The organism is Mesorhizobium sp. KR1-2, assembly GCF_040045035.1.
GTDB lineage: Bacteria > Pseudomonadota > Alphaproteobacteria > Rhizobiales > Rhizobiaceae > Pseudaminobacter.
Map to the genome: position 1 here is coordinate 1 of NZ_JBDZDS010000015.1, position 56,126 is coordinate 56,126.

Here is a 56,126-nt window from a genome sequence, read left to right on the forward strand (position 1 = left end):
GCCTCGTGTTCCTTCAAAATCCCGATGATCTGCTCATCCGAGAAGCGGCTGCGTTTCATGTTCTGGTCCTTTCTTTGGGCCAGAACGAACTTCAATCCGGATCAAGTCAAAGGGGCAACGTCATCCGACCTTGCTGCGGAAATGCATCAGACGGCTTGATTCGGGCCGAAAACTGACGGTCCACTTCAAAGTAAAGGAGGCTGGAAAGCTGCCAGCCCGCTCTCGACCTGTGGCAGTCATCCGGGCTTGCTCGCACAATGGCGTGAGTTGACTCATTGCGCCGCGCCAGCGCGATTTCGCTGCCCGAAAGCCGACATCACTCGCAATCAGTGGTTCTGAACACAAGCGGACTGACGAGGGATGGCCGGCCTACCGCGTAGCGACTAGGTTGGCCTGCTCGCGTAGCCTAAGATTTTAGGGCTCCGAGTCGTCGAGAAAGGGCAAACCTTTAGCAGCGCCTCGTTTGCGTACCCGAGCCGCCCATTCGCTTGTCGCCTTACGATAGTGCGACAGGTGCTCTTCGCGCCAGCCTCTGTCCGGCTTCGACATGGCGAAGCTCTCCATCAAGAACACCCTGGAAATCACTCGGCCCTCGAAGCGTTCTCGGTGGTGTACGCCATGTCGCGCGCGAATCTCGTTTTCGAATTCTCGGTCGAATTATAGAGGCTTCCTCACTGATACATCCGCGGAATATGGTCTGCCCATGTCTTTTCTCTGATCAGTTCGCCGTTCTTCCGCAAAGTCTTAGTGAAAGTGACGTGGAAATATAAGGCATCCGACTCGATCCGCGCCTTGGTCGAGAGGTCTATTTCATTGCCCTTGATGGTAAAAATATTTCTACGTTCGCCTTGGTAGCGGGCGTTGGCGGGCATGGCGTCATTGACGTCCCATCGGTATGACTCGCTGGATCGGTATTTGTCGTCACGAATGATCCAGGCAATGTCGTTGGCGGTCGTGAATGTCGAATCGCCGGTTTGTTCATTGCGGAAACTGTTGAAAACAGGGCCGTTATTTTCCAGCTCTTTGCCAAAAGGTGCCGCATCACTGGGCTCCGGCGGGGGGAGGATACAAGCCTGGGTCGTTTCGTTTTGCATCGGCACCACCGGCAATTCGAGCCATGTGTCGTTGCTCAGCAAAAGACTGGTGGCGCCCGGCGTAGGACTGGGCCAGATCATGGGAAATTGCGCGTTGGCGACGGCCAGGCGGATACGATGGCCGGGTTTGAAGCGCCATGTGGTGAAGTGAACCGAGGTGGTCAGCGTAGTCGGTTCACCGGATATCAGCGCCGCAGGCTCAAGCCGCGAAAAACGCTGGGAAGGATTGATGATCGCGCCGCTAACCAAGGACACCTTGCCATCCGGAGCAACATCCTCCAAACGCACTGTCCACTGGTAAAAAGGAGCATCTGCGGCCACGCGCAAGCGCACTTGCGGCATGCCCATGATTTCCAGGGCCTCGGCCAAGGGGGCAGAGTCGTAGACCAGGCTGTGGGCATCATCCGTTGCCATGTCGCCCGTTTGCTCGCCCCACCAACCACCAGCTGCCATCCCGATGCCGGCGCGGTAGAGCAAGGTTTGGGCGGTTTCCTGCGCTGCGGGGACATTACCCAGATGTTGCGCGGTTTGAGGGTAAAGGCGTTGGGTGGTGCTGCCGTCCGATGGCCACTGCTTATCGCAGCGCCAATAACCGGGGACAGTAGTCAGATCGGTGGCAGGCGCGTGCCCCGTACGCATGAATGCCATCCAGCGAGGCTCATCCAGAATTCCATTGTCTATTCCTTTGAGCCAGTAATCCCACCAGCGCAGGGCCCTTTGCCGCCACTCGTAGTTGGGGCCGGGCACGCCGTATTCAGGCCATGCGTGGTTCCATGGCCCGATTTCCGCAATGACCGGCGCCTTGGCGGTCCGACCCACATCCATGACGAAATCCCGGTAGCCGTCGAGCAATCCCCCGATCAGATAGCTTGGAACCTCCAGGGGTGCTTTGAACCTGAGGGACTCCTTGCGCCAAAAATCGCCATCCTGTTGCTGGCGCAGCCAGGTGAATATCCAGGGCTCCCTGTCGAAACGATTCCGGAAATAATCTTCATCAATGCGGTAGTCCGGGCTTTGCGGCATCGAATTATCGGTATCAATTTGATGCGCATAGGAATCTATGTGCAAAGCGCCGTCGATGTAGTGCACGTCATTGTAGAAAAGGTCGGTCGACCCATGCGCCGCAATGATTGCCTTGAGCGCAGGCGGTTTTCTGTGGGCCGTCATCAGTGAGTTGAAGGCACTCCATGAAAGGCCATACATTCCCACATTGCCATTGGACCAGCTCTTTTTGGACAGCTGGGCGATCAACTCCTCCGCATCGGAAATCTCCGCTTCAGAATACTCGCTTTCGGGGATGCCGCCCTCACTGCCTCCCGTACCGCGCACATCCACACGGGCGACAACATAGCCGCGCTTGGCAAAATATGAGCCATATTCATAATCGCCAAGCGCGAAAAAATCATCCTTGCGATAAGGCAGCATTTCCATAATCACCGGGAAAGTTTCTCCGGGCTCTTTGGCCACGGGCCGGTAGTAGGTCACGGCCAAGCGCACGCCATCTTTCATTTCGAGCGTGCTGTTCTCCAGAAAAAATTCGTAGTGCGTGGCGTCCGCTGACGCCGCGGCCTCTCCAGAGCAGCCGAATAAACCGCCTATGAGGAATAGACAAATTGCTAGTTGCCCCAAGATGTTTGCGCTCCAAGCTATCATTTGTCCCCATGGTGTTTTGTGTTGTTTGCAGCTGCTAATGGCACGTGTCAGCCTGGTGGTTGATTCACGGCTTCGGCGCCCGTGTGCAATCGCCCGCACTCATGACAGTGGCCGTAGTTCTGCGCAAGTCGGTGGATGACGGCAGCTTTACCATCAGCCCGACAATGTCAGGCCGCATCAAGTCCCGCACCTTCTTGCGGCCTAACAGTGGGATGATGTTGTGGTCGATGGCGCCTTGGTAGCCGGTGAGGGACAGTCTGCGCAGATCGCTATTCGTGGCAGCTCGAGCGCCGTCGTTTCCGTGCTGATGGGCCTCGGGGGATAGCCGTAGCGGCCATACTGGAGAGCGAGGGCCGTGATGTCGGCGGTCAACGCCGCTTCGTCATCCGGTGTCTTGGCGACCTTGCGCTGCGTGGACCGATGCTGACCGAGAACCCGGCAGGCCCGTCGCTCGGACACGCCCAGTTCCTCAACGACATGATCCACGCAAGCGCGGCGGCGGGCGGGGCTTAGAAGTTTCCCTTGGCAGCTTCGGCCAGGATCATCTTGTCCAGGGTGAGATCGGAAACAGCACGCCGGAGCCGAGCATTCTCCGCCTCCAGCTCCTTCAGCCGCTTCACCTGATCGCCTTTCAGGCCGCCGTATTCAGCCCGCCATCGATAACATGTAACTTCCGTCACGCCTATCGACCGGATCGCCTCCGCCAGCGACTTGCCTTGCGCACTCAGCACGTCAACCTGACGCAGCGTCGTGACGATCTCTTCTGCCTTGTGTTTTTTCCCTGCCATTTCAATGTCCTTCTGAGGCTCACAAGCCATACTTCAAGAAGGATCGCTTTTCTGGGGGCAGACCACGCCGATAAGACCATATTTTCGAGGCGACTACATCTATTGTAGCATGTGCGCAAACGGCGATTAACCTACTTCAAAGAAATGACTACAGCTTATACTGACATTTGTATATTTCTACTTGGATGACTTTGTTTCAATCTCTACTGCAATAATTCGCAATTTAATTCAGTCAAAATGACTAACATTACGCTTGACTGAACACAAAAGGGCATAAAGCGAGCCTAACACCAGAATAGTATTGTATTTTTCATGCGAGCCACGCAGATAACTTTCCATGAGCGAACAAACGCTTCTCCAATTCGTCAAATCCCCCCCAATATGCGTTAGCTTGAGCATTGCTGACGTAGATTCCGATTTCCTAGGGATAACCCCAAAGCATTATCCGCCCGATACGGTCTTCGACCGCCAAGGAGACACCCGCCCCCGAGTGTTCATCATCAAAAGCGGCTGGGTGTGCATCTCGCGCCATCTTTCCAACGGAAACAGGCAGATCATTGATGTTCCCCTCGCCGGGGATGTGCTCTTCATACCTTCCCTTGATGGAGGAGGCGCCAACTCCCTCACCTCCCTCTCGGAGGTATCGGTGTTCGAGATTTCCGGACAAGTATTCAGGAAGGCGCTTGATCGCCATCCAATGCTAAGCGCGCTGTTTTCACGGATTATTGCGCGTCAGCACTCGATCGCTGTTGAGCGCCTGACCAGCGTCTGCCGGCGTAACGCCCTCGAGCGCACGGCGCACTACCTGCTCGAACTGGGCGAGAGGCTGGGGGCCGCCGGCGCAATTACCGAACACGGCTACAGCTGCCCGCTCACGCAGCATGACTTGGCCGACGTGCTCGGCCTCACACAGATCCACATCAATCGCATCCTGCGAGAATTGCGCGAGAGAGAATTAGTTTCGTTTCGCGCCGGCACGGTCGAGTTCTTGAGCCGGCCAAAACTCGTCAACCTCGCGGGTTTTGAAGGGGGCTATCTCCACTACAATTGGACCTACGGACTTCACCAAATCGGAGCATCGCGACAGGCCTCCCACCACCCGCCAGCGCGCAAGACTTTCAAGACTTGAATCCAGCGCGGTTGGAAGCCCGAAGGACGGATAGCAGCACCACTGATGACGGGCATAGCCACTGCGTGGGCGAAGTTCTCATCATCATTTCAGATTAATCTATGTTAATGAAAAGATTCACAATATAGCTATCGTCGTATAAAGTTCTCCCGATCGTGGTAGGAAAGCACCATCTGGAGAATATACAGGGACCATCTAAATAATCCTTCCGCCTAAGCGCCACACTGGCGCACCTGGCAATATAAAATCAACTAACCAATGGGCCGATTAATCACCGAAGGGGTTATCCGTGTGCTGAAAGGACAAGTACTCCGATGGAGATCAACGTAGGACAATATCGGGGCCATTCGAGCCCTGCTCATACCAGGAGCAACCTTGAAACAGTGCCGGTGGGTGGCGAGACCGAAGACCACCCCCATGAACGCTTGCTGATTATCGATAGTAGGGCGCTCGATCGCGAGTGTCTCGCTAACGCACTAGTCCACCACGATATCGGAATGGAAATTTCGGCCTTGGGGTCCATCGGAGAATGGCGAACGCAGAGCTACCTGCATTCTACGCCGGCAGCAATTCTCCTAAACCTGGGCGGCAGGAAAGCAACGGACCCCAGCGTGACAGCGGAAATCTCGGCACTTACTGCCGAGTTCAAATCGGTTCCCGTCGTCATACTGGCCGATACCGATGACGTGAAACAGGTGGTCAAGGCACTGGAAGTCGGCGCACACGGCTACATCCCCACCTCCGTCGGGGTCGAAGTCTGCATTGAAGCGATCAACCTGGCCATCGCGGGCGGCATCTTCGTTCCAGCTAGCAGCCTGCTGGCCATGCGGCACCTCGTGGACTCCAGCAGCCAGGACGTACAGCCATTGGCCGGTATGTTCACGCTCCGCCAGGCGGAGGTCGTGCAAGCGCTGCGGAGGGGAAAAGCCAACAAGATCATCGCGTATGAGCTGAAATTGCGAGAAAGTACCGTCAAGGTCCATATCCGCAATATCATGAAGAAGCTGAAGGCGACCAACCGGACAGAGGTTGCCTACAAGCTGAACGATCTCTTCCAAGGGGAGGCCTAGGGACCTTGGTCTTGGCCTTCAGACTGCGGACCGCAGGCCACAGCAGTCTCCCGCATAAGCAATCCTTGCGGGAGACGCTCCATCACGGACGCCTGCCACGGCCCTTAGCGTTACCATTGAGGCCCATGCGAAGCCAGAATGGTCATGAGCGGCTACCATTTGCGTGAACATGTGCCGCATGTCGCGATGACCGAAGTCGAGTTTTCCCCAGAAATAAAGCCGACCGAGAACGTAATACTTGAGGCCAAGTCAGTATATTGATAATTACCTAAATATTGGCAATTTCCATTATGACATTTTGTTTTCGCGAGTGGGGGGCTGCTCAAATGGACAATATGATGCGATTGGGCAGCGCGGGGCTGCAGGACTTTTCCTTTATGAATGTCCGCCTGGCAACTGTCGCCAATGGGGAACATGGACTGCTGGTCATGAAATCGGACCAGCTCGTCGCCGTTCTGACCCAGGTCGATGAAGAAGTTTATTCGGTAAAGGGCGGCTGGTTCCTGGAGACAGGGTTCGGCAAGCTCGGGGGACATCATCGGCTGTTCGCCTCCCTCGACGAGGCAACATCCTGGATTGCCGACCGTTTTGAGGCAGACGGGCAGCAAGTGCTCGAAGCCGACGCAGCCTAAAATCCAACGGTTTCCATGCGAGAGCGGCGCGGGCGAGCTTTCTCCTGCTCGGGCCCGGGCGGCGATCGTTATCCCGCGGTTCCCACAGGCTTGGGCGCCGTCTGGCAATGATCAGTGCCGCAGCCCACGGCTTGGATTCCCGCTGCGCGCCCGTTCGTGCGATCCAGTTAAACGCTTACCACGAGGAGACACGTGGTGATACTGCAGACTAGCATTCTAGCGCCGGGGCGACCCTTTAGACATAGCAACCACATTGCGAGGTTGCATTTCGTTCCAGGCCCGGCGCTCGGACTTCAGCCCTGAAATCCAAAAGCATCAGTCCTGAGGCCAGATTTTCAGGTGACGATCGTCGTAATCGAGGCAGCGACCAAAAGGCCAGCCACGACGAGAAGCGCGCCGTAGATCGTCGGTTTGTTGAAAAGCACGGCAAAGGCCGAGCCCCAAACCACGATGGCCGATGCCAGTGCATACAGGAAGGCCGGCTTGTTACTCCAGGCTATGCCTATCGCCATCAGCCCGGCCACTATGAGTGCGCCAAAAAGAAGCATGATCGACAGCGCGAATTTTTCGACCGAATCCATTGCTCAACCTCTCCTCGTCGATGACGAATGTGCCGGATCGCAGCGGCTTGGGCAATGCCTGTCCATACCTCAATTTTTGGGGGCGGCTCGTTGCTTCAAGGCGTGCTGGCGCGCAGCCGCCAGGCGCGCACGAACAGGCTGAGCGCGTAAAGCACCAGCAGGACGGTTATGACGCGCACCAGAGTTACCGCGCTGGAAAGCGGGATGAAGATTAGCGCCAGTCCGAACAGGATGTAGAGGCCGCCCCCGAACAAGGAGGGCCAGAGCCGTGAACGGCGCTCGCGATCCATCATCGAGGAAAGAATTTCCATGACGCCCACCAGGATCGCAACCAGCCCCACGAGCCCTGCGAGGAAGCCCATGGTGAAGATGGTGAGGAGGAAGGAGCCGGACAGCACCATGAGCCCGGCGACAATCGCGAGAGCGTTGCGCACGACGCTGAACCAGAATGTCGTCGTTTTCCTCGGACCGGAGTAGGTCGGGGTCGCCAGCCCGAGTATGCCGTCCACCAGAAGCAGGCCTCCGCCTGCGAGGACGAGGAACGTGACGGCCTGTTCCGGAAACATGAAGGCGACGATCGCGGCAGCGATCATCAGCAGTCCGCGCAAAGCGGTCAGGGTCGCTGCAAAACGTTCGGACTCTACCGCTGCCATCGTCGATGGTCCCTGGCGCTTCCATTCCCTGCGGCAATGAAGCCTCAATTCCAAGGACTTGGCAAGAGTGGGCAGGGGAGCCTCGGCTTAACCTCTTGTTGACCATGGGCGGCCATGATGCCCGCAACCACGGCTGCCATGCACCGTGACTGCCCCCTTGCTTTGACTATAGAGGAGTTGGAATGAGCAATCGTATCGTCATGCGCACCGGTGAGGCCCTGGCCGCAGGCGGCCCTCCCGGCACCGCGTCTGAACCGGAAGTGGTGATCGGCGAACTCGACGGTCCTGTCGGCACCGCCCTTGCCACCCTGACCGGCGATCAGGTTGCCGGGCATACCCGGGTCTTCGCGCTGCTGAACACCGACATCATGGTTCGTCCCGTCACGCTGTGCGTGTCCAAGGTGACGGTGAAGAGCTCGCGCTACACCAATATCCTGATGGGCACGGTGCAGTTCGCGATCGCCAATGGCGTTCTCGATGCCGTGCGCGCAGGCTTCATCCCGAAGGAGAAGGCCAACGATCTCGGCATCATCTGTTCGGTCTGGCTGGCGCCGAGCGTGATCGACGACCAGAACCTCGACCATCGGATTCTGTTCGACCTGCACCGGAAGGGAACGACCGAGGCCATCCGCAAGGCCATGGCCAACGAGCCTTCGATCGACTGGCTGCTCGAGAACCAGGACAAGATCATGCACAAGTACCACCAGATGGGACTTGACGGTAAGATCTGACGTCTCAGCATATTGGGCGGAGAAATTCGCCTGAAAACAAGCCGCCGCCTCGCAAGGGACGGCGGCTTTTGCTTGCTTGGCACCCGGCAAAAGAAAAGGGCCTCGGCGATGCCGAGGCCCTCCGATGGCAGCTGAAGCTGCGTATCAGAACTTGAAGTTGATGCCGGCGCGGACCGTGTGGAAGTTCAGCTTCCGGTTGAGATCGAGATTGACGTCGTCGTCGATCGCGCCGTTGAAGAGGTTGGCCTTGCCGAGATCGGTGTACAGGTACTCGGTCTTGAAGGTGACATTGTCGGTGACGGCATACTCAGCACCGGCGCCGATCGTCCAGCCAGCCTTGGTCTTCTTCTTGCTCACGTCGAAGGCTTCGCCATCGATCGAATCGTGGGCGTAGCTGGTCGTGCGACCATAGGCGAGACCGCCCGTAGCGTAGGCCAGGAAACGATCCGTGGCGACGACGCCCATGCGAGCGCGCACGGTGCCGTACCAGTCAAGTTTGGTGCCCATTCTGCCGGCGATGATCTCGTCCCCGTCATCGTCAGTGGCGGAGAATTCAGCCTTGACGTTGGAGCCCTGGAGGTCGGCTTCGAGACCGACAACGAACTGGTCGATCTGGTAGTTGTAGCCAACCTGGCCGCCGCCGACAAAGCCGTTGGCGTTGAGATTGAACGAGCCGGACTCGACGCCATCCACGTCGGTCACGGTGGCCAGGTGCTTCGCCTTGCCGCCGGCATAGCCGGCGTTCAGGCCGATATAGGCACCGGTCCAGCTGAAGATCGGGGTCACGGCTACCGGAGCCGGCGGCTCATAGGAGACGACATCAGCCGCAAAGGCGGTGGACGACAGAAAAGCGACAGCTGCTGCGAGGCCGAGAGTATGCTTGAACTTCATGATCCTACTTTCAAATCCTACTTTCAAATTGCATCGGGTGGCTCCGTTTACACGCTATAGCTGCAATAGGCTGTGACAAACCGGCAACAATCGCGGCTTTGCTTTGGCGTGGTAAACAAACACTTTCGGGCTTGGCGGCTGCGCCACTGAGCTAATGCTGCGGCGGTTTGAGAGGTCGCGCGAGGTGACGCATGGTGAGGGGAATAACCATGTCGAGTGCGGCCGCTTTGTGACCTTCGATTTTCAATCTTTCCTCGGGAGGAGCCATAAAAATCCTCGGCAACATGGCTCCTTCACTGCAATATTTAACCATCGGACAGTTTGTGGCGGTTGCAGGGAGTTCCGGCCGAGCGCTCATACCTTTATCTGGGGGCAGCCGGGACTTATTGCGTGGATTGAGGGGATGGTCGACCGGTTCGGGTGGATCGTCTGGCTCTCCGTCACACAAAAGAACACCTAGATCAGGAGCAGTTTGAATGATTGGTACAACGGCCCTATTGGGCAAATATTCGGGTCGGTACGGGATGCGCGCCCTTGCGGTCACCGCCGCCTTCGTCGGCATCCTCTCCACCAGCTCAGTCCTCCAGGCGGCCGATGGCTACGACGCGGACGCGTCGATCAAGATCGGCTCGCTCTACGAGCCGCAGAACCTCGACAACACCGCAGGCGCCGGCCAGGGCGTCAACGAGGCGTTCAACAGCAACGTCTATGAGGCACTGTTCCGCCTGACCGACTCGGGCTCGGTCGAAAAGGTGCTCGCCAGCGACTATAAGGTCAGCGACGACGGCCTGACCTACACGATCACCCTGCTGCCGGGCGTAAAGTTCCATTCGGGCGAGCCGCTGACCGCCAAGGACGTCAAGTACAGTATCGAGCGCGTGGTCGCTCCCGATTCCAAGAGCTCGCGCAAGAAGAGCCTCGAGCCGATCAGCTCGATCGCGACGCCGGACGACAACACGGTCGTCATCAAGCTTGCCTCGCGTTCGATTTCGCTGCCCTACAATCTGAGCTATGTCTGGATCGTCAACGACGCCGCGGCCGACATTACGGCGAAAGAGGACGGCACCGGCCCCTACAAGCTGGAAGACTGGCGCCGCGGCTCGACCATTTCCCTCAAGCGCTTCGACGGCTATTGGGGCGAAAAGCCGACCAATGGCGAAGTGGTGTTCACCTACTTCACCGACGCGACCGCGCTCAACAACGCGCTGCTGACCGGCGCGGTGGACATCGTCACCAGCGTCCAGAGCCCGGATTCGCTTGCCCAGTTCAAGGACAATCCTGAGTTTAAGGTCAGCGAAGGCCAGTCCACCACCAAGGAACTGTTCGCATTCAACGATCGCGTCGAGCCCTTCAACGACGTCAAGGTGCGCAAGGCGATTGCCCGCGCCATCGACAAGAAGAAGCTGCTCAACTCGATCTGGGGCGAATACGGCACGCTGATCGGCTCCTTCGTGCCGCCGACGGACCCGTGGTATGTCGACCTGACCGGCGTCGATCCGTATGACGTGGACAGCGCTAAGGCATTGCTCGCCGAGGCCGGCCATGCCGATGGCTTCACCTTCACGCTCGACACGCCGAACTACGACCCGCATCCGATCGTCGCCCAGTTCATCAAGAGCGAGCTGGCCAAGGTCGGCATCACGGTCAACATCAACGTGATCACTGCCAACGAGTGGTACACGAAGATCTACAAGGCGCATGACTTCCAGGCGACGCTGCAGGAGCACGTCAACCACCGCGACATCGTGTTCTACGGCAATCCCGACTTCTACTGGGGCTACGACAATCCCAAGGTTGTCGACCTGATCAAGTCGGCCGAGACCAGCGCCACGACGGATGAGCAGACGGCCAAGCTGACCGAGGCCAACCGCACCATCGCCGAGGATGCGGCCAGCAGCTGGCTTTATCTCTATCCGCAGATCGTGATATCGAAGGCCAACGTCAGCGGCTATCCGGTCAACGGTCTGAACTCGCAGTTCTTCGCCTACGGCATCAAGAAGAGCGCGGACTGACCCTGACACGCTGACACCGTCGCCTTATTAGGGGCGTCGACCTGTGCTGTATCGAACATCGTGCGGAAGCCCTTCCGCACGATGTTTCCGTTAGGGCATGATCCCGAAGAGTTGCGGACTTTTCGGACAAGATCATGCTCCAAAGACAAAAGTTTGGAGCGAGATGGCGTTTCAACGAGAAGCCACCTCGCTCTAGGGACGAAAGGAATCGCCATTTTTTCCTACGTCGTTCGGCGACTTGGCCTTCTGGTGCTGTCGCTCTTCATTGCTTCGCTGGTTCTCTTCGTTTTGCTCAGGCTGCTTCCGGGCGATCCGGCCAATGCGCTGCTGTCGGTCGGAGCGGACCCGCGGCAGATCGAAGCGGCGCGCGAGCAAGTCGGATCGAACCTGCCGCTTGGCGAACAATTCCTGCGCTTCCTCGGAAACCTCGCACGCTTCGACTTCGGCAATTCTTTCATCAGCCGCGCGCCGGTGGCTGACGAGATCGCCGCGCGACTGGCGGTGACGCTGCCACTGGCGCTGCTCGGGTTCATCCTTGCCATTGCCATCGCCGTGCCGCTCGGCATCGTCTCCGCCGTCAAGGCAGATCGCTGGTACGGCGCGCTGATCTCGACCGTCTCGCAGCTTGGCATTGCCATTCCCGTTTTCTGGGTCGGCATCCTGCTGGTCATGGCCTTTGCCATCAATATCCGTATTTTCCCGTCCGGCGGCTTCCCCTCGCGTGGCTGGCACGCGTCGGTCGAAGCCTTGCGGGCTCTGACGCTGCCGGTGCTGACCATCGCCATCGTCATGTCCGCCTCGCTGCTGCGCTACGTGCGCGCGGCAACGCTGGACGTTCTGGGCAGCGACTATCTGCGTACCGCGCGTGCGCTGGGTGCCGGCTTCACCGAAGCCTTCGTTCGCCACGGCATCCGCAACGGGGCCGTGCCCGTCATCTCCATTCTCGGCATCGAGCTGGCGTCCACCTTCCTCGGCGCCGTTGTGATCGAGCGTGTCTTCACGCTGCCCGGCCTGGGGTCCATGCTGCTTCTCGGTATCGAGCAGCGCGACTATCCCAATGTGCAGGGCGTGCTTTTCGTCTCGACGCTTCTGGTGCTCCTGGTCGGCTTTGCGGCCGATCTCGTCCAGCGGCTGATCGACCCCAGACTGCGCGACAAGGTGGGAGCGGGGTCATGAGCGCCGCCGAAGAACTCACGCCCGCGACGGTTTCGAGCGAGCGCAAGTCGCGCTGGTCGCCGACCCTCACCATCGGCCTGATCCTGGTCGGCATTCACGTCGTCCTCGCGCTGCTCACGCTTTTCTGGACGCCCTACGATCCGGCAAGCATGACCGGCGGCCGGCTCGAACCGCCATCCTTCGCCCATTGGGTGGGCACCGACCGGCTGGGCCGGGATTTTTTCACCCAGATCATGATCGGCTCGCGCATCGCGCTCATCGTCGGCGCGGGCGCGGTCGCCATCGGCGCGGCCATCGGCGTCACCATTGGGCTGCTTGCCGCCTTTGCGACGCGCCTGCTTGACGATGCGCTGGCGGCCACGCTGGACATCCTCATCGCCTTCCCGACGCTGCTGCTGGCAATGCTGGTGGTGGCGGCAAGCGACAGCGCAAGCCTCTGGACCGCGATACTGGCGCTCGGCATCGCCATGTCGGCAATCGTGGCGCGGCTCACCCGCATCCTCGCCAAGCGCGTGCTGCAGAACGACTACATCACCGCCTCGCGCACCTCCGGCACGTCGTGGCCGGGCGTGGTGGTCAGGCACGTGCTGCCCAACATCTGGCCGACGCTCAGCGTCAATTTCGCGCTGCAATTCGGTATCGCGGTCATTGCCGAAGCCTCGCTGTCCTATCTCGGCCTCGGCGCGCCGCCGCCCAATGCCTCGTGGGGCCGCCTGCTGCAGGAAGCGCAAGGCACGGTCTACACGGCCCCCATCGGGGCCATCGCGCCGGGCATTGCCCTGGTGACGCTGGTGATCGGCATCAACCTCTTGGCCGACGGCCTGCGCGACATTGGCGACCCGACGCGGAGGGTCTCGCGATGACGCCGCTGCTTTCTGTCGATGGGCTCACGCTGAAGACCGGCGACAAGACGCTGGTTTCCGACCTGTCATTTTCCCTGGGCGCTGGCGAGCGCATGGGGCTGATCGGCGAATCCGGCTCGGGCAAGTCGCTGACTGCCATGGCGGTGACGGGCCTTTTGCCAAAATCCATCGTGCCCGCCGGCTCGATCCTGCTCGACGGCCGGCAGGTGGTCGGCACACCCGAACGCACGCTGAACGGCCTGCGCGGCTCGTCGGTTGCCGTGGTTTTCCAGGAACCGCTGACCGCGCTCGACCCTTTGATGAAGATCGGCAGGCAGGTGGCGGGGCCGCTGGCGCGGCGTCTGGCGCGCGAAGGCAAGTCGCCCTCGCGCCGCGAGGTCGAGCGCGAGGTGCTGCAATTCCTCGATCATGTCGCGCTGCCGCAGCCGGAGCGGATTGCCAATTCCTACCCGCACGAGATTTCGGGCGGCCAGCGCCAGCGCGTCGCCATCGCCATGGCGCTCGCCTGCAAGCCGAAGCTGCTGATCGCAGACGAGCCGACCACTGCGCTCGACGTGACCACGCAGGCGGAAATCCTGAAACTGCTCGACAGCCTGGTGCGCGAGCTTGGCATGGCGCTGCTGTTCATCAGCCACGACCTGCCGGTGGTTGCGACGGTGGTGGATCGCGTGACGGTGCTGCGCAACGGCCGCGCGGTGGAGGAGGGGCCAGTGAAGTCGGTCTTCGACCAGCCGCGCGACGACTACACGAAGACCCTCGTCGAGGCCGCACGCTCCTTCGACAACGCGCTTGAGGGAACGGCATGACCCTGCTCGATGTGCGCGACGTGACCTTCGGCTACGGCCGGCAGCGCCAGGTGCTGCACGGCGTTTCCTTTGCGGTGAAGAAAGGCGTGAGCGTTGGCCTCGTCGGCGAATCCGGCTCGGGCAAGACCACGATCCTGCGCCTGCTTCTGGGGCTGACCAAGCCGGCCGGCGGCACGATCAACTTCGGCGGTTCCGCCCTCGATCCGTCCGACCGCGGCTTCATGCGCGACTATCGCCGCTCGGTGCAGGCGGTGTTCCAGGACCCGTATTCCTCGCTCGACCCGCGCCAGAAGGTGCGCGACATCATTTCCGAGCCGCTGCAGTCGCTGCGCATTCCGGGCGCGCATGGCGATGCGGTCGCTGCCGCGCTCGATGCGGTCGGCCTGCCGGCAGATGCCATCAACCGCTATCCGCACGAATTCTCCGGCGGCCAGCGCCAGCGCATCGCCATCGCCCGCGCTATCGTCGCCCGCCCGCAACTTGTGCTGGCGGATGAAGCGGTCAGCGCGCTCGACCTTTCGACGCGCATTCGCATCGTCGATCTGTTCAAGCGGCTGTCGGAAAACATGACGCTGGTGTTCGTCTCGCACGATCTCGGCGTGGTCGCCTCGCTTTGCGAGGAGATCATCATTCTGGAGCGCGGCCATATCGTGGAAAGCGGCAAGACCCGCGCGATACTGGACGCCCCGCAGCACCCCTATACGCAGAAACTTCTGAAGAGCGTTCCGCGCATGCCTCGTTAGCAATCACGGGCGTGCACAGATCAAAAGGCAGAGAGAGCATGACGACCGATCAGGACTACATCCGCAGCATCGAAGACTGGCGCGCCAAGCGACTGGCCAATCTCAAGGCCGATGACGGCTGGCTCAACATCATCGGCCGCTGGTGGCTGGAGCCGGGCTCGGTGACGGTCGGCTCTGCCGAGGACAATGACATCGTGCTTTCGGCCGGTCCTGCCCATGTCGGGACGCTGACCCAGGGCTCCGACGGCGGCGTCGCCTTCTCGCCGGCGGACGGTTCGCAGCCCACCCTGCTGAAGCTCGACAAGAAGCATCCGCCGCGCTTTACCGCCGGCCAGCTGCTGCTCGAAGTGACGACGCTGAACGGCCAGAACGCGCTGCGCGTCCGCGACACCGAGTCGACCGAGCGCGACGAATTTCCGGGCATCGAGTCGTTCCCCATCGATCCGAGTTGGCGCATCGTCGCCGACTGGATCCCGCTGGAGACGGCGATCGAGATGACGGTCGACACGGTGCTGGGCATTCCGACCGATGTGACGATCACCCACAAGGCCGCTTTCACCCGCGACGGTGTGGGCTATGAGCTGCTGCCGACGCATGGCACGCCGCAGATGCCGCAATTCGTGCTGCGCGACCAGACCGCGCGCGACAAGACCTACCCGGCCTCGCGCTTCCTCTATGGCGAGGACATCACCGAAAAGACCATCGTGCTGGACTTCAACAAGGCGATCAATCCGCCCTGCGCCTTCACGCATCACGCCGTGTGCCCGCTGCCGCCGGCTGAAAACGTCCTGCCGATCCGCATCGAAGCGGGCGAGCTCAAGATGCACGACTGAAGCAGAGCCTCCGTCGATTCGAGGGCTGGATAGAAGTCCAGCTCTCATTTCCATCTCGCAGAAGCAGATTTGTAAGGGGCCGGAACGCCAAGGCAATGCCCCGAAAACATGTCGCGTGACGAGCCCTGTTCGAACTTGAGGCGCGCGAATGGACTCGTGCGTCGTCATTCTGCGGTATCACGGGGATATCAGTCAGCCTCGCGAAGTCTGTAGCCGACTCCCGTCTCGGTACGGATGTAATGGGGCTGCTCGGGATCGGGTTCGATCTTCTGGCGCAACTGGCGGACATAGACCCGAAGATACTGCACATCCTGCACCTCGCCCCAGACCTGTTTCATCAGGAAGTTGTGGGTCAGCACCTTGCCGGCATGCTGAACCAGCGCGCGCAGTATGTCGTATTCCTTGGGCGAGAGCTTGACCTCCTGGCCCTCGACTTTGACGATCCGCCGCACCAGGTCGACCGAAAGCGCGCCGGTCTGAAACACCGGCTTTTCGCCCTGCTGCTGCAGCCTGTGGCGCAGCGCCACGCGGATGCGCGCGATGAGTTCGTTGACGCCAAAAGGCTTTGTCACATAGTCGTCGGCACCAAGGTCGAGCGCTTCGACTATGCCTGCCTCATCGGTGCGGCTTGACAGGATGACGATGGGCACGGTGCTTCCTTCGGTGCGCCAACGCTTCAACAGGTCTTGCCCCGGAATATCGGGCAGGCCGAGATCGAGAACCACCAGGTCAGGCGCATCATTCGTCATTTCCGCAAGCGCCGTTCGGCCGTTCGGCGCGTCGATGATGGCATATCCCTGCGTGGAGAGCCCGGCGCGCAGCAGCTTGCGGATCGGCTGCTCGTCATCGACGACAAGGATCCTGGTCTGCTGGGCGTTCATCGCGGGTCTCCTGGCTGTTCGGGCAATCTCATGCGGATGGTGAAAACCGCGCCCTTGCGGTCGGTCCGGTTGCCTGCGGTTATGGAGCCGCCCATGGCTTCGATAAAACCACGGCAAATGGCAAGGCCAAGCCCGGTGCCCGCCGGCACGCTGTCGCCCTTGCGGGCCCGGGTGAACTTGCCGAAGATGTCCTCCAGTTCGTCCGGCGCAATCCCCTCCCCCTCGTCGAGAATCTGCAAGGTCAGCGTCCTGTCACCCAGGAATGCCTGGACGCGGATCAGCGAACCCGGCCCGGAGTATTTCGCGGCGTTGTCGTACAGGTTGAACAGCACCTGCTCAAAGAGCACCGGGTCGACGCGCAACATCGGCAGGTTGGCCGGAAGATCGACTTCGACGCGATGTCCGGCAAGGATTTTCCTGGCCCGCAGCAGGGCGCTGCCGACGATCTCGTTGACGTCGTGCAGGCCGAAATTGGGAGCAATCGCCCCCGATTCCAGCCTGGTCATGTCGAGCAGATTGGCAATGAAGCGATTGAGCCGCTCCGCCTCATCCAGCACCGTTCCCAGAAGATCTTCCTTCGTCGACACCTCAAGCACGCCGGAAAACTCCTTCAGCGTTCCGGCCGCCCCCATGATCGCCGCCAGAGGCGTCTTCAGGTCGTGCGAGATCGAGGTCAGCAGTGCCGAGCGCAGCCGATCGGCCTCGACCGCCAGCCTGGCATTGTCCAGGTCCTCGACCAGATGGACCCGCTCTATGGCAAGGGCTGCCTGATCCGTCAGCGCGTCCATGAGCCGGCGCCGCTCGGGCGTCAGCAGCGGCCCCTGGCGGTCGTCGTCAATGCCGACGACGCCGATGGCGCCGCGAGCCGTACGCAACGGCATGAACAGCCGCTTGGCTCCCGGCAGGGTGTCCGCTCCACGCCCGGCCGGACGGTCGTTCTCCCACGCCCATTTCGCCGCGGCCAGGTCGGCGTCGTCGAGCGTATCCTCCGGCGGATAGCCGGCCTTCACGACGATCCGCCCTTGTTCGGGCAAGAGCAGCACCACGCGCACCTTCAGCATCGAGGCAATCTGAAAGGCTGTAGCCCACAACACGTCGTCGAGCGTTCCGGTCCCTGCCAGCTTCTTGCTGAAGAGGTAGAGATTCTCCGTCATCAGCGCGCGCTGCCGCGCAGCCAGGGCCTGCGCGCGCACGCGCGAGGTGAGGTTGCTGGCGATCACCGAGACGATCAGGAAGAAGAAGAGCGTGACGATGCTTTCCGGGTCGCCGATGGTGAACGTGTAGAGCGGAGGCAGGAAGAAGAAGTTGAAGGCGAGCGCGCTGACGATGCTGGTGAAGATACTGGGCGCCAGGCCATACCGTAGCGCGCTGACCAGAACGCCCATCAGGAACACGACACCGATATTGGCGACGTCGAGCGACTGATGCAGCGCCTCGCCCAGCACCAGGGCGACCCCAACGATCGCCGTGCTTGCGAGATAGGGCTGCAGCGAAAGCCCGCCGGCACTGGCCACCTCGACCCCCCCCCGCGCCGGTTTCGGTGCGGGGGCGCGTCCGGATATGACATGCACGCTGACGTCACCGGCGATGCGGATCAGGTCATGCGTGACCGAACCCTCGAGCCATTCGCGCCAGCGTGCCTTGTCGGAGCGCCCGACAACGACGTGGGTGACGTTGCGCGCGCGCGCATAGCGCATGATGTCTTCGGCTACGGCCCGGCCAGGCAGCGTGACGGCCTCCGCCCCCAGCGCCTCGGCCAGCCGCATGGTGCTTGCAAGCTGGTCGCGTTCGGCCTCGGAGAAGCGCGCCGAGCGCGCCGTCTCGATCGTCACCACCGACCACGGCGCGCGCAGGCGCTCGGCCAGGCGACGGCCGTAGCGCACGAGAGCCTGGGAGCGCGGCGCCTCATCGACGCAGACAAACACGCGGTCACCAGCGGCCCACGGCCCCTCGATGGCGTTCTCGCGCATGTGGCTGACCAGTTGCTCGTCGACGCGCTGCGCCGTGCAACGCAACGCAAGCTCGCGCAGGGCCGTAAGGTTTCCCGGCTTGAAATAGTTCTCGATGGCGCTCCTCGCCGTCGCGGGCATATAGACCTTGCCCTGCTTCAGCCTCTCGATCAGGTCACCGGGTGTCAGGTCGACGACCTCGATCTCATCGGCGCGGTCGATGATGGAGTCCGGCACAGTTTCGCGCACGCGCACGCGCGTGATTTGCGCGACGATGTCGTTCAGGCTTTCGACATGCTGGATGTTGACGGTCGTGTAGACGTCTATGCCGGCAGCCAGAAGTTCCTCGATATCGAGATAGCGTTTGGGGTGGCGGGTGCCGGGCGCATTGGTGTGGGCCAGCTCGTCGACCAGCACCAGTGCCGGCCGCCGTGCCAGGATGGCATCGAGATCCATCTCCTCCAGCGTTCGGCCGTGATAGGGTACGGCCACTCGCGGGATGATCTCGAAGCCCTCGAGGAGTGCCTCCGTTTCCTTGCGCCCGTGCGTCTCGACCACGCCGATGACCACATCCACGCCCTCGGCCTGGCGCGCGCGCGCCGAAAGCAGCATCTCAAACGTCTTGCCGACGCCAGGCGCAGCACCAAGGAAAATGCGCAGCTTGCCGCGCAGCTCGCGCTCCGCAGCTTCCAGAAGCGCATCCGGCGATGGACGCCTGTCGATGTCGTCGACCATTTATGTCACTCGGTCCCGGGCGCTCGGCCCGTCTCGTTCCTCAGCCTACAGCGCACCGAGGTCGATCGGAACGCACTTGTGTGGCTACTCCTTCGCCAGCGCATCGAGCGCGCGGTTGAGCGCCAGCACGTTGACGCGAGGCTCGCCGATAATGCCGAACATCGGCTTCTCGATATGGGCGACCACCAGATCATGCAGCCGATTCTCGGCCATGTTGCGCGCCTTGGCAACGCGCGGCACCTGGAACAACGCAGCGTCCGGCGAAATGTCCGGGTCGAGGCCGCTGCCGCTGGTGGTCACCAGATCGATCGGCACCTGCTGGCCGGGATTTTCTGCCTTCAGCCGTTCCATGTCGCCCTTCACGCGTTCGATCAGCGCCGGGTTCGACGGGCCAAGATTGGAGCCCACCGAGTTGGCGGCATTGTAGGGCGCAGCCACCGTCTTCGACGGATCAGCCGGATCAGGAGCAACCGTCGCCGACGGACGTCCGTGGAAATAGCGGTCGCTGGTGAAATTCTGGCCTATCAGCTGGGAGCCGATCACCGTGCCGTTCTCTGTGATCAGGCTGCCCGCCGCTTGTTTCGGAAACAGCACCCCGGCAAGGCCCGTCATGGCAAGCGGATAGGCGAGGCCCGTGATGGCGGTGAAGGCAACGATCATGACCAGCGCAGGGCGAAGTTGCTTGAGCATAGCAGTCTTCCTTATGCGAGGCCGAAAGCTGACACGACCATGTCGATGGCCTTGATGCCGACGAAGGGTACGATGATGCCGCCCAGACCATAGATCAGGAGATTGCGGCGCAGCAGCACCACCGCCCCGACCGCCCGGTATCTTACGCCGCGCAGCGCCAGCGGTATCAGCACGATGATGATCAGCGCGTTGAAGATGATTGCCGACAGGATCGCCGATTGCGGCGTCGACAGGTTCATGATGTTCATCACCTGCAGTTGCGGGTAGAAGGCTAAGAACATCGCCGGGATAATCGCGAAATATTTGGCGATGTCATTGGCGATGGAGAAGGTCGTCAGCGCACCACGCGTCATCAGGAGCTGCTTTCCGATCTCAACGATCTCGATCAGCTTGGTCGGGTCCGAGTCGAGATCGACCATGTTCCCGGCCTCGCGCGCCGCCACCGTTCCGGTGTTCATGGCGACCCCGACGTCGGCCTGAGCGAGCGCCGGCGCATCGTTGGTGCCGTCGCCGCACATGGCGACCAGCTTACCCTTGGCTTGTTCGGCGCGGATCAGCTGCAGCTTGTTTTCGGGCGTCGCCTGCGCAAGGAAATCGTCGACGCCAGCTTCGGCGGCGATGGCAGCGGCCGTCATCGGGTTGTCGCCGGTGATCATCACCGTGCGAATGCCCATTCGCCGCAGTTCGGCGAAGCGCTCCCGAATGCCACCCTTGACGATGTCCTTCAGGTGGATGACGCCGAGCAGTCGCCCATCGCGCGCCACTGCCAGCGGCGTGCCGCCGACCTTGGCGATCTCATCGGCGATGGCGCGGGTCTCGGCGACGCTGCCGCTGGCAGATCGCATCACCACTTGCGACGAGGCACGGGCCAGCGTCGCATCCGAATATTTGGCGACATGGGCGAGGATGGCATCCACGGCGCCCTTGCGGATCGAGCTGCCGTCCACGTCGACGCCGCTCATACACGTCTGCGCAGTGAAGGGCACGAAATGCGCATGCAGGGCTCCCATATCGCGCCCACGGATGCCGTATTTTTCCTTGGCCAGCACCACGATGGAACGCCCTTCCGGCGTCTCGTCGGCAAGCGAAGCAAGCTGGGCCGCATCGGCCAGCTCGCGTTCGCTGACGCCGCTCACCGGCTTGAATTCGGCAGCCTGTCGGTTGCCGAGCGTGATGGTGCCGGTCTTGTCGAGAAGCAGCGTGTCTACGTCGCCCGCCGCCTCAACGGCCCGGCCCGACATGGCGAGCACGTTGAAGCGCACGAGACGGTCCATGCCGGCGATGCCGATGGCCGACAGCAAAGCACCGATTGTGGTGGGGATGAGCGTCACGAACAGCGCCACCAGCACCACGACGGGGATGGTGCCGCCCGAATAGGTGGCAAAGCTCGGGATAGTGACGGTCGCCAGCACGAAGATCAGCGTCAAGCCGGCGAGCAGGATGTTGAGTGCGATCTCGTTCGGCGTCTTCTGGCGCTCGGCCCCTTCCACCAGCGAGATCATGCGATCCAGGAAGGTCGAGCCGGCGGCCGCAGTGATGCGCACGCGGATCCAGTCGGAGAGGACCTGCGTGCCGCCGGTGACGGCGGAGCGGTCACCGCCCGATTCGCGGATCACCGGCGCCGATTCTCCAGTAATCGCCGCTTCGTTTACCGAGGCCACTCCTTCGATCACCTCGCCGTCCGAGGGGATGATGTCGCCGGCCTCGACCAGAACCACGTCGTCAACCTTGAGGCAGGCACCAGGAACCAGCGTGAAGTCGGTGCGATCCTTGCCTGTCAGCAGCTTGGCCTGTGTTTCGGTGCGCGTGCGGCGCAAAGAATCCGCCTGCGCCTTTCCGCGACCCTCGGCTACGGCCTCGGCGAAATTGGCGAACAGCACCGTGAACCACAGCCACAGGATGATCTGGAACGAAAAAGCAAGGTGGCCCTGGCCGATCGCCAGATCCTTCAGGAACAGCACCGTGGTCAGCAGCGACACCGCGGCGACGACGAATATCACCGGGTTTCTGGCCAGCGAGCGCGGATCGAGCTTGGCAACGGCAGAACGTGCGGCCGGCAAGAGAATGGCCGCATCGAGAAGGCTTGGCGGTTTGATATGACTCATTGGCTTGTCTCGACCTAGAAGGTGTGGCCGGCCAGCATCGCGAAATGTTCGGCGAGGGGTCCAAGCGCCAGCGCCGGGAGGAAGGTGAGGCCGCCGACGATCAATATGACGCCGACCAGCAGCCCGACGAAAAGTCCGCCATCCGTGGGGAACGTACCCGCCGATGCCGGAACGGTCTTCTTGGCTGCCAGCGATCCCGCGATGGCCATTGCGGGAACAATCACCAGGAAGCGGCCCATCAGCATGGCAATGCCGATGGTGAGGTTGTACCAGGGGGTATCTCCGTTTAGGCCGGCGAAGGCCGAACCGTTGTTCGCGGTCGCGGAGGTGTAGGTGTAGAGAACTTCCGAAAAGCCATGAGGTCCTGGGTTGGCAATCGAGGCCACGGCCGAAGGCAGTACCGTGGCGACAGCGGTGAAGCCGAGCATGGACAGCGGCAGGCACAACATGGCCAGAACCGCCATCTTCACTTCCTTGGCCTCGATCTTCTTGCCGAGATATTCGGGCGTGCGCCCGACCATCAGGCCGGCGACGAAAATGGCGATGATGACGAAGATGAGGATGCCATAAAGGCCGGCGCCGACGCCTCCGACAATGATCTCGCCGAGTTCCATGTTGATCAGCGGAATCATGCCGCCGAGCGCGGTGAAGCTGTCGTGCATGGCGTTGACGGCACCGCAAGAAGCCGCCGTTGTGACCACGGCAAAGAGCGCCGAGAGCGGAATGCCGAAGCGCACCTCCTTGCCTTCCATGTTGCCGCCACTGAGGCCGAGCCGGTTGAGCAGCGGATTGCCGGCAGCTTCCGCCCAATAGGCGATGACGACGCCGGCGATGAACAGCACACCCATGGCGGCCAGGATTGCCCAGCCCTGGCGCTGATTGCCGACCATACGACCGAAGACATTGGTCAGCGCGGCGCCGATCGCGAAGATGGTCACCATCTGCACGAGGTTGCTCAGCGCGTCCGGGTTTTCAAAGGGATGCGCGGAGTTGACGTTGAAGAAACCGCCGCCATTGGTGCCCAGCATCTTGATCGCAAGCTGCGAGGCCACCGGGCCGACCGCGATCGTCTGGCGCGCGCCTTCCAGCGTGGTCGCCTCGACATAGGCACCCAGCGTCTGCGGCACGCCGCGAAACACGTAGAAGAGCGTCAACAGCACGCACAGCGGCAGCAGGACGTAGAGCGTCGACCGGGTGAGATCGACCCAGAAATTGCCGACCGACTTCGCCGAATGGCGCGCAAAGCCGCGCACCAGTGCGATGGCCAGTGCCATGCCGGTCGCGGCGGACGCGAAATTCTGCACCGTCAGCCCTGCCATCTGCACGAGGTAGGACATGGTGGTTTCGCCGGCGTAGTTCTGCCAGTTGGTATTGGTGATGAAGCTGGCGGCCGTATTGAAGGCCAACGCGGGATCGACGGCGCCCATTCGTTCGGGATTGAACGGCAGCCCGCCCTGGAAGCGCTGAAGCGCATAGAGAACGAGCAGGCCGAACAGATTGAAAACCAGCATGCCGGCGACATAAGTCGTCCAATGATGCTCCTCCCGCTCATCCGTTCCAGCAAGCCGGTAGAGCAGCGTCTCAACAGGAACGAGCAGCGGCGACAAGAGAGTGCGCTCGCCCTGATAGACCCGCCTCATGTAGCCACCCAACGGCCTTACGAGCAAAACAACGATCCCGCAGTAGATCAGGATCTGTATCCAACCATTGAGCGTCATGGTCTTTCCGCTTTCACAATCATGCGCGACCCGTCAGAAATACTCGGGTCGAAGGAGGGCGAAGACGAGATAGATGATGATCAGCAGGCTGACACCGCCGCCGAGCAGGTAGTCGATCAGCATGGCAACTCCCTCCTACAGGCGATCACAGCCCAAGGCGTAGGCGTAGAGCAGCACGAACGAGACGATGCCGATCGCCAGGAAGATGATGTCCGACATCGTTTGCCCCATACAACGCTTACGCCGGCGCTGTTGCGCTAGGCGTCACCAAAAAATACGCCGACCACAACGACGGGCGGCTCGTCAAATGCCGACGGAAAATGTCACCGGCGACATAAAGGTTCGAGTCACTCAGGCCGATGAAGAAATAGGAATTTCATATAGAGCCGCGGCGTTCGGCGGCAACGGGCTCAGCCCCCACACCTATGCGGTAGCGGGCGCGATCCGGCGCGGTACAGGCCAGACTTCGCAGGCGGCGGGGGCGCGGCCGCGACAGCCGGTCATACGAACGAAAAAGGCGGGTGTCGCCACCCGCCTTCATTCGATACTTTCGTTATCCTGCAGCTATCAGGCCGGCAGGATCGCGCCTTCCAGCGTGGTGAGCTGGGCCAAAAAGGCCTCCGCGCGGGTCTTGCCCTCGTCGTCCTTGGCGTCGGCCGCGTCCTCGCGGGCCTCCTGGATGCGGCGAGCGAGATCGGCGCGGTCGATGTCCTTCACGGCCGTTGCCGATTCGGCAAGCAGCGTGCAGCCCGACGGCAGGATGTCGGCGAACCCGCCGAACACGACGTAGCGCTCTTCCTGGCCGCTGACCGACTTCACCGTGACGACGCCCGGCTTGATGGTGGTCATCACCGGCGCATGCTTGGCCAGAACCGTCATCTCGCCTTCCGCGCTCGGAATGACGACGGACTGAACCTCTTCCGAGACAAGCAGCCGCTCGGGCGAGACCAGTTCGAATTTGAAAGCTTCAGCCATGATGTCTCACAAAGTTCGGAACCCGGTTGGGCATACGTTTCGACGCATGCCCCGAAGCGCGGGCTGAACCCGCCCGCGCCGTTTGGCAGTTCGTCTCATGCCGCTTCTGCGGCCAGACGCTGGGCCTTCTCGATGGCCATGTCGATCGAGCCGACCATGTAGAACGCCGCTTCCGGCAGGTGGTCGTATTCGCCTTCGACCAGACCCTTGAACGAGCGGATCGTGTCTTCCAGCGGCACGAGCTGGCCCGGCGAGCCGGTGAACACTTCGGCGACGAAGAACGGCTGCGACAGGAAGCGCTCGACCTTACGGGCGCGGGCGACCGTGATCTTGTCCTCTTCCGACAGCTCGTCCATGCCCAGGATGGCGATGATGTCCTGCAGCGACTTGTAGCGCTGGAGGATTTCCTGCACGCGGCGGGCGACGTTGTAGTGCTCTTCGCCGACGATCAGCGGGTCAAGCATACGCGAGGTGGAGTCGAGCGGGTCGACGGCCGGGTAGATGCCCTTTTCGGAGATCGCGCGGTTAAGCACGGTCGTCGCGTCAAGGTGCGCGAACGACGTCGCCGGCGCCGGGTCGGTCAAGTCGTCGGCCGGCACGTAGATGGCCTGCACGGACGTGATCGAGCCCTTGTTGGTGGTGGTGATGCGTTCCTGCATCTGACCCATGTCGGTGGCGAGCGTCGGCTGATAGCCCACGGCCGAAGGAATACGGCCGAGAAGCGCCGACACTTCCGAACCCGCCTGGGTGAAGCGGAAGATGTTGTCCACGAAGAACAGCACGTCCTGGCCCTGGTCGCGGAAGTGCTCAGCGATGGTCAGGCCGGAGAGAGCGACGCGGGCGCGCGCACCGGGCGGCTCGTTCATCTGGCCGAACACCAGGGCGCACTTGGAACCTTCGGTCGAGCCGTTGTTCTCGTGCGGGTCCTTGTTCACGCCCGATTCGATCATTTCGTGGTAGAGGTCGTTGCCCTCGCGGGTACGCTCGCCCACGCCGGCGAACACGGAATAACCGCCGTGCGCCTTCGCAACGTTGTTGATCAGTTCCTGGATCAGAACGGTCTTGCCGACGCCGGCGCCGCCGAACAGGCCGATCTTACCACCGCGGGCATAAGGCGCGAGCAGGTCGACGACCTTGATGCCGGTGACGAGGATCTGAGCTTCCGTCGACTGGTCGACATAATCCGGGGCCGGCTGGTGGATGGCGCGGCGTACCTTGGTCTTAACCGGGCCGGCTTCGTCCACCGGCTCGCCGATGACGTTCATGATGCGGCCGAGCGTCTCGTCGCCGACCGGAACCGTGATCGGGCCGCCGGTGTCGGTGACAGCCTGGCCGCGAACCAGACCTTCCGAAATATCCATGGCGATGCAGCGAACGGTGTTTTCGCCGAGGTGCTGCGCCACTTCGAGAATGAGGCGATGGCCGCCGTTGTCGGTCTCGAGGGCGTTCAGGATCGGCGGCAGTTCACCATCGAACTGCACGTCGACGACGGCGCCGATAACCTGCGAGATGCGGCCGGCCGCACCCTTGCTCTGCACTGCGGCCGAAGCCTTCGTAGCAGCCGCCTTGGCGGGCGCTGCCTTCTTTGCTGCCGGGGCCTTTTCGGCCGCCGGTGCCGCTTTAGGTGTAGCTGCTTTAGCCATGCTGTAACCTCTTGGTCCGTTTCTGTTTCCACATGAGCCGCCGGGAAAGCTCGCTTCCCGGCCTCATGTGCTAGAGCGCTTCCGCGCCCGAAATGATTTCGATGAGTTCCTTGGTGATCTGCGCCTGGCGCTGGCGGTTGTACGTGATCGTCAGCTTGTTGATCATGTCGCCCGCGTTGCGCGTCGCATTGTCCATGGCGCTCATCTTGGCGCCCATTTCGCCGGCAGCGTTCTCGAGCAGCGCCCGGAAAATCTGCACCGAAATGTTGCGCGGGATGAGGTCGCTCAGGATTTCACCCGGCTCCGGCTCGTATTCGTAGACAGCGCCGCCGGCCACGCCCGCATCAGCCCCCGTGGCGGGTGCTGCGGCAGGGATGAGCTGCAGCGCGGTCGGAACCTGGCTGATCACCGACTTGAACTCGGAATAGAACAGCGTGCAGACGTCGAAGCCGCCCTGGTTGAACAGGGAGATCACCTTCTTGGCGATGGCGTCGGCGTTAGCGAAGCCGATCGTCTTGACCTCACGCAGCTCGATGCGATCGATGATCAGCGAGCTGAAGTCGCGGCGAAGGATGTCGTAGCCCTTCTTGCCGACCGTGATGATCTTGACCGTCTTGCCGTTGGCCTTGAGCTTGCGGACATGCTCGCGAGCCAGACGCGAAATCTGGCTGTTGAAGCCGCCGCACAGGCCGCGCTCGGCCGTGCAGACGACGAGCAGGTGCACGTCGTCCTTGCCGGTCCCGGCCATCAGTGCAGGCGCGTCGCCATTGGTGCCGACCGCCTGGGTGATGTTGGCCAGAACCGCACTCATGCGCTGCGAATACGGCCTGGCTGCTTCCGCCGCCTCCTGGGCGCGGCGCAGCTTCGCCGCGGCGACCATCTGCATCGCCTTGGTGATCTTCTGCGTCGCCTTGACCGAGGCGATACGGTTTCGGAGGTCCTTTAGAGAAGCCATGCCTTATCCGTCAGCCTCAGGCGAAGTTTTTCGCGAAAGCGTCGATGTGAGCCTTGAGCTTGGCCTTGAGGTCGTCGCTCAGCGCCTTCTCCTTGCGGATGCCGTCGAGGACTTCCTTGCCTTCCGCCCGCATGTGCGAAAGCAGACCCTGCTCGAACTTGCCGACCTGGTTGAGGGCCAGCTTGTCGAGGTAGCCGTTGACGCCGGCGTAGATCACCACGACCTGCTCTTCCGTCTTCAGCGGCGAGAACTGCGGCTGCTTCAGGAGCTCGGTCAGGCGAGCGCCGCGGTTCAGCAGGCGCTGCGTGGCAGCGTCGAGGTCGGAACCGAACTGCGCAAACGCCGCCATTTCGCGGTACTGCGCGAGCTCGCCCTTGATCGAGCCTGCAACCTGCTTCATCGCCTTGATCTGGGCCGACGAGCCGACGCGCGACACCGACAGACCCACGTTCACGGCCGGACGGATACCCTGGAAGAACAGGTTCGTCTCGAGGAAGATCTGGCCGTCGGTGATCGAGATCACGTTGGTCGGAATGTAGGCCGACACGTCGTTGGCCTGGGTTTCAATGACCGGCAGAGCCGTCAGCGAGCCATTGCCATTCTCGTCGTTGAGCTTGGCGGCGCGCTCGAGCAGACGCGAGTGCAGGTAGAAGACGTCGCCCGGGTAGGCTTCGCGGCCCGGCGGACGGCGGAGCAGCAGCGACATCTGGCGGTAGGCCACGGCCTGCTTGGACAGGTCGTCATAGCCGATCAGCGCGTGCTGGCCGTTGTCGCGGAAGTACTCGCCCATGGCGCAGCCGGCGAACGGAGCCAGGAACTGCATCGGGGCCGGGTCCGAAGCGGTCGCGGCGATGATGATCGAGTATTCGAGCGCGCCGCGCTCTTCGAGCACCTTCACGAACTGCGCGACGGTCGAGCGCTTCTGGCCGACGGCGACGTAGACGCAGAACAGCTTCTCCGAATCCGGGCCGCTCTGGTGAATGGCCTTCTGGTTCAGAATGGTGTCGAGGATGATCGCGGTCTTGCCGGTCTGACGGTCACCGATGACCAGCTCGCGCTGGCCGCGGCCGACCGGGATGAGCGCGTCGATGGCCTTGAGGCCGGTCGACATCGGCTCGTGCACCGACTTGCGGGGGATGATGCCGGGGGCCTTGACGTCGACGCGGCGACGCTCGGCGGCCTTGATCGGGCCCTTGCCGTCGATCGGGTTGCCGAGGGCGTCGACGACGCGGCCGAGCAGGCCCGGACCGACGGGGACGTCCACGATCGCGCCGGTGCGCTTGACGGTGTCGCCTTCCTTGATGTCACGGTCGTTACCGAAGATAACGACACCGACGTTGTCGCTTTCGAGGTTCAGGGCCATGCCGCGGATGCCGCCGGGGAACTCGACCATTTCGCCCGCCTGGACGTTGTCGAGACCGTAGACGCGGGCGATACCGTCGCCGACTGACAGAACCTGACCGACCTCGGAGACCTCAGCCTCCTTGCCGAAATTCTTGATCTGATCTTTTAGGATTGCGGATATTTCCGCGGCGCGGATGTCCATCAGCCGACCTCTTTCAGTGCAAGCTTGAGCGAATTGAGTTTGGTTTTGAGCGATGTGTCGATCTGGCGCGAACCCAGTTTCACGACGAGGCCGCCCAGAAGCGACGGATCAACCGTGACCGTGATCGAGACATCTTTGCCGGCAACGCCCTTGAGCGTGGCCTTCAGTTCATTTTGCTGGGGGGCGGTCAGCTCATGCGCCGACGTGATCTCGGCTGCCACCTCGCCGCGCTGCTCTGCAGCAATGCGACGGAAAGCCTTGATCATGCCCGGAACCGCGAAGAGACGACGGTTTGCCGCCGCGACACGCAGGAAGTTGCCGGCAAGGCCGTCGATCTTGGCCTTGGTGACGATGGCGTCGATCGCCTTCGCCTGCTCCTCGGCGGAGAACACCGGACTCTTGATCATGCGGGAAAGATCTTCGCTGCCTTCCAGCAAGGCCTCGAAACGACCGAGGTCGGATTCGACCTTGGCGACCTGCTTGGAATCGGCCGCCAGTTCATACAGCGAAGCCGCATAACGGTCGGCAACTGCGGAGATCGGCGAGCTAGACTGTGCCACGGTCCGTCTTTTCTCTTGTCTGACAGGCCGGAAGATTCTGGGCGCGAGTCGGTAACTCTGGCTAAATCTTTGACCTTGCTGCGTTTTATCAATCGCAGAGACACGGCTGTCGTATCCCCCGATCGAAAGTCGATTGCCGTCTAGCACAGGCCTTTCAGAGTCGCAACACGTTGAAGATGCGGCTTTCAGGCAGATTTGTCGCATCCCGGCATTGCCATGCCGGGGCAAACGTCCATTCAGCTGACGAAGCCGAAGGCGAAAGCCAGCGGCAAGGCCGCCAGGATCAGCGCGACGAGCAACCAAACCCAATTGTAAAGCGTATTGCCCCGGTCGGAAAGCATGGAGATGAGACGCCCGAAGGCTGTGAAGGCCCAAGAGAAGCCGAGCGCCAGGTAGAGCAGCGGCTGGGCGAGCAGGATGCAGCACAGGCCGAGCCCGAGATAGAAGCCCGACATGGTCGCACGCGCCTCGGCGACAGCCTCCGGCTTGTTCTCGGCCGGCTGCAGACGCAGCAGGCGCAGAGAGATCCGGGGAACGAACAGGAGCAACAGGCCGAACAGCACCGTGACCGCCGCCGAAGACCAAGCCCACCATTCGCCTTGCGACATCGGCCAGGGAAATGCGAAATCCATGATGCCCCTCCAGAATCGCAGCGTTTCGCCGCATGTTCACGCATATTATCGAGAGGGGTCCGCCGCGCCAGATGGAAAGCGGTCACACCCGCCTACAAAAAGCTCTGCGGGTCGATGTCCACCTGCACCCGGATCGAGCCGCGTACCTTCGGCCCCGCCGCCAGCATCGCCCGGATGAACCCCTGCATGTCACAGCGTCGCTCACCGTGCACCAGCAGGCGGAAGCGATGGCGGCCGGCCACCTGCGCCAACGGCGCCTCGGCCGGCCCGAGCACATGGATATCCCGTGCCTCCGGTGCCGCGCGGCGCAGCTGCCGCGCATGGCTTTCGGCCTCGGGCCGCGTGTCGGCGCTGACGATGATGCCCGCCAGCCGGCCGAAGGGCGGGAGCCCCGCGCGTTCGCGCTCGACGATCTCGCGGTCATAAAAGGCCTCGGCATCGCCCGAGACAATTGCCTGCATCACCGGATGGCCCGGCTGGTAGGTCTGCAGAAGGCCGAGCGACTTCTTGCCGGTGCGGCCGGCACGGCCTGTCACCTGGCTAAGCAGCTGGAACGTCCGTTCCGCCGCACGCGGGTCGCCATTGGCGAGGCCAAGGTCGGAGTCCACCACGCCCACCAACGTCATGTTGGGGAAATTGTGTCCCTTGGCCACAAGCTGCGTGCCGATGACGATGTCGGCTTCGCCCTTGGCGATGGCCTCCAGCTCCAGCCTGAGTCGTTTGACGCCGCCCAGCATGTCGGAGGACAGAACGATCGTGCGCGCATCGGGAAAATGCCCGACGACTTCTTCCGCGATTCGCTCCACGCCCGGGCCGCAGGCGACGAGATGGTCGAGCGTGCCGCATTCGGGGCAGGCCTCCGGCCGCTTTTCGTTGTGGCCGCAGTGATGGCAGATGAGCTGACCGCGAAACCGGTGCTCCACCAGCCAGGCCGAGCAGGACGGGCACTGGAAGCGATGGCCGCACACGCGACAGAGCGTCAAAGGTGCATAACCGCGCCGGTTGAGGAAGAGCAGCGACTGTTCGCCCCTCTCCAGCGTCTTCTGCATCTGCTCGATCAGCGCCGGAGACAAAAAGCCGCCGCGCGCAGGCGGGGCGCGGCGCAGGTCGATGGCCTTGATGTCGGGCAGCGCGGCTTCCGCAAAGCGCGCCGCCAGCACCGAGCGGGCATAACGCCCCTGCTCGGCATTCACCCGGCTTTCCACCGAAGGGGTGGCCGACGCCAGCACCACCGGAAAGCCGCCGATATGGCCGCGCACCACCGCCATGTCGCGGGCGTTGTAGAAGACGCGGTCTTCCTGCTTGTAGGCAGGGTCGTGCTCCTCGTCGACGACGATCAGGCCGAGGTTCTGGAACGGCAGGAACAGCGCCGACCGTGCACCTGCCACCACGCGAACCCCGCCTTCGGCCAACTGCCGCCAGACGCGCTCGCGCTTGCGCGGCGCAAGATCGGAGTGCCACTCGCCGGGCTTGGAGCCGAAACGGTTCTGGAAGCGCTCGAGAAAAGCCTGGGTCAGCGCGATTTCCGGCAGCAAGATCAGCACCTGCTTGCCCTTCTCAAGTGCTGCGGCCACCGCCTCGAAATAGACCTCCGTCTTGCCCGAGCCGGTGACGCCGTCGAGCAACGTGACGCTGAAGCCGTCGGCGTCGACCTTTTCGCGCAGCGTCTCGGCGGCGGCCTGCTGGTCGCCAGTGAGATCGGCTCGCGCAAATTCCGGGTCGGGCGGCGCCACCACCGGGCGCGGCGGGATCATCACCGTCTCGAACACGCCCTGCGTCTTAAGTCCGTCGATGACGGTGGAAGACACGCCGGCCGCATGTGCCAGACCCGAGCGCGTCCAGGCCATGCCGTCGGACGCCATCTCCAGCACGCGCCGGCGCGCGTCGGTCACGCGGTCAGGCTCCAATCCGGTCAGCTGCAGGCCCTCGACCCAGGGCTCGGGATCGAAGGCTTCGGGCGCGCGCAGGATCATGCGCGCCACCATGCCGGGCGGCGACAGCGTGTACGAGGCGATCCAGTCGACGAAGCGCCGCATGGCCTGATCGACCGGCGGACAGTCGAAGACATGGGAGATCTGCCGAAGCTTGCGCGCGTCCACCGCCTCGCCCGGCCCGTCCCAGACGATGCCGGCCACCTCGCGCGGCCCCAACGGCACGCGCACGATCGAGCCCGGCACCACGTTCATTCCGGCCGGCACTGCGTAGCTGTAGGGGTGCTCGGCCGGCATCGGCACCAGCACCGGCACGATCGCCGCCGGCCTATGCGACGCCAAGGTTTCGGGCGAATCTTGTTTCATGGCGCGTGACCTTGCCCGGACTTTACGTTAGAGCAAACCCCGAACAAGCGCGCGCCTCCCAAGACGCGATAATTTTGCCGATTTGCCAAGGAGACATCCCATGAAGTTTTTCGTCGATACGGCCGACGTCAAGGAAATCCGTGAACTCAACGATCTCGGCCTGCTCGACGGCGTCACCACCAATCCGTCGCTGATCCTCAAGTCCGGCCGCAACATCGCGGAAGTGACGAAGGAGATCTGCGACATCGTCGACGGTCCGGTTTCGGCCGAGGTGGCTGCCACCGAATATGCCGCGATGATGAAGGAAGCAGAGGTCCTTTCCAAGATCGCCGACAACATCTGCATCAAGGTGCCGCTGACGCTGGATGGTCTCAAGGCCTGCAAGGCGCTGACCTCCGACGGCCGCATGGTCAATGTCACGCTGTGCTTCTCCGCCAACCAGGCGCTGCTGGCCGCCAAGGCCGGCGCCACCTTCATCTCGCCCTTCATCGGCCGTCTCGACGACATGGGCTTCGACGGCATGGAACTGATCGCCGAAATCCGTCAGGTCTATGACAACTACGGCTTCGACACCGAAATCCTGGCCGCCTCGATCCGCACGGTCGAGCACGTGAAGCGCGCCGCGCTCATCGGCGCAGACGTCGCCACCATCCCGCCGGCAACGCTGAAGGCGCTGGTCAAGCACCCGCTCACCGACAAGGGCCTCGAGATGTTCCTGGCCGACTGGGCCAAGACCGGTCAGACGATCGCCTGATTATCATGCCGGGCCGGCGGGGGCACCCTCGCCGGCCGCACTTCCCAATCCGATCCGTCGGACGACTCCTCCATCCAGAGGATGCCCTCCGAAGCCCGAGAGGGGGATCGAAGCCCGACGCGAACGTCAGGGCCTCAACAAATCCTGAGCGATCGCCAGCCTCAGAAGCTCGGCGAGTTCGCGTGCCGCGCGATCCTCGGCGTTGCGTTCGGCACGCAAGGCAGCAAAGGACTGTCTCGGCACGTCAAAGGACGCCGCGATGCTCCGCTTGCCGGCGCCAACGACCTTGCCCGAAGCGATCTCGACCAGCGTATAGTTCGAAGTCAGCGTCATGGTTGCCGCAGTCGGCTCGTCTTCGGTGGCGCGCTGGACGACCGCCGATGCCGTCTTGCGCTCCGTGACATCCAGAGTCAGGCCATAGAGCGGGGTAGGCGGCTGGCCGGCACCACCATTCAAGCCGAAGATCAGGTGGTTGCGCACCTGCTGCGCGTAGCGCGTCTGAACCGGCTTGATGGCGACGGTGTTCAGCCCTGGGGCGACCGTTCCGGCCGCGACACCCGAAACCACCGGGGCATCGGAGTAGAGCGGGCGAACCGTACAGGCCGAGATTGCGGCCATGGCGGTCACGGCGCCGAGCACGGCGAGACCGCGCGGCAAGAAGGTTCGGATGCTGCGCGTCTGGTCAGGCAACGACATTGACGATCCTTTGCGGCACGACGATCACCTTGCGCGGCGCTTTACCTTCGAGCGCCTTCTGGACCGACTCCAGCGCAAGCGCCGCCTTTTCGACGGCAACTTGATCTGCGTCGCGAGCGATTGTCAAATCCCCGCGCTTCTTGCCGTTGACCTGCACCGGGTAGGTGAACTCGTTGTCCACCACCAGCGCCGGGTCGAACTGCGGCCAGGGCCGCTCGGCCACAAGGTCCGTGCCGCCCAGTGCGGCCCAGCCCTCTTCGGCCAGATGCGGCATGAAGGGCGCGATGAGATGCACGAGGATCTCGACCGCTTCACGGGTCGCCCCCTTGAGGGCGTCGTCGCCCTTGCCCTCAGCGATCTCGCCCACCGGGCCGGACAGCACGTTGGCAAGCTCGTAGATGCGGGCGATGGAGCGGTTGAAGGCGAGCTTTTCGATGTCCTCGCCGACCGCCTTCAGCGCCTTGTGCGCGGGCTTGGAGACGGCTCCCGCCGCGCCCTCGCCCGAGGATGCCGGCTTGACGCCGGCCAGCGATTCGGCCGCCATGGAAATGATGCGCCACACGCGCTGCACGAAGCGGTGCGCGCCGGCCGCGCCGTCATCGGTCCATTCCACGTCGCGCTCGGGCGGCGAGTCCGACAGCATGAACCAGCGCGCGGTATCGGCGCCGTAGCCGTCGGTGATCTCTTCCGGGCTCACCGTGTTCTTCTTGGACTTCGACATCTTCTCGAGCGCACCGATCGTCGCCGGCTTGCCGGTCGCAATCTCGATGGCGGTGCGCACGGTGCCGTCGGTGTCCAGCCGCACCTCGGTCGGCGCCAGCCAGCGGCCGTCGTCAGACTTGTAGGTCTCGTGCACCACCATGCCCTGCGTGAACAGGCCCTTGAACGGCTCGGCAAGGTCGAGGTGGCCGGTCTCGCGCATGGCGCGGGTGAAGAAGCGCGAATAGAGCAGGTGCAGGATCGCATGCTCGATGCCGCCGATATACTGGTCCACCGGCAGCCATTCATTGGCGGCCTTTGGATCGGTCGGCTCGTTTTCCCACGGCGCCGTGAAGCGGGCGAAATACCACGACGAATCGACGAAGGTGTCCATCGTGTCGGTCTCGCGGCGGGCGTCCTTGCCGCATTTCGGGCACGTCACATGGCGCCAGCTCGCATGACGGTCGAGCGGGTTGCCCGGCTTGTCGAAGTCGATGTCGTCCGGCAGCTTCACCGGCAGGTCGGCGCGCGGCACCGGCACTGTGCCGCAGTCGTCGCAGTGGATCATCGGGATCGGGCAGCCCCAGTAGCGCTGGCGCGAAATGCCCCAGTCGCGCAGGCGGAACTGCACCTTGCGCTCGCCCACCGGGCGGTTGCCGATGGTCTGCTCGCCGAGGCGGTTGGCGACATCCTCGAACGCCTGCTCGGGCGTCATCCCGTCCAGGAAGCGCGAATTGATCATCACGCCATCGTCGGTATAGGCCTCCTCGGTGACCTGGAAGGTCGCCGCATCCGCGCCTTCCGGCATCACCACCGGCACGACCGGCAGGCCGTATTTGTTGGCGAAGTCGAGGTCGCGCTGGTCGCCCGAGGGGCAGCCGAAGATCGCGCCCGTGCCGTATTCCATCAGCACGAAGTTGGCGACATAGACCGGCAGTGTCCAGCTGTCGTCGAAGGGGTGGACGACGCGGATGCCGGTGTCAAAACCCTTCTTCTCGGCCGTTTCGAGGACCGCCACCGAGGTGCCCATGTGGTGCACTTCCTCGATGAAGGCGGCCAGCTCGGGGTTCTTCTCGGCGGCCTTCTTGGCCAGCGGGTGGTCGGCGGCAACCGCCATGAAGGAGGCGCCGAAGATGGTGTCCGGGCGCGTCGTGTAGACTTCCAACTCGGTCTCGCCATTCGGAGCAGTGCCGTCGGCGATCGCCCAGCGGAGCAGCAGGCCTTCCGAACGGCCGATCCAGTTGGACTGCATGGTGCGGACCTTCTCGGGCCACTCGGTCAGGCCTTCGAGCGAATCGAGCAGGTCCTGCGCATAGTCGGTAATCTTGAAGAACCACTGCGTCAGCTCGCGCTGTTCGACCAGCGCGCCCGAGCGCCAGCCGCGACCGTCGATGACCTGCTCGTTGGCGAGCACCGTCATGTCGACCGGATCCCAGTTGACCTTGGACGACTTGCGCGTGACCAGTCCCTTCTCGACCATGTCGAGGAACAGCATCTGCTGGCGGTGGTAGTAGTCGACGTCGCAGGTGGCGAACTCGCGGCTCCAGTCGATCGACAGGCCCATCACCTTCAGCTGCGCGCGCATCGTGGCGATGTTGTCGTAGGTCCAGTCCTTGGGGTGGACCTTGTTCTGCATCGCGGCGTTTTCGGCCGGCATGCCGAAGGCGTCCCAGCCCATCGGGTGCAGCACGTTGAAGCCCTTGGCGCGCTTGTAGCGGGCCACCACGTCGCCCATCGTGTAGTTGCGGGTATGACCGATATGGATCCGCCCCGACGGATAGGGGAACATCTCCAGCACGTAGTACTTCGGGCGCGGGTCCTCGTTCTTCGTTTCGAAGAGCTTCTTGGCGTCCCAGGCTTTCTGCCATTTGGGCTCGGTCGCGCGCGGATTGTATCGTTCGGTTGCCATCGGATGTTTTTCACTTAAAAGCGTGCATGGAACCGGGGCGAAAACCCGCGGTTCAGGAAATCGTCGTGGGTGTTCATCATGGATTCCCGGACCCGTCAACTCCAGTGGGGCAGAGGCGGGCAAAAAGCAGCAGGGCCAGGGCATGGAAAAGTCGGTCGAACAGCTTCTTGAGGTCAGGCGCAAGGTTGCCGCCGCCGAGCTTGAGGCGGACCGCCCGGAAGGCGCGGCAACGCTGGTCGCCGTGTCGAAAACCTTCGACGCCGATGCCATCCGTCCGGTGCTCGAAGCCGGCCAGCGTGCTTTCGGCGAGAACCGGGTGCAGGAGGCGCAAGGCAAGTGGCCGGCGCTGAAGCAGGAATTTTCCGGCATTGAGCTGCATCTCATCGGCCCTTTGCAGTCCAACAAGGCCAAGGAAGCGGTGGCGCTGTTCGACGTCATCGAGACGGTCGACCGCGAGAAGATCGCCGCCGAGCTGGCCAAGGAGATCGTCAGGCAGGGCCGCGCGCCAAAGCTCTACGTGCAGGTCAATACCGGCTCCGAGCCGCAGAAGGCCGGCATCGAGCCACGCGAGGCGGTGGCGTTCGTGAAACGCTGCCGCGAGGTTCACAATCTCGCGATTGAGGGCCTGATGTGCATTCCCCCGGCGGAGGAAAACCCCGGCCCGCACTTTGCCCTGCTCGAAAAGCTGGCGCAGCAGGCCGGCGTCGAAAAGCTGTCGATGGGCATGTCGGGCGACTACGAGACGGCGATTGCCTTCGGCGCGACGAGCGTTCGTGTCGGCTCGGCGATCTTCGGCGCCAGGTAGACCACGAGCCAAGGAAGGCTTGCGAGGCAAGCAGCAGCCCAGCTTTCAGACCGGGCGCCAAACGAATTCGACATCGGCAAGGGGCACATGACAGGCACAACTGCGGCCCTCGAGATTTTGCTGCCCATTGCAGCCGCCGCCTTCGGCATGCTTGCCTTCGCTATCCTAGCGCGTCTGCTCGGCTAGAATAAGCCGCCGGCGGCCCCGCGCTGGCGCCCGAGAAATCAGACAGCAGAATTGAGCAAGAAAAACTTCTTCTCGAAGTCCGGCCCAACTGCCGTCAGTGCAGCACGAACTCGCCCTTCACGTTGCGCCATTCGTTCGGGGCGATCATCAGCCTGTGGGTATAGCGCACCGAGTGGAGCGGCCCATCAAGCCGCGTCTCCCAGAACCGGATGAACCTGAACAATCCTGGAAACTCCGGCGCCAGGTCGTAGTCCTGCCAGATGAAAGTCTGCAAGAGATGCGGATGGTCGGGCATGTGGTAGAGAAACTGTGCCGTGGTCAGCCCGTAACCCTTGAGCATCAGTTCCAGTTCGGAAACGTCGCGCATGGCTCTCACCGCTTCCTGCCGCTTCTCCCCGCAATATAGTGAATCTTCCGGCCGGATGCTTAATCGTACATAGAACGCGCTTCCTGCCCAAGGGTTTCGTTCATAAAATCAATAGCTTGGCACTCGCTTCACAGAGTGAGTGCCAAGGCATCCTGCATCGTCTCGAACATGGCTAGTTCTCCTCGACGCAGTGCAAATCCAAGGTCTAATATTGTTCCCCATCGCGGAATGATATTAATTCGGGCCGAATACGAGCACCGCCACGGCACAGCGGCAGTTGCGGCGTGTTTGCCAGGTCCTGGGGAGAGAATATGTCCGATACGAAGGTCTACCGCGTTCAGCCGGCGTGGAAGAAGAATGCGCTGATCGACGATGAAACCTATCTGAAGTGGTATGCCGACAGCGTGAAGAACCCGGACAGGTTCTGGGGCAAGCACGGCAAGCGGATCGACTGGTTCAAGCCCTTTACCAAGGTCAAGAACGCCTCCTTCACCGGCAAGGTCTCAATCAAGTGGTTCGAGGACGGCGTCACCAACGTCTCCTACAACTGCATCGACCGGCACCTGAAGAAGCGCGGCAACCAGACCGCCATCATCTGGGAAGGCGACAATCCCTACGACGACAAGAAGATCACCTACAACGAGCTCTATGAGCATGTCTGCCGGTTCGCCAACGTCTTGAAAAAGCATGGCGTCAAGAAGGGCGACCGCGTCACCATCTACATGCCGATGATTCCGGAAGCGGCCTATGCGATGCTCGCGTGCACGCGCATCGGCGCCATCCACTCGGTGGTCTTCGGCGGCTTCTCGCCGGATGCGCTGGCCGGCCGCATCGTGGACTGCGAATCGACCTTCATCATCACCGCCGACGAGGGCCTGCGCGGCGGCAAGGCCGTTCCGCTGAAGGAGAACACCGACAAGGCCATCGACATCGCCGGCCGCCAGGGCGTGATCGTCAAGAACGTTCTGGTGGTGCGCCGCACCGCCGGCAAGATCGCCTGGTTCGCCAACCGCGACCTCTGGTACCACGAGGAGACCGCCTCGGTTAAGCCGGACTGCAAGCCCGAGAAGATGAAGGCGGAGGACCCGCTGTTCATCCTCTACACCTCCGGCTCGACCGGCAAGCCCAAGGGCGTGCTGCACACTACCGCCGGCTATCTCGTCTACGCCTCGATGACCCACCAGTATGTCTTCGACTACCATGACGGCGACGTCTACTGGTGCACCGCCGATGTCGGCTGGGTCACCGGCCACAGCTACATCCTCTACGGTCCGCTCGCCAACGGCGCCACCACGCTGATGTTCGAGGGCGTGCCGAACTATCCGTCGGCCTCGCGCTTCTGGGACGTGGTCGACAAGCACCAGGTCAACATCTTCTATACCGCCCCCACCGCCATCCGCGCGCTGATGGGCGCGGGCGACGACCATGTGAAGAAGACCTCACGCAAGAGCCTGCGCGTGCTGGGCTCGGTGGGCGAGCCGATCAATCCCGAAGCCTGGGAATGGTACTTCAACGTCGTCGGCGAGAAGAAGATTCCGATCGTCGATACCTGGTGGCAGACCGAGACCGGCGGCATCCTGATCACCCCGCTGCCCGGCGCCACCGACCTCAAGCCCGGCTCGGCCACGCGGCCGTTCTTCGGCGTAGTGCCGCAGCTGGTCGACAATGAGGGCAAGGTGCTGGAGGGCGCGGCCGACGGCAATCTCTGCATCACCGAATCCTGGCCGGGCCAGATGCGCACGGTCTATGGCGATCACGAACGGTTCGTGCAGACCTACTTCTCCAACTACAAGGGCAAGTATTTCACCGGCGACGGCTGCCGCCGTGACGAGGACGGCTATTACTGGATCACCGGGCGCGTGGACGACGTCATCAACGTCTCCGGCCACCGCATGGGAACGGCCGAGGTCGAGTCGGCGCTGGTCAGCCACGACAAGGTGTCCGAGGCCGCCGTGGTCGGCTATCCGCACGACATCAAGGGCCAGGGCATCTACAGCTATGTGACGCTGATGGCCGGCGTCGAAGCCACCGAGGACCTGCGCAAGGAACTCGTCGCGCATGTGCGCAAGGAGATCGGTCCGATCGCCTCGCCCGACAAGATCCAGTTCGCGCCGGGCCTGCCCAAGACACGCTCGGGCAAGATCATGCGCCGCATCCTGCGCAAGATCGCCGAGGACGATTTCGGCTCGCTGGGCGACACCTCGACGCTTGCCGATCCGGCCGTGGTCGACGACCTGATCGAGCACCGCCAGAACAAGAAGGGGTAATTCGCCACTTGCGCATCGGATCGCCGGGCCCCACATTGGACGCCGTGTTCAACCAATCGAAAGGAGGTGATCCAATGTCGAGTGATTTCGTTTTCCAGAGTGAGGTCTCGGCGGATTGCCTTCGCGGGGAGCAGCCTCTTCGCTGAAGCGCATGATGTGCGGCCCGCGGTCCTGACGGATCGTAGCTTGCGACCGCACGCTGGACGAAAGAACGGGAAGGCCGCCTGCGTCGCAAGAAGCGGCGGCCTTTTCCTTTTTGGTCGCGTGGCGGCCCGCAGCAGAGCTTACTTGGTCAGGACCAGTGCCTCGATATTGGAGGAGATTTCCTGGAACGCACTGTCGAGTTCCTTGCCCGTGGCCGCCTCGAAATAGTGCCGCACCCAGCCGCTGTCCGGGCTGGCGCAATCCTTCATGGTCGCCTTGGCGTTGGGCTCCTGGAGCATGAAGCCGACCGTGAATATCTCGATGCCGGCATCGCGCATGGCCTTGCACAGTGTCTTGGCCGCGTCGCGCGTGGCTTTCTTGCCGAGATCGTTATAGGCCTGCTTCTTGTCGCTGACGTCGAAGTAGGACAGGTTGAATTCGCCGTCGGTCATGAGGATCGCGTATTTCGCGACCTTCTTCGGATCGGGGCTTGCCGGTCGTGAGGCTGTCCCGACCGTGTCGCCCCACTTTTCCGAAAGCATGTACCAGCTCCACTGCACGCCGATATGGCCGGCCGTGCCGCCTTCGGCAACGAAGCTGTTGATGGTCTTCTTGAGCGCCGCGCCATCGGCGGTAAGCGGCATGATCGCCGTCGAGGGGCATGTCGTCGTGCTGTAATAGTCGGCGTAACCGGAAAGCAGGTAGTCGCGGTGCACCATGGAAACGTCCGGCCCGACATCGGTATACTGATGGGCGCCGGGGCGCTCCGTCGCGCAATTGTCGAGCCTCGCTCCTCCGCTTGAAACGAAAATCGGATCGGCGTTGCCACCCGTCCGCTGCCGATCCGCGGCGACCTTCTCCACAAAGACGCTCTTGGCCGCCAGCGCCCCGACATTGACCGAGTTGGCATATGGCACGAGCGCGATGCGCACACGAGGCTTGGCGGCGTTCTGGCTCCCCAACAGCGTTGTCACGGCGTTTGTCGCAGCCGTCTTGAGATCGGCGATCTTGCTGCCTTTCATCGAGCCTGTCAGGTCCAGCATCATCGCCACTTCGACCGCCTTGTCGCTATAGAGCGCTGCCGAATCGACACTGACCCGGGGCGCCAGCACCGAAAACAGCGGAAAGCCCAGCAAGACGTTGGCGGAGACGCTGGCCGAGACGGTCTTGGCTGCCATGTCGACGTTCAGGCTGTCGAGGGTGTACGTTGCGGTCGTCGCAAATCTCGGATCGGTGTTGGCATCGAGGAACCCCATCACCACCGACTTGGCATCCTTCTCCGTGATCTTGCCCGTGGTCAGGTCGCGCGCCGTCGAGGTGACGGCAGCGTCGAGCGCATGCTGCAGGCTCGACTTGAGGTGGTAGGACTGCGCGACGTTGACGCCAAGACCTACGCTCATCATCAGCACGGGCGTGGCCACCGCCGTCAGAAGCGCAAAATTGCCCCTGCTGTCGCCAGAAAGCGCCTTCGCCTGCTTTATCAGCCCGTTGATCGCACGCATGCCTGCTTCCCCCGTTCAGCTGTCTGGATCGACAATTGCCGGGAGCGCTGCAGGAATTCGGCCAGCTTCGCGCCAAACGCGTCAGAAGCGCGACATGCGACAGTGTAAGTTATTGATTTTTATATTCTGGACCCAAAAACAAGGTGAATAATAGGTAAACGACGATGCGGCAGCAAAAATCGCTTTACCAACTGTTCACCATAAGATGGGCGCCGCCCTGGCCCCGCGCCAAAACGGGGCAGGCGATCGTCCCGAAACGGGTCATTAACCCACGCGAGGGTTTGGGCTCAGAAGTCGGCAGCTATGCCCTTTATCTCCCAGTCGCCGTAGCGCACGGGCTCCTTGCCGCCGCGGCCGCCCAGTTCGCGCGGCACGGCCGCTTCCTGTTCGAGATAGGCCTTGCGGCGGGCTTCGGCTTCCTTCAGCGCGCGCTCGGCCGCCGGCGTCAGCTTCTTCGGTTCCGGTGCGGCTGCGGCGGCCTCCGTTTCGGCCGTTTCGGTGACATGCTCGGCCATGGAAACTCCTGCCTATGTGATTGAAACCTGACGGGTTGCTACCCATCATATAGCGAAACATGTAGCGGGGATCGACCCGTTCCCGCGGCCCCCGATTGGAGACCAAGAATGAACCTCATACGCACCGCCATGCTGCTGGCCTTCATGACCGCACTGTTCATGGCGGTCGGCTATTTGATCGGCGGCGGCAGCGGCATGATGATCGCCTTCCTGATAGCGGCGGCGATGAACATCTTCAGCTACTGGAATGCTGACAAGATGGTTCTGCGCATGAACAACGCGGTCGAGGTCGACGAGCGCAGCGCCCCCGAATACTACGCCATCGTGCGCGAGCTGGCGCGGCGCGCTGGCCTGCCGATGCCCAAGGTCTACCTCATCGACAATCCGCAGCCTAATGCCTTTGCCACCGGGCGCAACCCACAGAATGCGGCGGTTGCCGCCACGACCGGCCTGCTGGAGCGCCTGTCGCATGAGGAAGTGGCGGGCGTGATGGCGCATGAGCTTGCGCATGTCCAGAACCGCGACACGCTGACCATGACGATCACCGCGACGCTTGCCGGTGCCATCTCCATGCTCGCCAACTTCGCCTTCTTCCTTGGCGGTAGCAGCAACCGCGAAAACAACAATCCGCTCGGCATGGTGGGCATGCTGGTCGCGGTGCTCGTTGCGCCCTTTGCGGCCATGATCGTGCAGATGGCGATCAGCCGCACCCGCGAATATTCGGCCGACCGGCGCGGCGCAGAAATCTGCGGCCAGCCGCTGTGGCTGGCTTCGGCCCTTGACAAGATCGCCCGCAACGTCGAACGCATCCACAATCCCGAAGCAGAGCGCAATCCCGCAATGGCGCCTCTGTTCATCATCAACCCGCTTTCCGGCGAGCGTATGGACAATCTGTTCTCCACCCACCCCAATACCGAAAACCGCATTGCCGCGCTTCAGGACATGGCGCGCCAGGGCATGGGCGGCAGCGGCGGCATGACCAGCCGCGATGTCAATGCCCCTCCGAGCGCCGCACGCGACACCGGCTCGCGCGGCGAAAGCGGCCCGTGGGGTGCGTCGAAGCCGTCCGAGCCCGATTCGGGACCGTGGGGGCATAAGCCGACCGGACCGAAGGGTCCCTGGTCGTGAGCGTGGACGAGCGGCGGCGCACGAAACCGAAGAAGTCATTTTCCAAACCAGCCGCCTCCGACCGCGGCGACGGCAATGGCGCGCCCGGCCTCGCCGCGCGCAAGGCGGCCGCAAAACTGCTGGCGGCGGTGATCGACGCACATACCTCGCTGGACGGCCTGACCGACCATGACCACGGCCATCCGCAATTCCGCGAGCTCGACATGCGCGACCGCGGGCTGGTGCGCGCCATCCTGGTCACGGCGCTGCGCTATCGCCGCACCATCGGAAACCTGATCGCCGCGCGGCTGGAGCGGCCGTTGCCGGCCAACGCCACAGCACTTTCGCACATCCTCAATGTGGCGGCCGCGCAGATCCTGTTCCTCGACATTCCCGACAGCGCAGCGGTCGACCTCGCCGTCACCCACGCCAAGGCCGACCCGCGCACCGCCCGCTTTTCCGGACTGGTCAACGGCGTGCTGCGCGCCATCGCCCGCGGCAAGGAAGCCGAGCTTCCCGCAATGCTGGCGCGCACGCAGGACGCGTCTGACTGGTTCTGCGACCGCCTTGCCGAGACCTATGGCGCCGAAGCCGCCAGAAAGATTCTGGAAGCCCATCGACTAGAGGCGCCTGTCGATTTCACCGTGAAGTCCGACCCCGAGGGCTGGGCAGAAAAATTTGGCGGCATCGTGCTGCCCACGGGTTCTGTGCGAGTGTCCCGGCTTCCCGCCGACGTGCCCGACCTGCCCGGCTTTGCCGAAGGCGCCTGGTGGGTGCAGGACGCGGCGGCCGCCCTGCCCGCACGCCTGTTCGGTGATGTCGCCGGGTTGCATGTCGCCGACCTTTGCGCCGCCCCTGGCGGCAAGACGGCGCAGCTTCTCGCTGCCGGCGCGCGCGTCACGGCCATCGACAGCTCGAAGAACCGTCTGGCGCGGCTGGAACAGAACCTTGCCCGTCTCGGCTTTTCGGCAAAGACCGTGCAGGCCGACATTCTGCGCTTGGAGCCCGAAGAGCTTTTCGACGCTGTGCTGCTCGACGCGCCTTGCTCGTCCACCGGCACCGTGCGCCGCCACCCCGACGTGCCCTGGACCAAGACGCCCGAGGACATCGCCAAGCTCGCCGACCTGCAAAGCCGGCTGCTTGCGCGTGCCGTCTCCCTGGTCAAGCCCGGCGGCCGTATCGTCTTTTCCAACTGCTCGCTCGACCCGCTGGAGGGCGAGGAGATGCACGCCGCCTTCCTGGCCACGCCTGGTGTCGCGGACGATCCGATCCGGCCGGGCGAGATCGGGGGCATCGACCCGTTCCTGACACCGAAGGGGCAGCTGCGCACCACGCCGGCTGACATGGATATGGGGCGACCGGAGCTTTCCGGTCTCGACGGCTTTTTCGCCGCGCGGCTTCGCCGAAAGTCTTAATCGCCTATTGACAATAACAGGCTGCCGGCTTCAATTGCACGCATGAATCGCATTCGATATTTTCAACATATCAAAAGTTGCAGGCCTGCGGCCAAATAGATTCGTCTCCGCAGTAAGCATTGATTCGAATAAAATTTAATCTTTTTTTTCAACTTCTATTCGTGGAGGGGCGGTTTTTGTCGATTGCGGCAGGCAACACGGCAGAACTTTGGACACTTGTCGCCAAAGAGCTTTGGCGCAAGACCCGTCGCCGCCTGCGCGCGGGCCCGATCTATCGCTGGCGTTTCACTGGCCGCACGCCAGAACGCGTCCTGATCGCGCCGCCCGATCTCCGTCTTGCCGACCCGCAAGTCGCGCTGGAGATCTATTACGGCCGTTATCCTTTCGCCGGCCATCAGGTCGAGACCGGCGGCCAATCGCCTTTCCACGTCGACGCAGCCAGCCGTAGCTGGAAGAGGTCGTTGCACGGCTTTCGCTGGCTGCGGCACATGCGCGCCGCCGGCACAGAACTGGCCGCCGCCAATGCCCGCGCACTGGTCGGCGACTGGATCTCCGCCCATGGCGGGCATATTGCCGGCGTCGCCTGGGAACCGGCGATCACCGCGCGGCGCATCATCGCCTGGCTGCAGCATTCCTCCGTGGTGCTGCAGGGTGCGGAACTGCCCTTCTATCGCGGCTACCTGCGCTCCCTGGCACTGCAGATCCGTTATCTCCGCTCCATGACGCGCGAAATGCCCGACGGGGAAGAGAAGCTGCGCGCGCGCATCGCGCTCGCCTTTGCAGCACTGTCCCTGCCCGCCTCCACAGCCGCGCTTCGCAGCGCCACGCGCAATCTTGCCGAGGAGTTGAACCGGCAGATCCTGCCGGACGGCGGCCACATCTCACGCAACCCGATGGCGGTTCTGGAATTGCTGGCCGACCTGCTGCCGCTGCGCCAGACCTATGCCAACCAGGCCGAATCCCCGCCGAAGGCGCTGATCGGCGCGGTCGAGCGCATGCTGCCGGCGCTGCGCTTCTTCCGTCATCAGGACGGCAGCATGGCCCGGTTCAACGGCATGGGCGTGACCATCAACGACCGCATAGCCGCCATCACGCGCCACGACGACACCGCCGGGGCACCGCTGCTGCACGCGCCGCATTCCGGTTACGAACGCCTGTCGATGGGCGGCACCACGGTGATCGCCGACACAGGCCTGTCGCCGCCGAGCCTGGTATCGAACAAGGCCCATGCCGGCTGCCTGTCCTTCGAAATGTCATCGGGCCGGCAGCACTACGTCGTCAATGCCGGCGTCGATGCCTATGGCGCGGAGGAATTCCGTCCGCTCTCGCGTGCCACGGCCGCACACTCCACCGCCGCGCTGAACGACACCTCGTCGGCCCGCTTCAGCCATTCGCCGCGCGTCAACGACCTGCTCGGCTCGCCGCTGATCGGGGGCGCGCGGCACGTGCCTTGCCAGCGCACCGATGCCAGGGGCGTGCAGGGCTTCGTTGCCAGCCACGACGGCTATGTCGGCCGCTTCGGCATCTATCACGAGCGAGAGATGATGTTGTCGGACGAAGGCGCGCTGCTCCTCGGCACCGACCGCTTCCTGCGCGAAGGCGGCGCACGGCCGCTGAACGACGGTCGCGACCACGCCACCATCCGCTTCCACCTGCATCCGGACGTCGAACTGTTCCGCGACAGCAAGGGCCGTCTTGTCCTGTCGGCGCCGCAGGCCGATCACTGGGTCTTCACCTGCCGAGAAGTCGCGCCACAGGTCGAGGAATCGATCTTCTTCGCCGGCGTTGGCGGCCCCCGCCTCAGCCGCCAGATCGTGCTTGCGTTCAAGGCCTCGCAAAAGCCCGAGGTTCGCTGGCAGCTGAGCAGAGCAAGCGGTCCCAGCTGACATCCGCTCGCGGCCGCAAAATTGACAACGCAGCGCGGCAGCGTCTAGAGCCCATCCTGGAAAGGCTCTCTCATGGACAACAGCGACAAGAAGGCCGCGATTGCCGCCTACAAGAACCGCGAGGCGAACGCCGGCGTATATGCGCTGCGTTGCGCCCAATCCGGCCAGCAATGGGTCGGCTACGCGCCGGATTTCGACGCGATCATGAATCGTGTTACCTTCTCGCTCCGTCTTGGAAACCATGTTTCACGGACCCTCCAGGCCGCGTGGAACCAGCATGGCCAGGACTGCCTCGTTCTTGAGCAAGTCGAACGGTTCGATCCGAAGATGATCCCCACCGGCGAGGCGCTGAAAACAAGGCTCGCTCACTGGCAGCAGGAACTGGACGCCTTGCCGCTCTGACGGTTAAGCGGGGCGTCGGCGCTTGATTTCCGGCCCTCATGTGGTAGGGCCGAGCCTTGCTCACCCAGCCGCAGAAAGGCCCGCTCCCATGGCCGTCGCCTCCAAGAAGATCCCCGCCCCGGACCTCGTTCCCGTTCGCCGCGCGCTGCTCTCCGTTTCCGACAAGACCGGCCTGATCGACTTCGCCGCCGCCCTTGCCAAGGCCGGCGTCGAGCTGGTCTCCACCGGCGGCACCGCCAAGGCCATCGCCGCCGCCGGCATCGCCGTGCGGGACGTCTCCGAACTCACCGGCTTTCCCGAGATCATGGACGGCCGCGTCAAGACGCTGCACCCGTCGGTGCATGGCGCGCTGCTTGGCGTACGCGACGACCCCGAACATGCCGAGGCCATGCAGGCCCACAATATCCAGCCCATCGACCTCGTGGTGGTAAACCTCTACCCGTTCGAGGAAGTGCGCCAGTCGGGCGCCGACTATGCCTCGATCGTGGAGAACATCGACATCGGCGGCCCGGCGATGGTGCGCGCCTCGGCCAAGAACCACGCCTATGTCGCCATCGTCACCGATCCGGAAGACTATGCCGCCGTGCTGAACGCGCTGGAACTCAACACCGGCAGCCTCTCCTACGAGTTCCGCCAGAAGCTGGCCGCCAAGGCATTCGCCCGCACCGCGGCCTATGACGCTGCGATCTCGGGCTGGTTCGCCGACGCGCTGGCGATCGAGCACCCCACCTGGCGCGCCTTCGGCGGCAAGCTGGAAAACGTCATGCGCTATGGCGAAAACCCGCACCAGCAGGCGGGCTTCTACGTCAACGGCGAGAAGCGCCCCGGCGTTGCCACGGCAAAGCAGTTGCAGGGCAAGCAGCTCTCCTACAACAACATCAACGACACGGACGCCGCCTTCGAGCTGGTCGGCGAGTTCGATCCGGCCCGCTCGGCCGCCGTCGCCATCATCAAGCACGCCAATCCCTGCGGCGTCGGCGAGGGCACGAACCTGAAGGACGCCTATCTCAAGGCGCTCGCCTGCGATCCGGTCTCGGCCTTCGGCGGCATCGTCGCCGTCAACCGGCTGCTCGACGCGGAAGCGGCGGAAGAAATCGTCAAAACCTTCACCGAGGTCATCATCGCGCCTGAGGCCAGCGAGGAAGCGCAGGCCATCATCGCCGCCAAGAAGAACCTGCGCCTTCTGGTGACCGGCGGCCTGCCCGATCCGCGCGCGCCCGGCATGGCGGTCAAGTCGGTGGCCGGTGGCCTGCTGGTGCAGTCGCGCGACAATGCGGTGGTTGACGATTTCGAGCTGAAGGTGGTGACCAAGCGCGCACCGACCGAGCGCGAGATGACCGACCTGCGCTTTGCCTTCCGCGTCGCGAAGCATGTGAAGTCGAATGCCATCGTCTATGTGAAGGACGGCGCCACCGTCGGTATCGGCGCCGGCCAGATGAGCCGCGTCGACTCCTCGCGCATCGCCGCGCGCAAGGCGCAGGACGCGGCCGAAGCCGCCGGCATGGCCGAGCCACTTACCAAGGGGTCAGTGGTGGCGTCCGACGCCTTCTTCCCCTTCGCCGACGGCCTGCTGTCAGCCATCGAGGCGGGCGCCACGGCGGTCATCCAGCCAGGCGGCTCGATGCGCGACGACGAGGTGATCGCCGCCGCCGACGAGCACGGCATCGCAATGGTGTTCACCGGCATCCGGCATTTCAGGCACTGAGGTCTTACCCTCCCCCTTGAGGGGAGGGTGCCGAGCGCAACAAGGCGGGAGGGGTCATCGCGGCAGCGCGCTACCCCCTTGACCTTCACCTTCGTGCAAACCATTGCCGCGCACGGCATGGATTGCCCTCTCCCGGCCTTCGGGCCACGCTCCCCTCATGGGGAAGGGAAAACGCTGGCGCCCACGACGCGACGGCTCATTCTGCACCGCTGCGGCGGCTTCGACGGAGCGGCATGGGTCCCCGGAACCTCCGCACATCGCTATCGCTCGTGCTCCGGCCCGAGGATGACGAGGTGGGGCGGCCGGCGCCAATCGCCAGCGTCGAGGGCTTGCCGGGCACCCTCAATCTCAACCTGTTGAAGGTTCTTGTAGATTGTCGAAGGTTGCTGGAGACGGCCTTGAAAGGATGCCGCAGCCTTTCATCCCGTCGTCCTCGGGCCGGAGCACGAGCGCAGCGAAGTGCGGAGGTTCCGGGGACCCAGGCCTCGGACTCTCAGCCGGCAGTCCGAGGCAAGTTCGGCGTCGGTGGCGGATTGCGGAGATGGCGACCCTAAAGAGGGGCGCTTTCACTTCGCCCTGTCCGCCGGATAGGGTGTCGGCCACAGCACCGCCATGCCGACCGCCAGGAACACCACGATGACCGTCATGCCGAGCCGCGGCGTGCCGGTCATGGCCGTGATCGTCGCGTAGAGGAACGGCGCCAGAAAGCTGGTGGCGCGGCCGGCCAGCGCGTAGATGCCGAAATAGCGGCCCGCCTCGGCAGGCGTCACGCTGCGCGCCAGATAGGAGCGCGACGAAGCCTGCACCGGCCCGAAGGCAAGCCCGATCAGCAGTCCATAGAGGATGTAGGCTTTTTCCGCCGGCGTAGCGAAGAAGCCGCCGGTGTCTGCGCCATCGAGCTGCAGCGCGCCGAACAGCGTGTAGCCCGGCCCGGTGGACAGGATGCCAAGCGTCGCCACGATCAGCAGGGTCAGCGCGATCATCACCACCTTCTTGGAGCCGAGCGACGTGTCGAGACGGCTCGCCGCGAGGCAGCCGAAGATCGCCACGACGTTGAGGATGATGCCGAACAAGCCGATCTCGGTGATCGACCAGCCGAACATCGCCGCCGCGAACACGCCGCCCAGCGCGAGCAGCGCGTTGACGCCGTCCTGGTAGATCATGCGGGCGATGAGGAAGCGGAGAATGCCGCTGCGCCGGCGCACTTCGCCGAGCGTCGACTTGAGCTCCGAGAGGCCGTCACGCACCGCAGGTCCCAAGGCCTTGCCCTTGGCGCTGTCGGGCGTGAACAGGAACATCGGCAGGATGAAGACGAGGTACCACAGCGCCGAAAGCGGCCCGGTGGCGCGCGCATCCTCGCCGAGCTTCGGATCGAGGCCGAACAGCGGCTCGGTGCCGATCAGCGTGAGCCCCGTCTGCGGCGAGCCGGCCAGCAACAGGATCACGAACAGCAGCGCGATCATGCCGCCGATATAGCCGAGCCCCCAGGCGATGTTGGAGATGCTGCCGATCTCCGCCTTGGGCACCAGACGCGGCATCATGGAATCGTTGAAGACGATGGAAAATTCCGCCGCCACCGAGGCGAGCGAGAAGAACAGGATCGTCGGCACAAGCGGCGAGCCGGGCGCCGCATACCAGAGCATGCAGAGGCTGAAGATCTTGATCACCGCGAAGAAGGCGATCCACGGCTTGCGCTGGCCGGTGTGGTCGGCGATCGAGCCGAGGATGGGCGAAAGGATGGCGATGACGAAGCCGGCCGCCGCGATGCCGTAACCCCAGGCCGCCTGCCCGACGGCCGGGTCAGACGCCATGCGCGAGACGACATAGGGGCCGAAGATGAAAGTGGTGACCACCGTGAAGAAGGGCTGCGCCGCCCAGTCGAAGAACATCCAGCCCCAGATGCCGGCGCGCGACGCCCTGCTGCTCTCCATGCTAACCTCGGCCATGTCCCCTCCAGGCAGGATGCCACGTGTCTATGCGGACGCGTGCGCGGTGCGGTCCGCTCCGAACCGCTTCTTGCCCTGTTGTCGACTGCCGGCGATCAGCCGTCAACCGGTCAGGTCGCTCATCAGTCCCGAAGCCACGGTGAGGCGCGAGACAGTGATGTCGCCGCCCTCAGTCAGCCCCTGCAGCCGCTCGCGGATACGCGTGACGCGCCCGCCGCCGGCCTCCAGCCAGGCCGGCACCGGATCGGCCGCCGTGCCGAAGCCGGTCAGCGCCGCCACCGCAATGCCGCGTCGTGCGGCATCGATGGTGTCGGTGGCGCGTGAAAGCGCCAGCTCGTCATAGTAGTCGGACGGCGTGATGGCCCGCGCGGCATCTTCCATGCGCGCGATGCGGAAGGCATCGCTGACCGCGAAGAAGGCTTTTGCCGCCGCCGCGATGTCGGACCTGGCGGCCTTCGCCACCAGCGAGATGTCCGGGATCAGTTCGGCGACATCGCCAAGCGCCAGCCGTTCGGCCAGACCTTGCGGAGCGCCAGCGGCCACGAAGCCGTCGCGGCGGTCGGCCAGACGCGCCTTGTTGAAGGCCGGCAGCAGCTCGGCCAGCTTCGGCTCCAGCGCATGGCGCGCCTCGCGGAGCACCGCTATCTCGTCGTCCACCGGGCCTTCGCCAGCTGCATTTCGCAGATACCAGCTGGTAGCGACGAAGATCAGCCGGCCGACGGAGTGGTAGAGGTCGAGCTGCACCTGCCCGTCGATGCGATTGTCGAGCGCGTCGATCTCGCGATAGAGCGCCGGCAGCTCAAAGCCCGCCCGCACCGCCACGAAGGCACGCACCACGTCGGCCGCGTTGCGACCGGTGGCCTCCTGCAGACGGTTGACGAAGGACGGACCGCCGCGATTGACCACATCATTGGCCAGCACGCGCGCGATGATCTCGCGGCGCAGCCGGTGGCCCTTGATCTCGTCGGCATATTTCTTCGCCATCTTTTCGGGGAAGTACCCCATCAGGTCGCGCTCGAAATGCGGATCGTCCAGAAGGTCGCTGCCGACGATGTCAGAGAACAGCACGATCTTGGCATAGGCAAGCAGCACGCCGAGCTCGGCCCGGGTGAGCGGCTCGCCGCGCGCCTCGCGCTCGGCCAAGGCCGCCGCCGAAGGCAGGAACTCGACCGCACGGTCGAGCAGCCCGCGCGTCTCCAGCGCGTTCATGAAGCGGCCCTGATGGGCGATGTCGGCAAGGCCGCGCTTTTGCTGCAAGGACAGCGCCAGCGGCTGCTGGTAGTTGTTGGAGAGCACCAGCTCTGCCACCTCGTCGGTCATCTCGGCGAGCAGCTTGTTGCGGGCCGGCCGGGTCAGCGCCCCCTTACGCATGGCGGATGCCAGCGCGATCTTGATGTTGACCTCGACGTCCGACGAATTCACGCCGGCCGAGTTGTCGATGGCGTCCGAATTGCAGCGCCCGCCGAGCAGGCCGAACTCGATGCGCGCGCGCTGGGTCACGCCCAGGTTGGCGCCCTCGCCGATCACCTTGGCGCGCGCTTCCGCGGCCGTGATGCGGATCGCATCGTTGGCACGGTCGCCGACTTCCTGGTTGGTCTCGCCGGTGCCACGCAGATAGGTACCGATGCCGCCGAACCAGAGCAGGTCGACATCCGCCTTGAGGATGGCCTTGATGACCTCGGTGGGCGAAGCGGTCGTCTTGGCAAGGCCGATGGCCTTCGCCGCCGCCGCCGGCAACGTCACCGACTTCTGGTTGCGCGAGACGACGATGCCGCCCGCCGACAGTTTTGTCTGATCATAGTCCTGCCAGCTAGAGCGCAGCAGAGCAAACAGGCGCTTGCGCTCGGCGAAAGAGGTCGTCGCGTCCGGATCGGGATCGATGAAGATGTCGCGATGGTCGAAGGCGGCGATGAGCTTCGTCTGCTCGGAAAGCTGCATGCCGTTACCGAACACGTCGCCCGACATATCGCCCACGCCGACCACGGTGAAGGGCTCGCGCTGGATGTCGCGGTTCATCTCGCGGAAGTGGCGCTTGACCGCCTCCCAGGCACCGCGCGCGGTGATGCCCATCTTCTTGTGGTCGTAGCCGGCCGAGCCGCCCGAGGCGAAGGCGTCGTCCAGCCAGAAGCCATGCGCCTCGCTGATGGCGTTGGCGGTGTCGGAGAAGGTGGCCGTGCCCTTGTCGGCGGCGACGACGAAATAGGGATCGTCGCCGTCGCGGCGCGTCACGCCCGCCGGCGGCACGACACGGTCGCCCTCGAGATTGTCGGTCACCGAAAGCATGCTGGAGATGAAGTTGATGTAGGCCGCCTTGCCGGCCTCGAACACCGCGTCGCGGCCGCCGCCCACGGGAAGGCGCTTGGGATAGAAGCCGCCCTTGGCGCCCACCGGCACGATGACCGCGTTCTTCACCTGCTGCGCCTTCACCAGGCCCAGCACTTCGGTGCGGTAGTCCTGCGCCCGGTCGGACCAGCGCAGGCCCCCGCGTGCGACCGAGCCGAAGCGCAGATGCACGCCCTCGACCTCAGGCCCGTAGACGAAAATCTCGCGCCACGGCCTCGGCTCGGGCAGGCCCTCGATGGCGCGCGAATCGAGCTTGATCGCCAGCGACTGGCCCTTCTCCTTCGTATCGGTCACGAAATGATTGGTGCGCACCGAGGCTTCGATGAGGTTGAGGTAGCGCCGGATGATGGTGTCGTCGTCGATGTTCGGCACCTGCTCCAGCGCATCCTTGATCGATGCCTTGAGATGCATCGCCGTCACCTCGCCGTCCTTCACGGCCGGGTCGAAGCGGGCGACGAACAGCTCGAACAAAGCGCATGCGATCTGCGGATAGCGGTTGAGCGCGGCGGCGATGAAATCCTGGCTCTGCGGAATGCCCGCCTGCTGCAGATAGCGGCCATAGGCGCGCAGAATGCCGATTGCCGAGGAGGGCAGCGCCGCGGTCTGCGCCAGCGCATTGTAGCCGTCATTGTCGGCGTCGCCCCGCCACACCGAAAGGAACACCTCGTCGAACAGCGCACCATCGTCGGACAGGTCGATAGGCTTGTTGAAGCCGTTCTCCAGTTCCATGTCGTGGATGAAGATCGAGCCCGCCGCACCGTCACGCACTTCGAAGGTGCGTTCGCTGATGACGCGGAAGCCGGCATTTTCCAGTATCGGCACGCGCCGCGACAGCGCCACCGGCGCGCCGTGGTGATAGATCTTCAGCGAAGCCTGCTCGGGCGTCTGGCCGTGGTCGCGATAGAAATCGATGGCAATCGGGTTGTCGGCACTGATCGTCACGATCTGGCGCGCGTCGGCGAGCGCCTGTTCGGGCGTGAAGCTGTTGCGATAGCTCTCGGGGAAGCGATTGGCGATCCTGGCCAGCCCCGCGCCGGTGCCCGACGCCGCCTCCGCCTCCACCAGCGCGTCTTCCCAGGTGCGCACGATGTCGCGGACCGCCGCCTCGATCGTGGCCTGTTCGACCTCAGGCGTCTTGCCGCCCGAACGGCCGATGATGAAGTGAATGCGGGTCAGCCCGCCCTCGGGGAAGGCCGGATAATAGGCGGACAGCCGGCCTTCGAACACGGTCTTCAGATAGGTGCCGATCTTCTCCCGCACATCCGAATCGTAGCGGTCGCGCGGCACGAAGACGAGCACCGAGACGAAGCGGTCGAACTGGTCGACGCGCACCAGGGCGCGCACGCGCGGCCGCTCGATCAGGCCAAGGATCGCCTCGGCGTTCTTGCTCAGCGTCGGGATCGAGGTCTGGAACAGCTCGTCGCGCGGATAGCTTTCCAGCACATTGATCAGCGCCTTGCCGGAATGGTCGGCGGGGTCGAAGCCGGACGCGTCGAGCACGGTCTGCGCCTTGGAGCGCAGATAGGGGATCTTCATCACCGAGCGCGTGTATGCGGTGGAGGTGAACAGGCCCACGATGCGCAGCTCACCGGCCAGCCGGCCCCTCTCGTCATAGGTCTTGACGCCGATATAATCGAGATAGGCGCGCCGGTGCACCACCGACTTGCCGTTCGCCTTGGTGACGATCAGCGGCTCGGGTCCGTGCAAGAAGGCGCGGATTTCAGGCGTGGTGATGCTGTCGCCGTCGGCGTCGCGCCGCAGCACCAGCACGTCGGAGCTGGCGAGGATGCCGAGGCCGGGCTTGCCGGCGCGGTCGAGCGTGCCGGTCTTCTCGCCGCCCGTATATTGGAACTCGCGCATGCCGAGGAAGGTAAAATTGTCGTCGCGCAGCCATTCGAGGAAGGCGATGGCGTCGGCGACCGCATGCTTCTCGAGCGGCGTCTCGCCATAGCGGAATTGCGAGATCGCCTGGTCGAGCCGGGCGAGCATGTGCTTCCAGTCGGCGACGGCCGCGTGCACCTGCGCCAGCACCTTGCGCAGGCGTCCCTCGAGCTCCGCCGCCTGCTCGTCGCTCAGCGCCTTGACGTGGACATGCACCACGCTCAGCCGGTCGGCGCCGCGGTCGTCTTCCTTGTGCGGACCGCTTTCGCCCAGCACCTCCTCGACACCGTCCTTGCCGTGGCGCACCAGCACCACCGGGTGAGTGACCAGCGAGGCCTCCCCGACGCTGTCGTTGATCTCGCCGAGGATCGAATCGAACAGGAAGGGCATGTTGTCGTTGACGACGGTGACCACCGTCAGCGGCCGCCCGTCGAGCCTGATCTCCGGATCGCGGTCGATGGCGATCACCGTCCCGCCCTTGTGGTGCCCGGCAACGGCGCGTTCGGCCAGTTCCGCTGCGCGCGCCAGCGCGGCAGCATCATAGGCGGCAACGTCCTCGGCGGGTGCTCTGATCAACAGATAGTCGGCGAGCCGGCCCCTTCTGCCAGGCATGTTCGCTTCCGGAGGGCTCTTGACGGCGACGGACTTGCTTTTGGCGTTACTTGCCATGGTGATGAGCCTCCCCCTGCATGCATGCCGGATCGTAACAGAAGAAACACGTGAGACGCCACGATATCGGCGCAAAATGCGGCCGTCCAATGAAAGGCGGATGACGCTTGGCGCTTTCTTTTCGCAGCGTCTGCAAGCGGCCCTTGAGTTTGCATCTGCGCAAACGCGAACGCCCCGGCTTTTGGCCGGGGCGTTTGGTCTGGTTGCGGGGGTTGGATTTGAACCAACGACCTTCAGGTTATGAGCCTGACGAGCTACCGGGCTGCTCCACCCCGCGTCAACTGGTGTTCGGCGTTGGCGAGCAGCCCGGTGGTGTCTGGTTTGCCGGTCCTCGAAGGCTTCGCCTTCTGCGGTCCGGCGGGGCTGCTCCACCCCGCGTCAACTTGCTGGACTTTGGCCGGTTGGCGCCAAAGCGAAGGGCCGCTTGCGCGGCCCGGGTGTCCCGTTTCAGGCGGGCCTTGTCGTTCGGAGAAGATTTTCATGCACTTGGCAGACCTGGCAGCGACTTACTCTCCCGCGTCTTGAGACGAAGTACCATCAGCGCTGGAGCGTTTCACGGCCGAGTTCGGAATGGGATCGGGTGCAGC

General features: G+C 63.3%; 42 protein-coding genes, 1 tRNA gene, 1 rRNA gene and 1 pseudogene. 18 read left to right on the forward strand and 27 right to left on the reverse strand.

Annotated elements, in window-relative coordinates; translation table 11 throughout:
• Positions 1–671 precede the first annotated feature (671 nt).
• Together ABLE85_RS22615 and ABLE85_RS22620 are read right to left on the reverse strand one after the other, a co-directional pair.
• Positions 672–2,723, reverse strand: a complete 2,052-nt coding sequence (locus ABLE85_RS22615) for a CocE/NonD family hydrolase (protein WP_348794966.1) — start codon at positions 2,721–2,723, stop codon at positions 672–674.
• A 345-nt stretch (positions 2,724–3,068) separates the two neighbouring features.
• Positions 3,069–3,535, reverse strand: a pseudogene (locus ABLE85_RS22620) (transposase); the annotation flags it as partial.
• Between the two features lie 337 nt (positions 3,536–3,872).
• On the opposite strand from ABLE85_RS22620, the gene ABLE85_RS22625 reads away from it, so the two are divergent.
• From ABLE85_RS22625 to ABLE85_RS22635, 3 genes are all read left to right on the forward strand, one after another.
• Positions 3,873–4,664 (forward strand): Crp/Fnr family transcriptional regulator, encoded by a 792-nt coding sequence (locus tag ABLE85_RS22625; protein WP_348794967.1) that lies wholly within the window; start codon positions 3,873–3,875, stop codon positions 4,662–4,664.
• Between the two features lie 314 nt (positions 4,665–4,978).
• Positions 4,979–5,734, forward strand: a complete 756-nt coding sequence (locus ABLE85_RS22630) for a response regulator transcription factor (protein ID WP_348794968.1) — start codon at positions 4,979–4,981, stop codon at positions 5,732–5,734.
• A gap of 326 nt (positions 5,735–6,060) precedes the next feature.
• Positions 6,061–6,366, forward strand: a complete 306-nt coding sequence (locus tag ABLE85_RS22635; protein ID WP_348794969.1) for a hypothetical protein — start codon at positions 6,061–6,063, stop codon at positions 6,364–6,366.
• A 335-nt stretch (positions 6,367–6,701) separates the two neighbouring features.
• Here the strand turns inward: ABLE85_RS22635 and ABLE85_RS22640 are convergent, their stop codons facing one another.
• Both ABLE85_RS22640 and ABLE85_RS22645 read right to left on the reverse strand, forming a co-directional pair.
• On the reverse strand, positions 6,702–6,947 hold the full coding sequence (locus ABLE85_RS22640) for a hypothetical protein (protein ID WP_348794970.1): 246 nt from the start codon (positions 6,945–6,947) through the stop codon (positions 6,702–6,704).
• A 95-nt stretch (positions 6,948–7,042) separates the two neighbouring features.
• The gene (locus ABLE85_RS22645; protein ID WP_348794971.1) at positions 7,043–7,600 is read right to left on the reverse strand and encodes a DUF308 domain-containing protein; all 558 of its coding nucleotides are present in this window, start codon (positions 7,598–7,600) and stop codon (positions 7,043–7,045) included.
• Positions 7,601–7,782: 182 nt separating this feature from the next.
• Here ABLE85_RS22645 and ABLE85_RS22650 point away from each other — a divergent pair, with 182 nt between their 5' ends.
• Complete coding sequence (locus tag ABLE85_RS22650) at positions 7,783–8,331, forward strand: formaldehyde-activating enzyme (RefSeq protein ID WP_348794972.1); 549 nt, start codon at positions 7,783–7,785, stop codon at positions 8,329–8,331.
• 144 nt (positions 8,332–8,475) lie between these two features.
• On the opposite strand, the gene ABLE85_RS22655 is transcribed toward ABLE85_RS22650, so the two are convergent.
• A complete protein-coding gene (locus tag ABLE85_RS22655; RefSeq protein ID WP_348794973.1) occupies positions 8,476–9,222 on the reverse strand; it encodes an outer membrane protein in 747 nt (248 codons plus the stop codon).
• Positions 9,223–9,698: 476 nt separating this feature from the next.
• On the opposite strand from ABLE85_RS22655, the gene ABLE85_RS22660 reads away from it, so the two are divergent.
• The 6 genes from ABLE85_RS22660 (at position 9,699) to ABLE85_RS22685 (ending at position 15,655) form a co-directional block, all read left to right on the forward strand.
• On the forward strand, positions 9,699–11,234 hold the full coding sequence (locus ABLE85_RS22660; protein WP_348794974.1) for an ABC transporter substrate-binding protein: 1,536 nt from the start codon (positions 9,699–9,701) through the stop codon (positions 11,232–11,234).
• Between the two features lie 213 nt (positions 11,235–11,447).
• A complete protein-coding gene (locus tag ABLE85_RS22665; protein ID WP_348795006.1) occupies positions 11,448–12,410 on the forward strand; it encodes an ABC transporter permease in 963 nt (320 codons plus the stop codon).
• Entirely contained in the window at positions 12,407–13,273 is an 867-nt protein-coding gene (locus ABLE85_RS22670) for an ABC transporter permease (RefSeq protein ID WP_348794975.1), read from the forward strand. The genes ABLE85_RS22665 and ABLE85_RS22670 overlap by 4 nt, the downstream gene beginning before the upstream one ends.
• Entirely contained in the window at positions 13,270–14,079 is an 810-nt protein-coding gene (locus ABLE85_RS22675; protein WP_348794976.1) for an ABC transporter ATP-binding protein, read from the forward strand. The genes ABLE85_RS22670 and ABLE85_RS22675 overlap by 4 nt, the downstream gene beginning before the upstream one ends.
• Positions 14,076–14,822 carry an ABC transporter ATP-binding protein gene (locus tag ABLE85_RS22680; RefSeq protein ID WP_348794977.1) on the forward strand — a complete coding sequence of 249 codons (747 nt, stop codon included), beginning with the start codon at positions 14,076–14,078 and terminating at the stop codon, positions 14,820–14,822. The genes ABLE85_RS22675 and ABLE85_RS22680 overlap by 4 nt, the downstream gene beginning before the upstream one ends.
• Positions 14,823–14,860: 38 nt before the next feature.
• The gene (locus tag ABLE85_RS22685; RefSeq protein WP_348794978.1) at positions 14,861–15,655 is read left to right on the forward strand and encodes a DUF1684 domain-containing protein; all 795 of its coding nucleotides are present in this window, start codon (positions 14,861–14,863) and stop codon (positions 15,653–15,655) included.
• A gap of 188 nt (positions 15,656–15,843) precedes the next feature.
• Here ABLE85_RS22685 and ABLE85_RS22690 read toward each other — a convergent pair whose 3' ends face one another.
• From ABLE85_RS22690 to ABLE85_RS22750, 13 genes are all read right to left on the reverse strand, one after another.
• Positions 15,844–16,536 (reverse strand): response regulator transcription factor, encoded by a 693-nt coding sequence (locus ABLE85_RS22690; RefSeq protein WP_348794979.1) that lies wholly within the window; start codon positions 16,534–16,536, stop codon positions 15,844–15,846.
• Positions 16,533–19,220: a sensor histidine kinase KdpD gene (locus tag ABLE85_RS22695; protein WP_348794980.1), complete on the reverse strand. Its 2,688-nt coding sequence runs from the start codon at positions 19,218–19,220 to the stop codon at positions 16,533–16,535. Before ABLE85_RS22695 ends, ABLE85_RS22690 begins: the two co-directional genes overlap by 4 nt.
• Positions 19,221–19,304: 84 nt before the next feature.
• The gene (locus ABLE85_RS22700; protein ID WP_348794981.1) at positions 19,305–19,910 is read right to left on the reverse strand and encodes a K(+)-transporting ATPase subunit C; all 606 of its coding nucleotides are present in this window, start codon (positions 19,908–19,910) and stop codon (positions 19,305–19,307) included.
• Between the two features lie 11 nt (positions 19,911–19,921).
• Complete coding sequence (gene kdpB, locus ABLE85_RS22705; RefSeq protein WP_348794982.1) at positions 19,922–22,015, reverse strand: potassium-transporting ATPase subunit KdpB; 2,094 nt, start codon at positions 22,013–22,015, stop codon at positions 19,922–19,924.
• Between the two features lie 14 nt (positions 22,016–22,029).
• Complete coding sequence (gene kdpA, locus ABLE85_RS22710) at positions 22,030–23,733, reverse strand: potassium-transporting ATPase subunit KdpA (RefSeq protein ID WP_348794983.1); 1,704 nt, start codon at positions 23,731–23,733, stop codon at positions 22,030–22,032.
• A gap of 33 nt (positions 23,734–23,766) precedes the next feature.
• Positions 23,767–23,856 (reverse strand): K(+)-transporting ATPase subunit F, encoded by a 90-nt coding sequence (locus ABLE85_RS22715; RefSeq protein ID WP_348794984.1) that lies wholly within the window; start codon positions 23,854–23,856, stop codon positions 23,767–23,769.
• 444 nt (positions 23,857–24,300) lie between these two features.
• Positions 24,301–24,708 carry a F0F1 ATP synthase subunit epsilon gene (locus ABLE85_RS22720; protein WP_348794985.1) on the reverse strand — a complete coding sequence of 136 codons (408 nt, stop codon included), beginning with the start codon at positions 24,706–24,708 and terminating at the stop codon, positions 24,301–24,303.
• A 95-nt stretch (positions 24,709–24,803) separates the two neighbouring features.
• Positions 24,804–26,351: a F0F1 ATP synthase subunit beta gene (atpD, locus tag ABLE85_RS22725; RefSeq protein WP_348794986.1), complete on the reverse strand. Its 1,548-nt coding sequence runs from the start codon at positions 26,349–26,351 to the stop codon at positions 24,804–24,806.
• Positions 26,352–26,421: 70 nt separating this feature from the next.
• A complete protein-coding gene (locus ABLE85_RS22730) occupies positions 26,422–27,306 on the reverse strand; it encodes a F0F1 ATP synthase subunit gamma (protein WP_348794987.1) in 885 nt (294 codons plus the stop codon).
• A 16-nt stretch (positions 27,307–27,322) separates the two neighbouring features.
• Entirely contained in the window at positions 27,323–28,852 is a 1,530-nt protein-coding gene (atpA, locus tag ABLE85_RS22735) for a F0F1 ATP synthase subunit alpha (RefSeq protein ID WP_348794988.1), read from the reverse strand.
• Positions 28,852–29,412, reverse strand: a complete 561-nt coding sequence (locus ABLE85_RS22740) for a F0F1 ATP synthase subunit delta (RefSeq protein WP_348795007.1) — start codon at positions 29,410–29,412, stop codon at positions 28,852–28,854. The genes atpA and ABLE85_RS22740 overlap by 1 nt, the downstream gene beginning before the upstream one ends.
• Positions 29,413–29,648: 236 nt before the next feature.
• Positions 29,649–30,044: a DUF4345 family protein gene (locus tag ABLE85_RS22745; RefSeq protein ID WP_348794989.1), complete on the reverse strand. Its 396-nt coding sequence runs from the start codon at positions 30,042–30,044 to the stop codon at positions 29,649–29,651.
• A gap of 92 nt (positions 30,045–30,136) precedes the next feature.
• Positions 30,137–32,341: a primosomal protein N' gene (locus tag ABLE85_RS22750; protein ID WP_348794990.1), complete on the reverse strand. Its 2,205-nt coding sequence runs from the start codon at positions 32,339–32,341 to the stop codon at positions 30,137–30,139.
• A gap of 100 nt (positions 32,342–32,441) precedes the next feature.
• Here ABLE85_RS22750 and fsa point away from each other — a divergent pair, with 100 nt between their 5' ends.
• Entirely contained in the window at positions 32,442–33,095 is a 654-nt protein-coding gene (gene fsa / locus ABLE85_RS22755; RefSeq protein ID WP_348794991.1) for a fructose-6-phosphate aldolase, read from the forward strand.
• Positions 33,096–33,221: 126 nt separating this feature from the next.
• Here the strand turns inward: fsa and lptE are convergent, their stop codons facing one another.
• Both lptE and leuS read right to left on the reverse strand, forming a co-directional pair.
• Positions 33,222–33,791 carry an LPS assembly lipoprotein LptE gene (gene lptE, locus ABLE85_RS22760; RefSeq protein ID WP_348794992.1) on the reverse strand — a complete coding sequence of 190 codons (570 nt, stop codon included), beginning with the start codon at positions 33,789–33,791 and terminating at the stop codon, positions 33,222–33,224.
• Positions 33,778–36,399, reverse strand: coding sequence for a leucine--tRNA ligase (gene leuS, locus ABLE85_RS22765; RefSeq protein WP_348794993.1), 2,622 nt, complete (start codon positions 36,397–36,399; stop codon positions 33,778–33,780). Before leuS ends, lptE begins: the two co-directional genes overlap by 14 nt.
• A gap of 142 nt (positions 36,400–36,541) precedes the next feature.
• Between leuS and ABLE85_RS22770 the strand changes: the two genes are divergently transcribed.
• On the forward strand, positions 36,542–37,204 hold the full coding sequence (locus ABLE85_RS22770; protein WP_348794994.1) for a YggS family pyridoxal phosphate-dependent enzyme: 663 nt from the start codon (positions 36,542–36,544) through the stop codon (positions 37,202–37,204).
• A 280-nt stretch (positions 37,205–37,484) separates the two neighbouring features.
• On the opposite strand, the gene ABLE85_RS22775 is transcribed toward ABLE85_RS22770, so the two are convergent.
• Positions 37,485–37,757, reverse strand: a complete 273-nt coding sequence (locus tag ABLE85_RS22775; RefSeq protein ID WP_348794995.1) for an aspartate-semialdehyde dehydrogenase — start codon at positions 37,755–37,757, stop codon at positions 37,485–37,487.
• 311 nt (positions 37,758–38,068) lie between these two features.
• Here ABLE85_RS22775 and acs point away from each other — a divergent pair, with 311 nt between their 5' ends.
• The gene (acs, locus tag ABLE85_RS22780) at positions 38,069–40,024 is read left to right on the forward strand and encodes an acetate--CoA ligase (protein WP_348794996.1); all 1,956 of its coding nucleotides are present in this window, start codon (positions 38,069–38,071) and stop codon (positions 40,022–40,024) included.
• 284 nt (positions 40,025–40,308) lie between these two features.
• On the opposite strand, the gene ABLE85_RS22785 is transcribed toward acs, so the two are convergent.
• The gene (locus ABLE85_RS22785; RefSeq protein WP_348794997.1) at positions 40,309–41,670 is read right to left on the reverse strand and encodes a pilus assembly protein; all 1,362 of its coding nucleotides are present in this window, start codon (positions 41,668–41,670) and stop codon (positions 40,309–40,311) included.
• A gap of 287 nt (positions 41,671–41,957) precedes the next feature.
• Positions 41,958–42,185, reverse strand: coding sequence for a DUF1674 domain-containing protein (locus ABLE85_RS22790; protein ID WP_348794998.1), 228 nt, complete (start codon positions 42,183–42,185; stop codon positions 41,958–41,960).
• 108 nt (positions 42,186–42,293) lie between these two features.
• Between ABLE85_RS22790 and htpX the strand changes: the two genes are divergently transcribed.
• The 5 genes from htpX (at position 42,294) to purH (ending at position 48,700) form a co-directional block, all read left to right on the forward strand.
• Positions 42,294–43,313 carry a zinc metalloprotease HtpX gene (gene htpX, locus ABLE85_RS22795; protein WP_348794999.1) on the forward strand — a complete coding sequence of 340 codons (1,020 nt, stop codon included), beginning with the start codon at positions 42,294–42,296 and terminating at the stop codon, positions 43,311–43,313.
• Positions 43,310–44,707 carry an RsmB/NOP family class I SAM-dependent RNA methyltransferase gene (locus ABLE85_RS22800; protein ID WP_348795000.1) on the forward strand — a complete coding sequence of 466 codons (1,398 nt, stop codon included), beginning with the start codon at positions 43,310–43,312 and terminating at the stop codon, positions 44,705–44,707. Before htpX ends, ABLE85_RS22800 begins: the two co-directional genes overlap by 4 nt.
• Positions 44,708–44,883: 176 nt before the next feature.
• Complete coding sequence (locus ABLE85_RS22805; protein WP_348795001.1) at positions 44,884–46,593, forward strand: heparinase II/III family protein; 1,710 nt, start codon at positions 44,884–44,886, stop codon at positions 46,591–46,593.
• Between the two features lie 72 nt (positions 46,594–46,665).
• Entirely contained in the window at positions 46,666–46,995 is a 330-nt protein-coding gene (locus ABLE85_RS22810; RefSeq protein WP_348795002.1) for a GIY-YIG nuclease family protein, read from the forward strand.
• Positions 46,996–47,083: 88 nt separating this feature from the next.
• Positions 47,084–48,700, forward strand: a complete 1,617-nt coding sequence (gene purH / locus ABLE85_RS22815; RefSeq protein WP_348795003.1) for a bifunctional phosphoribosylaminoimidazolecarboxamide formyltransferase/IMP cyclohydrolase — start codon at positions 47,084–47,086, stop codon at positions 48,698–48,700.
• Between the two features lie 566 nt (positions 48,701–49,266).
• Here purH and ABLE85_RS22820 read toward each other — a convergent pair.
• The 4 genes from ABLE85_RS22820 to rrf form a co-directional block, all read right to left on the reverse strand.
• A complete protein-coding gene (locus ABLE85_RS22820) occupies positions 49,267–50,646 on the reverse strand; it encodes an MFS transporter (protein ID WP_348795004.1) in 1,380 nt (459 codons plus the stop codon).
• Between the two features lie 102 nt (positions 50,647–50,748).
• Complete coding sequence (locus ABLE85_RS22825) at positions 50,749–55,482, reverse strand: NAD-glutamate dehydrogenase (RefSeq protein WP_348795005.1); 4,734 nt, start codon at positions 55,480–55,482, stop codon at positions 50,749–50,751.
• 257 nt (positions 55,483–55,739) lie between these two features.
• A tRNA-Met gene (locus ABLE85_RS22830) sits at positions 55,740–55,816 on the reverse strand.
• A gap of 216 nt (positions 55,817–56,032) precedes the next feature.
• A 5S ribosomal RNA gene (gene rrf, locus ABLE85_RS22835) occupies positions 56,033–56,126 on the reverse strand; the annotation flags it as partial.

What these genes read in the sequence shown, in the direction of transcription:
- ABLE85_RS22625 (WP_348794967.1), top strand. Translation starts at nt 3,873, where the DNA reads ATGAGCGAACAAACGCTTCTCCAATTCGTCAAATCCCCCCCAATATGC.
- ABLE85_RS22630 (WP_348794968.1), top strand. Translation starts at nt 4,979, where the DNA reads ATGGAGATCAACGTAGGACAATATCGGGGCCATTCGAGCCCTGCTCAT.
- ABLE85_RS22635 (WP_348794969.1), top strand. Translation starts at nt 6,061, where the DNA reads ATGGACAATATGATGCGATTGGGCAGCGCGGGGCTGCAGGACTTTTCC.
- ABLE85_RS22640 (WP_348794970.1), bottom strand. Translation starts at nt 6,947, where the DNA reads ATGGATTCGGTCGAAAAATTCGCGCTGTCGATCATGCTTCTTTTTGGC.
- ABLE85_RS22645 (WP_348794971.1), bottom strand. Translation starts at nt 7,600, where the DNA reads ATGGCAGCGGTAGAGTCCGAACGTTTTGCAGCGACCCTGACCGCTTTG.
- ABLE85_RS22650 (WP_348794972.1), top strand. Translation starts at nt 7,783, where the DNA reads ATGAGCAATCGTATCGTCATGCGCACCGGTGAGGCCCTGGCCGCAGGC.
- ABLE85_RS22655 (WP_348794973.1), bottom strand. Translation starts at nt 9,222, where the DNA reads ATGAAGTTCAAGCATACTCTCGGCCTCGCAGCAGCTGTCGCTTTTCTG.
- ABLE85_RS22660 (WP_348794974.1), top strand. Translation starts at nt 9,699, where the DNA reads ATGATTGGTACAACGGCCCTATTGGGCAAATATTCGGGTCGGTACGGG.
- ABLE85_RS22670 (WP_348794975.1), top strand. Translation starts at nt 12,407, where the DNA reads ATGAGCGCCGCCGAAGAACTCACGCCCGCGACGGTTTCGAGCGAGCGC.
- ABLE85_RS22675 (WP_348794976.1), top strand. Translation starts at nt 13,270, where the DNA reads ATGACGCCGCTGCTTTCTGTCGATGGGCTCACGCTGAAGACCGGCGAC.
- ABLE85_RS22680 (WP_348794977.1), top strand. Translation starts at nt 14,076, where the DNA reads ATGACCCTGCTCGATGTGCGCGACGTGACCTTCGGCTACGGCCGGCAG.
- ABLE85_RS22685 (WP_348794978.1), top strand. Translation starts at nt 14,861, where the DNA reads ATGACGACCGATCAGGACTACATCCGCAGCATCGAAGACTGGCGCGCC.
- ABLE85_RS22690 (WP_348794979.1), bottom strand. Translation starts at nt 16,536, where the DNA reads ATGAACGCCCAGCAGACCAGGATCCTTGTCGTCGATGACGAGCAGCCG.
- ABLE85_RS22695 (WP_348794980.1), bottom strand. Translation starts at nt 19,220, where the DNA reads ATGGTCGACGACATCGACAGGCGTCCATCGCCGGATGCGCTTCTGGAA.
- ABLE85_RS22700 (WP_348794981.1), bottom strand. Translation starts at nt 19,910, where the DNA reads ATGCTCAAGCAACTTCGCCCTGCGCTGGTCATGATCGTTGCCTTCACC.
- kdpB (WP_348794982.1), bottom strand. Translation starts at nt 22,015, where the DNA reads ATGAGTCATATCAAACCGCCAAGCCTTCTCGATGCGGCCATTCTCTTG.
- kdpA (WP_348794983.1), bottom strand. Translation starts at nt 23,733, where the DNA reads ATGACGCTCAATGGTTGGATACAGATCCTGATCTACTGCGGGATCGTT.
- ABLE85_RS22715 (WP_348794984.1), bottom strand. Translation starts at nt 23,856, where the DNA reads ATGCTGATCGACTACCTGCTCGGCGGCGGTGTCAGCCTGCTGATCATC.
- ABLE85_RS22720 (WP_348794985.1), bottom strand. Translation starts at nt 24,708, where the DNA reads ATGGCTGAAGCTTTCAAATTCGAACTGGTCTCGCCCGAGCGGCTGCTT.
- atpD (WP_348794986.1), bottom strand. Translation starts at nt 26,351, where the DNA reads ATGGCTAAAGCAGCTACACCTAAAGCGGCACCGGCGGCCGAAAAGGCC.
- ABLE85_RS22730 (WP_348794987.1), bottom strand. Translation starts at nt 27,306, where the DNA reads ATGGCTTCTCTAAAGGACCTCCGAAACCGTATCGCCTCGGTCAAGGCG.
- atpA (WP_348794988.1), bottom strand. Translation starts at nt 28,852, where the DNA reads ATGGACATCCGCGCCGCGGAAATATCCGCAATCCTAAAAGATCAGATC.
- ABLE85_RS22745 (WP_348794989.1), bottom strand. Translation starts at nt 30,044, where the DNA reads ATGGATTTCGCATTTCCCTGGCCGATGTCGCAAGGCGAATGGTGGGCT.
- ABLE85_RS22750 (WP_348794990.1), bottom strand. Translation starts at nt 32,341, where the DNA reads ATGAAACAAGATTCGCCCGAAACCTTGGCGTCGCATAGGCCGGCGGCG.
- fsa (WP_348794991.1), top strand. Translation starts at nt 32,442, where the DNA reads ATGAAGTTTTTCGTCGATACGGCCGACGTCAAGGAAATCCGTGAACTC.
- lptE (WP_348794992.1), bottom strand. Translation starts at nt 33,791, where the DNA reads ATGTCGTTGCCTGACCAGACGCGCAGCATCCGAACCTTCTTGCCGCGC.
- leuS (WP_348794993.1), bottom strand. Translation starts at nt 36,399, where the DNA reads ATGGCAACCGAACGATACAATCCGCGCGCGACCGAGCCCAAATGGCAG.
- ABLE85_RS22770 (WP_348794994.1), top strand. Translation starts at nt 36,542, where the DNA reads ATGGAAAAGTCGGTCGAACAGCTTCTTGAGGTCAGGCGCAAGGTTGCC.
- ABLE85_RS22775 (WP_348794995.1), bottom strand. Translation starts at nt 37,757, where the DNA reads ATGCGCGACGTTTCCGAACTGGAACTGATGCTCAAGGGTTACGGGCTG.
- acs (WP_348794996.1), top strand. Translation starts at nt 38,069, where the DNA reads ATGTCCGATACGAAGGTCTACCGCGTTCAGCCGGCGTGGAAGAAGAAT.
- ABLE85_RS22785 (WP_348794997.1), bottom strand. Translation starts at nt 41,670, where the DNA reads ATGCGTGCGATCAACGGGCTGATAAAGCAGGCGAAGGCGCTTTCTGGC.
- ABLE85_RS22790 (WP_348794998.1), bottom strand. Translation starts at nt 42,185, where the DNA reads ATGGCCGAGCATGTCACCGAAACGGCCGAAACGGAGGCCGCCGCAGCC.
- htpX (WP_348794999.1), top strand. Translation starts at nt 42,294, where the DNA reads ATGAACCTCATACGCACCGCCATGCTGCTGGCCTTCATGACCGCACTG.
- ABLE85_RS22810 (WP_348795002.1), top strand. Translation starts at nt 46,666, where the DNA reads ATGGACAACAGCGACAAGAAGGCCGCGATTGCCGCCTACAAGAACCGC.
- purH (WP_348795003.1), top strand. Translation starts at nt 47,084, where the DNA reads ATGGCCGTCGCCTCCAAGAAGATCCCCGCCCCGGACCTCGTTCCCGTT.
- ABLE85_RS22820 (WP_348795004.1), bottom strand. Translation starts at nt 50,646, where the DNA reads ATGGCCGAGGTTAGCATGGAGAGCAGCAGGGCGTCGCGCGCCGGCATC.
- ABLE85_RS22825 (WP_348795005.1), bottom strand. Translation starts at nt 55,482, where the DNA reads ATGCCTGGCAGAAGGGGCCGGCTCGCCGACTATCTGTTGATCAGAGCA.